Genomic DNA, 55,334 nt, shown 5'->3' on the forward strand with positions numbered 1-55,334 from the left:
TAGGCCTGGGCACCGCCGAGGGCGACGCGGAAGCCGGTCATCACTTCGTCGAAAATCAGCACCACACCATGCTTGTCGCACAGCGAACGCAGGCCTTCGAGGAAACCCGGCGCTGGCGGCACGCAGTTCATGTTGCCGGCCACCGGCTCAACGATGATGCACGCCACGTCCTGGCCAACTTCGGCGAGCATCTGCTCAACCGCGTCGATGTCGTTGAACGGCAGGGTCAGGGTGTGTTTGGCGAATGCCGCCGGCACACCAGCCGAGCTCGGCACGCCTTGGGTCAGTGCACCGGAGCCGGCCTTGACCAGCAGGCTGTCGGAGTGACCGTGGTAGCAGCCTTCGAATTTGATGATGCTGTCGCGACCGGTGTAACCACGGGCCAGGCGGATCGCGCTCATGGTCGCTTCGGTGCCGGAGCTGACCATGCGCACCATGTCCATCGACGGCACCAGCGAGCAGACCAGATCGGCCATCTCGGTTTCCATCGCGGTCGGCGCGCCGTAGGACAGGCCGTGTTGCAGTTGATTGCGCACCGCGTCGAGCACTTCCGGGTGGCTGTGGCCGAGGATCATCGGACCCCACGAGCCCACGTAATCGACATAACGCTTGTCGTCTTCGTCAGTGACGTAGGCGCCTTCGGCGTGCTTGAAGAACAGCGGCGTGCCGCCCACGCTCTTGAACGCGCGAACCGGCGAGTTCACGCCTCCTGGAATGTGTTTCTGGGCATTGGCAAACAGCGTTTCGGAACGAGACATGATCGGGCTCTCAAATCAGATTTTCAGTAATTCATTAAACGCGCGGGCGCGGCGGGTCACTTCGGCGGTGCTCTGGGCACCGAACAAACCGTGGACCACGGCCAGCAGGTCGACGCCATGGGCCACCAGCGGCGCGGCGTTGTCGAGGGTGATGCCGCCAATCGCGCAGATCGGCAGGTGCAGCGTGCGTTTGGCCTCGTCGAGCAGATCGAGGCTGCAGCTTGGCGCGCCGGGTTTGATGTTGGAATTGAAGAAGCGGCCGAAGGCGACATAGCTCGCGCCTTCTTTGGCCGCTTGTTCAGCCAGTTCGAGTTGCGCGTGGCAGGTCGAACCGATGATCGCCTTGGAACCGAGCAGGGCGCGGGTCGGTGACAGCGGGCCGTCGGTCTGGCCCAGGTGCACGCCGACGTTCAGACGCCCGGCCAGCTCAGCATCATCGTTGATGATCAACTGGGTCTTGTAGCGCTCGCAAAGGTCGCGCAGTGCTTCGGCCTCGCGCAGGCGGCGGGCCTCGTCGCTGCTTTTGTCGCGGTATTGCAGCAGGGTGACGCCGCCTTCCAGCGCCGCCTCCACGTACGACAGAAACTTGCCCGCCAGCAATTGGCTGTCGGTGATGGCATACAGGCCACGTAGTTTCATCAGGCAGACCTCACGACGTTACGAGCAAAAATCCAGTGGCAGGCGACGCGGGACGAACTGGCCTTTGCCCAGTTGTTCGGCATCGCGCAGGGTACGCCAGGTGTAATCCAGTGCCGTGCGTACGGCGCTGGCGAGGTTTTCACCTTGGGCCAGACGACCGGCGAGGGCACTGGCCAAGGTGCAGCCGGAACCGTGATAGCTGCCTGGCAAACGCTGGCAATAGAAGGTTTCACGCAGGCCGTCACGGCTGTACAGGCGATTGTGGATTTCAGTTTCGTCGCCATGACCGCCGGTGATCAGCAGGTTTTTGACGAACGGCAGGAGTTTTTCAGCGCACTCGTCTGCGGTGCCTTCCGGCAGTTCGGCGAGGATCCGCGCCTCGGGCAGGTTGGGCGTGGCAATGATCGAGAGCGGCAGCAGACGCTCGCGCATCGCATAGCCGACTTCGTCCTTGCCCAGGCGTCCGCCGCCACCGGCACGCAGCACCGGGTCGCAGACCACCGGCAGGTGCGGGTGCGCCGAAAGCAGTTCGACCACAGTGTCGACCATTTCCAGCGAACCGAGCATGCCCAGTTTGACCGCAGCGACTTCGGAGTCGTTGAGCACGGCATTGGCCTGGGCCAGTACCCACTCACGGTCGAGGACGCGGAAGTCAGTGACGTTGACGGTGTCTTGCACGGTCAGGGCGGTGACGGCCGGAGCCGCATGGCAACCCTGCGCGAGCAGGGCTTCGATATCTGCCTGCAAGCCGGCGCCACCACTGGGGTCGTGGCCGGAGAGACAGAGGACAACGGGGCGGGAGCTGTAGATATTCATGGTGCGCGAGCTTACCACCAAACCTGATTTTCTGGTTCAGTCCTGACGGTGTTTGCGAGCAGATTGTCGGACAACACTGCAGCTACCATTGTGGCGAGGGAGCTTGCTCCCGCTGGGTTGCGAAGCAGCCCCCTGCATTTATCCAGGCACAGCGCATTTACAGGTTTTACGACTGCTGCGCAGCCGAGCGGGAGCAAGCTCCCTCGCCACAAAAGCGGATCTCAATGATTGAGTTGACCAACTCAACAGCTCTAGTCCGCTGCTTTGCTCTGAAACGCCCGTTCTAGAGCCTTTGTAGGAAAAATTTCGATGGTGCTCAATGGCCATCAACGGCTATGCTAGTCTGGATCCAAACCAATAACAGGTAATACCGGTTTTACGTCTACTCAAAGGGAATGGGGGGCTTCCTGACACAACCGGACGAGCCACGCTGGGGCTTCAATGCGCTATTTGCTGATGTTGCTGTTCTGCTTGCCCCTCCTCGCAAGCGCCGTCGAGTTCGACGAAAATACCCAGAGCCTTCCCCTGGGTCGCTCCCTGCAAGTGTTCGAAGACCCGAGTGGTCAGGCGAGCATCGCCGACGTCCGCGCCCAAGCGGCGGCGGGCAATTTCAAACCCCACGATAAAGCCACGCTCAATGCCGGTTACTCGCGCTCGGCGTTCTGGCTGAAGATCGACCTGCATTACCGTCCAAACAATCCGGCCGCGCAGCGCACCTGGCTGCTGGAGCTGGCGTACCCGCCGCTCGATCATCTTGATCTGTATAGGGCGGATGCCAACGGCGACTATCGCCTGATTCGGCAGACCGGTGACGCCTTGCCGTTTGCCAGTCGCGAAATCCGTCAGAACAACTACCTGTTCGACCTGAGCTTCACCCCCGACCAGCAGCAGACCCTGTACCTGCGGCTGGCCAGCGAAGGCTCGATCCAGGCGCCGGTGACGTTGTGGTCGAGCACCGCGTACCTCGAAGACCAGCCGGTGCGCCTGTATGTGCTGGGGATCATTTATGGCGTGCTGCTGGGGATGCTGGTCTACAACCTGTTCATCTACCTGAGCGTGCGCGACACCAGCTACCTCTATTACATCTTCTACATCGCTTCGTTCGGCCTCTATCAACTGTCGGTAAACGGCGCGGCGGTGCAGTATTTCTGGCCGGACAATCCGTGGTGGGCCAACGCCGCCACACCGTTTTTCATCGGTTGCGCCGGGCTGTTCGGCAGCCAGTTCGCCCGCAGTTTCCTGCAGACCAAAACCCACAGCCGCTGGCTCGACCGCTTGCTGATTGCGCTGATCGCGTTCGGCGCGCTGGTGGTGGGCTTGTCATTGATGACCAGTTACGCGTTGTCGCTGCGCCTGGCGACCGTGCTGGCGCTGACCTTCACTGTGGTGATCTTCGCCGCCGGGATCCTCGCCTGGTGGCGCGGCCTGCGGGTGGCGCGTTATTTCATCATTGCCTGGTCGGCGTTCTTGCTCGGCGGCATCGTCAATACGCTGATGGTGCTCGGTCTGCTGCCGAACGTGTTCCTGACCATGTACGCCAGCCAGATCGGTTCGGCGATTGAAGTGGCGCTGCTGTCGCTGGCGCTGGCCGACCGCATCAACGCGATGCGCGAGCAGCAGGCACAGACCCTGTTCGACGCCGGGCAGAAACTCGAAGTGCTCAACCAGCAACTGGCCCACAGCAACAAGCTCAAGGACGAATTCCTCGCGACCCTGACTCACGAATTGCGCACGCCGATGAATGGGGTGATCGGTTCGCTGGAGTTGATGCAGACCGTCGAGCTGGAACCTGAGCTGGAGCAATATCAGCAAACTGCCGCCGGTTCCGCCCGGGACATGATGCGCATGGTCAACGGCATCCTCACCCTCACCGAACTGCAGGCCGGCAAGCTCAAGGCGACGCCGGGCAGCTTCAGCCTGCGCGCGGTGGTCGAGGCCTTGCGCGTGCAGTTCGATGGCAACGCGGCGAGCAAGTCGCTGGACTTCAAGGTCGAGGTGCTGCCGACCCTGCCGGACCGTTTGCACGGCGACAGCGCCAAACTGGCGCAATGCCTGGAGTGCCTGCTGGACAACGCGATCAAGTTCACCCGGGTCGGCGGCCTGGCGCTGCGGGTAACCGGCAAACCGGCGGCGGACAATCGCTTGGCGCTGTCGTTTGCAGTGATCGACACCGGCATCGGTTTCACCGATCTGGGGGAGGCGACGATGTATCAGCGCTTCTTCCAGCTCGACGGCTCGATGACCCGCGAATACGGCGGGCTGGGCGTGGGGCTGGCGATCTGTCGGCAACTGGTCGAGCTGCTCGGCGGCAAGCTCACCCATCGCTCCGAACCCGGGCGCGGCAGCCGTTTTCAGCTGGATGTCGAATTCGAACTGCCGGCGGTCGAAGCCGCGCCGAGCCCAGCCCCGCTGCAGGAGCGCAGCCGCGCACCGCAGGACTGCACGGTGTTGCTGGTGGATGACAACAGCGTCAATCAACTGGTGATGCGCGGCATGCTGCTCAAGCTCGGTTTCCGTGTGCGCACGGCGGACAACGGCGCGGCGGCACTTGATTGCCTGCAACGGGAAACCGTTGACGCGGTGCTGATCGACTGCCAGTTGCCCAGCCATGAAGGCGCTTCGCTGTGCTGCCAGATCCACGCCTTGCCGGGCTGTGCCAATGTGCCGGTATTCATGCTGGCCCAGGGCGCGGATCGCGAACATTGTGCGCCCGGCACACGCATTGATTACCTGAACAAACCGGTGAAATTCGAAGACCTGCAAACGGCGCTGGAGCGTCGGGTGCTCAGCGCGTAACAGGGTGAAAGCGCCGGCAGTTCGGCGTATATGACACTTTGATCAGCCACGGGCCAGTGCTTAACTGAATCCCTTGGCTGACCAAAGGAGCCCCGTCATGAACCTGCATCAGTTCGCCGAAACCCACGAAGTCACCAACCAGCCACCGTCGCTGGACGGCGCCAACCTGTACCGCATCGACCTGCCGCTACAGGAGTGGTCGAGGCGTTTTGGCGCCGGTTGGGCCGAGTCGCGGATCGATGCCTACGGTGCGCTGGCGGGCGGGCCGCTGATGGCAGCGGGGTTCCTCGCCAATCAGAACAAACCGGTGTTCGTCAGCCATGACCGCTACGGCCATCGCATCGATCTGGTGGAGTTTCATCCGGCCTATCACGAGCTGATGCGCACCGCGATCGAACATGGCCTGACCTCTTCGCCCTGGACCCATCCGCAGCACGGCGCGCATGTCGCCCGCGCCTCGATGAGCTACCTGCACAGCCAGGCCGAGGCCGGCAGCGGTTGCCCGTTGACCATGACCTTCGCCAGCGTGCCGGCGTTGCGCTTGCAGCCGGATCTGGCCGAGCAGTGGCTGCCGAAAATCCTCGCCACCGAATATGACCCGCGCAACGTCGGCATGGCGCACAAGGCCGGCGTGACCATCGGCATGGCGATGACCGAGAAACAGGGCGGCACCGACGTGCGGGCCAACACCACCAAGGCGTATCCGGTGGGTGCCAGTGGTCCGGGCCAGGCGTATGAACTGGTCGGGCACAAGTGGTTCTGCTCGGCGCCGATGTGCGATGCGTTCCTGACGCTGGCACAGACCGACAAAGGCCTGACCTGCTTCCTGTTGCCGCGCCACCGTCCGGACGACACGCGCAATCAGTTCTACATCCAGCGCCTGAAAAACAAACTCGGCAACCAGTCCAACGCCTCCAGCGAAGTGGAATTCCGTGGCGCCCTGGCGTGGATGGTTGGCGAAGAAGGGCGTGGCGTGCCGACCATCATCGAGATGGTGGCGATGACCCGTTTCGATTGCATGGTCGGCTCCAGCGCATTGATGCGTCAGGCGCTGACCCAGGCCAGCCACCACTGCGCGCACCGCAAGGTCGGCGGCAAACTGCTCAGCGAGCAACCGTTGATGCAGAACGTGCTGGCCGATCTGGCCCTGGAAAGCGAAGCCGCGCTGGCCCTGAGCCTGCGCATGGGCCAGGCGCTGGATCATCTCGACGACCGCCACGAAGCACAATTCGCCCGGCTGGTGACAGCGGTGGGCAAATACTGGATCTGCAAGCGTGCGCCGGCGATGATCAACGAAGCCGCCGAATGCATGGGCGGTGCCGGGTACGTCGAGGAGAGCATCCTGCCGCGCTTGTATCGCGAGGCTCCGGTCAACTCGACATGGGAAGGCTCGGGCAACGTGCAGTGCCTCGACGTGTTGCGGGCACTGTCGAAGGAACCGGGCGTGCTCGATGTGCTGTTCAGCGAGTTGGGTGACGGCCATGGCGACAAGCGCCTGGCCGCGCATATCCAGCAGTTGCAGGCGCAGTTCAAGGACACCAGCGATATTCAATACCGGGCGCGGCAGTTGACCGAGGATATTGCGCTGGGGCTGCAGGCCAAGCTGTTGCTGGAGGCGGGGAATTCGGCGGTCAGTGATGCCTTTATTGCCAGCCGGCTGAGCGGCGGCGGTCGAGTCTACGGCGCGTTGCCGCGTGGCCTTGACGTCGAAGCCATCGTCGCCCGCTCGACTCCCCAGGGTTTCTGACCACACAAAATCACCTGTAGGAGCTGCCGAAGGCTGCGATCTGTTGATTTTATAAACAGCAAGATCAAAAGATCGCAGCCTTCGGCAGCTCCTACCGGGATCGTAGGTGACCCATCTATTGTGCGGTTGCCAACATGCCACTGTTCCCGTGAGACCACGATGCAGGCAAGATGAAGCTCTGCAAGTCAGAACACAGGAAGCTGATCGTGACCGAAGCGTTTATTGTCGTTCAAACCGCCGAACAAGCCGTGGACCGTCTGGCCGAGCTGCACGAGCGGGCCACCACTGCGCTGAACTCGGCGCTCAAGCGTTACCTCAAGGATCGCGTCGAGCCTGACGCCGAGCAGCGTGCTCTGTTTCGTTATCCCGAACTGCGTCTGACCTACCACTGTCAGGGCGAAGTCCCGCAGACCACCCGCGCCTACGCCAAGGTGCAGCTGCCGGGCACCTACAGCGTCACCGTCACCCACCCCAAGGCGTTTCGCAAATACCTGCTGGAACAACTGGTGCCGTTGATGCACGACTTCACCGTGACCGTGGAAGTCGGCGTCAGCCAGCAGAATATTCCGTACCCATACGTGGTCGAGCAGGGCGATGAACTGGCCGGCTCCGGCGTCACCGCTGCGGTGCTGGCGCGGGTGTTCCCGAGTACCGACCTGTCCGCCGCCACTGATGGCATCGCCGACGGTCTCTACGACTGGGAAAACACCGATCCGTTGCCGCTGGCGCTGTTCGACGCCGCGCGGGTCGATTTCTCCCTGCGCCGACTGGTGCACTACACCGGCAGCGACTGGCGCCATGTGCAGCCGTGGATCCTGCTGACCAACTATCACCGCTACGTCGACCAGTTCATCGTCCATGGCCTGGAACAACTGCGCAACGACCCGCGTTTCGTGCGCATGGTCCTGCCGGGCAACGTGATCATCGAGAAGGGCATGGACCACGGCGAAGCTTCGGCAATTGCCGCTGGCGTGGTCTGGCACCGCTACCAGATGCCGGCCTATCACCTGATCGCCAACGATGGCCATGGCGTGACCCTGGTCAACATCGGCGTCGGCCCGTCCAACGCCAAGAACATCACCGACCACCTGGCGGTGCTGCGTCCACATTGCTGGCTGATGATCGGCCACTGTGGCGGGCTGCGTCAGTCGCAGACCATCGGCGACTACGTGTTGGCCCACGCCTACATGCGTCGCGACGGGATTCTTGATCGCGTGGTGCCGCCAAACATTCCGATCCCGGCACTGGCCGAAGTGCAGCTGGCGCTGCAACAAGCGGCGGCCAACATCACCGGCGAGCAGGGCGAAGAGCTGAAAAAGCGCCTGCGCACCGGCACCGTGCTGACCTACGACGACCGCAACTGGGAGCTGCGCTGGGCCCAGGAACGTCCGCTGATCAACCTGTCCCGCGCCGTGGCCGTGGACATGGAAAGCGGCACCATCGCCGCCCAGGGTTATCGCCTGCGGGTGCCGTACGGCACGTTGCTGTGTGTCTCGGACAAACCGCTGCACAGTGAAATCAAGCTGCCGGGTTCGGCCAACGCGTTTTACGAGCGCGCGGTCAGCCAGCACTTGAAGATCGGCATCGAGGCGGTGGATCTGCTGCGCACCGAACTCAACTCGCTGCACTCGCGCAAACTGCGCAGCTTCGACGAGCCGCCGTTCCGTTAACGGTTAGTCGTGGTCATTTGGCGATCCGGGCACTAGCATTGTCAGCCCAGATCGCCAGATGTTGTTTTGCCCATGTCCCGTCCTCCGCGTCCCCCTTCACGCCGTCCCGGTGCGAAGCCATCCTCCTCAGCTCCACGCCGTGTCGCCAAGGCGCCGCCTGCCGAGCCGAAGCTGATCCTGTTCAACAAACCGTTCGATGTGCTGACGCAGTTCAGCGACGAAGGCGGGCGGGCGACGCTCAAGGATTTCATCGAGGTGCCCGGCATCTACCCCGCCGGACGCCTTGATCGCGACAGCGAAGGTTTGTTGCTGCTGACCAACGACGGGCAGTTGCAGGCGCGGATTGCCGACCCGAAACACAAATTGCCGAAGACGTACTGGGTGCAAGTCGAAGGCGAGCCGACGGCCGAGCAATTGCAGCGGCTGCGCGACGGTGTCGAACTGAATGACGGCATGACCCTGCCCGCCGAGGCGCGGCAACTGGATGAACCTGAACTGTGGCCACGCAACCCGCCGGTACGCTTTCGCAAAAGCGTGCCGACTTCATGGCTGGAGTTGGTCATTCGCGAAGGACGTAACCGTCAGGTACGACGCATGACCGCAGCGGTCGGCCTGCCGACGTTGCGTCTGGTGCGGGTGCGGATTGGTGACTGGACGATCGAAGGCCTCGATCAGGGCCAATGGAAAGAAGTGCCGGCGCGTCTATAGAGCGCCGGATTCGATCAGGCCGATCACCACGCTCTTGATGATGAACGCGGCCACGCCCAGGCCCAGCACGAAGAACAGAATGAACGAGCCGAAACGTCCGGCCTTGGACTTTTTCGCCAGATCCCAGACGATGAAACCCATGAAAATGATCAGGATGCTGACCAGGCCAGTCATCATCCACTCTTCGAATACTGCAGGATCCATTGGGACTCTCCGGCACGGGCGCGGCTAAAAGGGCGCGGCGAGTATACGCCAAGGTGTGCGGGGTGGCATTGATCTGGGTCTGATCCGAAGCCTTTGCCCTCTCCCTAGCCCTCTCCCGGAGGGAGAGGGGACTGACCGAGGCGTCTGGCGTCATACATCGACCCGAAAAATCGAGTCGATTATGGATTCACAGCAGCATTTTCAGGTCGGCGTACTCCGAGAGCATCTCTCGGTCGGCCCCCTCTCCCTCCGGGAGAGGGCTGGGCGGGCGGCGTTCCGATGAGGGGCTTTTGATCAGTTGCGCAGGTGGGTCAAGGGCAGTTCAGTGCTGTTGAGCACCTGATTCAGTACGAAGCTCGAACGCACGCTGGTCACGCCTTCAATCCGCGTCAGGTGTCCCAGCAGCAGTTTCTGATAGTGATCCATGTCCGGCACCACCACTTTCAACTGATAGTCGGCATCGACCCCGGTCACCAGGCTGCATTCCAGCACCTGCGGCAGGGTGCGGATCGCCGCTTCGAAGTTTTCGAAACGCTCCGGCGTGTGCCGGTCCATGCCGATCAGCACGTAGGCGGTCAGGCTCAGGCCGAGCATCTTGCGATCGAGCAACGCCACTTGGCGTGAGATGTAGCCGTCGTCCTCCAGTTGCTTGACCCGGCGCGAGCAGGGCGAGGGTGACAGACCGATGCGCTCGGCCAGTTCCTGGTTGGAGATGCGGGCGTCGCGCTGCAATTCAGCCAAAATACTCAGGTCGTAGCGGTCGAGTTTGCTCATGAATCAGTCCTTGGTTGTAACTATTGCGGCAGATTATCTATCCAGGGTTAAAAATTGCGCAAGTGATGTTTATTTGAGCAATCTTCGCAATCCTCTGCCGCCGCTCCCGGCCTATTCTTATCACCAGAATCACTGCTCGGTAACACAGTCCACTGCGGCCCGCCCAAACAGGCCCGCCGCGGCCGCCACCCCCACCGGGGATGTGCCGGCCCCCGAGCTGCACACTGTCCAGAAGACGGCGTGAGGTGAGCCGACGTCAAAAGCGTCGAGCCAGGACGAAGTTCTCTAGAAGGGAGGCCGACGGGTCTCCCTTTTTTCTTGCCTGCGATTTTTGTGCCTCGCAGCGCGGCGATCCTCAATAAATAAGTTTCGTGACTGATAACCTGTCGCAGAACCCGGTGTGTGTAATCCCGGTCTTAGTAGCAAGCCCTGTTAATACCCGCAGTGAGGAATAGCATGAAGTCGCGCATCTGGCGTCTGGCCGGTGTTGGTTTGCTGTGTGTGAGCGTCAGTGCGCAAGCGCTTGCCGACGAGCCACAGAATCGTGGTCCCGAGAATAACGGGCACGGTGGCGAGCATCAGGGCAATCAGGGGCATGGCGGCGAGCGTCAGCCGCACGGGCAGAACAATCCACCGCCGCAAAATCAGCCGCGGCCGCAGAACAACGAAATCATTCGGGGCGACAACAGCCGCCAGTTCGAACACAACGGCCAGCAGCACAATAACGGCCAGTGGCAGAACCAGAACCAGAACCGCGCACCGAACCCGCCTGCTCCGGTTCACCAGGCGCCACCGGCCAACCTGCCGATCCAGCCGCGGCCCGATACCGTGCGCCAGACTCAGGAGCCGCGTCAGGGCTACTACCGCGACGAGCGCCCGCAGAACGGCTACCACAACCAGCAATGGCAAACCGGCAACCGGCCCAATGACAATCACTGGCCGGGTCGCCCGGACGGGCATGGCAACGGTTGGGGCCCCGGCCCGCAATACCGCCCGGGGCATGTGATCGACCGCTTCCCGGATCGCGAATATCGTGTGCCGTATCGCGGCCAGGATTACTTCTATTCCGGCGGTTACTGGTATCGCCCGCAAGGTCCGCGCTACATCGTCGTGCAGCCGCCGCGAGGGATTCGTACCCAGTATCTGCCGGACTACGCCCGTGAAGTGTGGATCGGCGGAGCGCTGCTGTTCCTCGCTGCCGGTTCCTACTATGCGTATGAGCAAGCCACGCAGGATTACGTGGTGGTCGAACCGCCGGTGCAGCAACCGCCGCAACCGCAGCCGCAATCCCAGGGCTATGACGTCGAGGCTTATCCGGCCAACGGTCAGTCACCGGAACAGGTCCAGCAGGACGGTTACCAGTGCTACCAATACGCGGTGCAGCAAAGCGGTTTCGATCCGCGTACCGCGACGTACCAACCGGCGCCCGAAGTGGTGCAGGCGTACCGTCAGGCTCAGGGCAATTGCCTGAGCAGTCGCGGTTATCAGGTGTCTTACTGAAGCCGGGTTTGCGCCCGTTCGGTCTTGACCACTTCCTGCGGGTCGGCGTGCACCAGCACCTCGGCTCGCGGGTAGGCGGCGTGGATCGCATCCGCCGCCTGATCGCTGATGCCGTGAGCGACTGACAGCGTCAGTTCTCCCGGCAACTCCAGATGCAGCTGCACGAACCAGTGATTGCCCGAGATCCGTGTGCGCAGATCATGTGCGCCCAGCACGCCGGGTACGCCGCAGGCCAGTTCGAGCATGTGCTGACTGACGTCCGTCGGCAGCTCTTCATCCATCAGCACCGAAAAACTTTCCCGGGCGATCTGAATCGCACTCCACAAAATGTACCCGGCAATTCCCAAACCGAACCATGCATCGAGCTGATGAAAGCCCATCCCGGCGAGAATCAGCGCGATCAGAATGCTGCCGTTGAGCAGCATGTCCGAACGGTAGTGCAGCGAGTCGGCGCGTACGGCGTTGGAGCCGGTCTGCTTGACCACGCGATGCTGCAATGTCAGTAGCGCAGCGGTCAGCAGCAGGGAGAACACGATCACGCCGATGCTCAGCCACGGCGCGCCGAGCGGCTCCGGTTGCTGGATGCGCTCATACGCCTGAAAGGCGATCAACACCGCACTGCCACCGATGAACAGCGCCTGCGCCATGCCCGCCAGCGATTCGGCCTTGCCGTGGCCGTAACGGTGATCGTCATCGGCCGGGCGCAGCGCGTAATGCACCGCCAGCAGATTGAGCAGCGAGGTGACGCCATCCAGCGCCGAGTCGGTGAGGCCGGCGAGCATGCTCACCGATCCGCTGAGCCACCAGGCGATGGCTTTGGCGATGATCAGCGTGCAGGCCACCGCCACCGAGGCGCGGGTCGCCAGCCGCAGCAGGCGGGCGTGTTCGGGGCTGGTGGTCATGTGATTTCCTTATGCGGCGGGTTGCAGGCCAAACATCGCCAGTTGTTGCGTGCTGCCCTTGTGCTGGATCAGACGTGGATCGTCCAGTGGCAGGTTGCGGCCCAGTTCAGTTTCGAGAATAGCCTGCAACTTGAGGTTATCGACCTGACCGTCCGGGCTAATGGCCTGTTTCAGTTTTGCCGGATCGACCTGGGCGGTGTGGCCCGGTTCGAAATAGATCGCGCCGGTGGTGAAGTCGACCGCGAACGCGATCAGGCCGGGGATGACGTAGAACAGCAGGCCCACGGCGTCGAGCACGGCAATGGCCGGGTCGATCTTGCCATCGATCTGACCGCGACGGTCCGGATAGAAAATCGAACCGCAGGCCGTGAGTTGAGTGAGCAGGGTGGCGACCAGTACACCGCCGATCAGGCGAAAAGGTAAACGCATGGGATAGATCTCCTGAGTCATCTAAAAACGAAGCAGCGCTGTGTGGAATTAAGACCCTGACAAACGCCCGGCAGTTCGCCGTTATACTCGCGCCTCTGTTTGGGAGCCAGCATGATTTCTTTGCCGATCGATGAAGTTTTACCTGCCCTGCGTGAAGCGTTGGCGACACGCCACGAAGCCGTGCTCGAAGCACCGCCCGGCGCTGGTAAAACCACCCGCGTGCCTCTGGCTTTGCTCAATGAAGCGTGGCTGGCCGGGCAGACCATCCTCATGCTCGAACCGCGCCGTCTCGCCGCGCGTGCGGCGGCTGAACGACTGGCCAGCGAACTGGGCGAGAAGGTTGGTGAAACCGTTGGTTATCGCATTCGTCTCGACAGCAAGGTCGGCCCCGACACCCGTATCGAAGTGGTCACCGAAGGTATTCTCACCCGGCGCCTGCAGGACGATCCGGCGCTGGAAGGCGTAGGCCTGCTGATCTTCGACGAATTCCACGAACGCAGCCTCGACGCCGATCTGGCGCTGGCCCTGAGTTTGAACGGTCGCGAACTGTTCCGAGCTGAACAGCCGCTGAAGATTTTGCTGATGTCCGCCACGCTGGAAGGCGAGCGCCTGTCCGGGTTGCTTGATGACGCGCCGATCCTGCGCAGCGAGGGGCGCATGTACCCGGTGACGATGCGCTGGGGGCGGCCGTTTCAGCCCGGCGAATACATTGACCAGCGTGTGACCCAGACCGTACTCGAAGCCCTGCACGATGAGACCGGCAGCCTGCTGGTGTTCCTCCCGGGGCAGGCGGAAATCCGTCGCGTGCATCAGCAGTTGAGTGATGCCATTGGCGAGCGCAATGACGTTTTGCTCTGCCCGCTGCACGGCGAACTGGATCTCAACGCTCAGCGCGCCGCCATCGACCCGGCCCCGGCCGGCCAGCGTAAGGTGGTGCTGGCGACCAACATCGCCGAGACCAGCCTGACCATCAACGGCGTGCGCGTGGTGATCGATGCCGGGCTGGCGCGGGTTCCGCGTTTCGACCCCGGCAGCGGCATGACCCGCCTCGACACCCAGCGCATTTCCAAGGCCAGCGCCACCCAGCGCGCGGGTCGGGCAGGGCGTCTGGAGCCGGGCGTGTGTTACCGCTTGTGGTCGCAGGATCAACACGAGCAACTGGCCGCTTACGGCAGTGCGGAAATTCTGTCGGCGGACCTGGCCAGCCTGGCCCTGCAACTCGGGCGTTGGGGGGTGACCCCGGGCGAACTGGTCTGGCTCGATGTGCCTCCGGCAGCGGCTTATGCACAGGCGCAGGATCTGTTGCAGCGCTTGGGGGCCCTCGAAGGCGAGGCGCTGACCGCGCATGGTCAGGCCATGGCCGAGTTGCCGGCGCATCCGCGCATCGCCCATCTGTTGCTGCGCGGTCAGGCGCTGGGGCTGGCGCACATGGCGTGCGATGTTGCGGCACTGCTTGGCGAGCGCGATATCCTGCGCGGTGCCGGTGCGGATCTGCACAGCCGACTGGTCCTGCTCTCCGGCGAGGAGCGCGCGGCGCGTGGGGCACAGGGTGGCGTACAGCGGGCCCGGCAACTGGCGCGGCAGTATCGCGGTTACCTGCGCGGCAAGGCGAGCGAACCGGTCAGCGATCCCGATCATCCGCGCTGGCTCGGTGCATTGCTGGCGCTGGCCTACCCGGATCGCGTCGCCCAGCAGCGGCGTGCCGGTGGCGCGGAATATCGTCTGGCCAATGGTCGGGCGGCGTTGTTTGCCGAAGCCGACAGCCTGATGAAGGAGCCGTGGATTGTGATTGCCGACCTCGGCAGCCGTCAGGGCCAGCGCGAGGAACGGATTTATCTGGCGGCGGATTTTGATCCGGCGCTGTTCGATTCAGTGTTGGCCGAGCAGGTCCGTTGCGTCGATCAACTGGACTGGGACGAACGCGAAGGCGTGCTGCGCGCCGAGCGTCAGCGCAAGGTCGGCGAACTGATCCTCAGCCGTGAACCGTTGACCGGTCTCGACGAAGCCGCGCGCAGTCAGGCGCTGGTCAATCTGGTGCGGCGCAAAGGTCTGGAGTTGCTGCCGTGGACGCCGGAACTGCGGCAGTGGCAGGCGCGGGTCGCCCTGTTACGGCAGCTGGAGCTGGCCACGCAGGATGACAGTCAGTGGCCGGATGTCAGCGACGCGACGTTGCTGAACACCCTCGAGCACTGGTTAATGCCGTATCTGGGCAAGGTCTCGCGGCTCAGTCATTTTGCCAATCTCGATCTGGCGAGCATCGTCCGCAACCTGCTGCCGTGGCCGTTGCCGCAACGGCTGGACGAGCTGGCGCCGCATCATTTGAGCGTGCCGTCGGGGTCGTCGATCAGGCTGGATTACAGCGAGTTCCCGCCGATTCTGGCGGTGCGTTTGCAGGAGCTGTTCGGCCTTGCCGAGACACCGCGGATTGCCGGTGGCCGGCAAGTGGTCAAGCTGCACTTGCTGTCGCCGGCGCGGCGCCCGGTGCAGGTGACGCAGGACTTGGCCAACTTCTGGCGCAGCACCTATGCCGAGGTGAAGAAGGATCTGAAGGGGCGGTATCCGAAGCATTATTGGCCGGATGATCCGCTGGTGGCCGAGGCCACGGCACGGGCCAAGCCGCGCGGCACCTGAATAGCAAGAGATCGCAGCCTGCGGCAGCTCCTGCAGGGGCAATGGGTGATCAGGGGGCAGCGGGCAGCAGGAACCGTGCAATCACTGGCAAGTGATCGGAAATGCGCAAGGTATCGTCCTGGCGCACCCTCGCTTCCACCCGTTTGATTTTCGGGCTGTAGAACAGATAGTCGACGGTGCGATCCGGGCCATTCAGGCCGGGGTCGTTGGGGTAGTGGGTCAACCAGTGGGCGCGGTCGATGCCGCTGGCTTCGTTGTTGGTCGGGATCATCGGGTACTTGTCCCACAACAGGTGCAACGCGCTGTCGATCGAGTAGGGTGTGCGCTGCTCGGTGGGCAGGCGCTGATACTGGCCCAGCGGCAGCAGGTTGAAGTCACCCCCGATCAGCCACGGCAAGCCCTGGCTTTCGTACTTGTCGAGCACCTTGGCCACCGCCGTCACTTGCGTCTGCAAGGTGTCGTCCGGTTGGCTGGCGCGATCCAGGTGCGTGTTGAACACCGTCAGTTGCCCGCCGTCGCTCAGCGGCAGTTTGGTGGCGAGCAGGGCATCCTTGGGGGCGAACTGACGGGCGATGATGTTCGCCGCAGGCACCGGCAATTGCAGGCGTTCAGCGTGTTCGATGCGGTAGCGGCTCAGGGTCGCCAGTTGCCGGCCAACGCTGCCAAAGATGTGCGGGTCAGGAACGAAATCGGCCTTCCAGTCGAAGGCATGGGCGCTGCACGGGTAGAGGTCGGTGAGCCGTTCTTGCAGCAGCTTGAGCTGATTCTGGTAATCACTGGCCTTGGCGCCGTCATCCAGTTCCTGCAGCAGGACCACATCGGGCTGTTCGTCGCGAATCACCCGCGCCACTTCATCGAGGCTGAAGGCCATGTCTTCCGGGGTGGGCGCCTCATCCGTGCCCTGGGCCAGGTCGTTCCAGAACACGTAACGCTTGCCCGCCAGGTACTGCACGTTCCAGGTCATGACTTTCAGGGCTTGCCCGGGCACCAGGTTCGGTGGGGTACCGATGCAGGTGACGGGCAGGGTTTCCCGGGCATCGGGGCGCCAGGTCAGGCTGTAGATCAGCCCGCCGATCAGGGCGATGGCGAACACAATCAGCAACAGGGTGTAGCGCAGCAGACGGGGCATGGCTCGGCTTATCGCGTTACAAAAGTGACCCCGAGCATACCCGACCGCAGACGCTTGGCCCAAGGGCCGTGAGGTCAGACCGCTCCGCTACGTTTGTCAGGCAATTCGCTGATCAGCATGAACAGGCGGAACAGCACCACACTGGTGAACAGTTGCAGGAAGCTGTGCGCACTGTCGATCAGCACCGCGATCAACGGATTCTGCGGGTCGGGGTACACCGCCAGCGTCGCACCCTTGAGCAGCCACAACGGTCCCATCACGCACAGAATGCACAGCAGGATCCGCCAGAAATGCCCACGGGTCAGGCGCAGGCTTTCCTTCATTGCCTGCAACGGCCCCATGCCGCGCAGCACCAGCAGGTATTCACCGAATGCGAGCATGACCATCAGCATCAGACCCGGCAGGAAATACAGCGACAGCCCCAGCAGGATCAGCAAGGTATTCAGCGCCGTGAGCAGGGCGAAGCGCGGCCACAGGCGGGTGGAAATCGCCAGCAGGTCGAGGGTGCGCGGGGCTTCGCCACGGGTGCGGGCGTCGAGGAACAGGATCAGCGCGGCGGTGTACAGCGGATACACCAGCAGACCGACCACCACGCTGGCGGCGGAGAAACTGTCCGGGTCGGTGACATGGTCCACCACTTGCTGCAGCGCCGCCTCGAAGATCACCAGGGGCAGGCACAACTGCACGATGCTGGCCAGATGGCGTTTGAAAAAATACAGAGAGTCGCGCAGTACATCGAAGGCATTCATCAGTCGGTATCGCAGGTCGAAAACAGTGGCTCACTTTAACCGATGATGCGCGGGCCGACACAAACGTAAACATTCGGTAAAGGTCGTTGAAACATCCTGTCACTGCCTCCATTACAGAGGTGCGCCATGTCCACAGTGGACACGGGCAACGTTATCCCCGGCAATCTACGAGGTCGCCATGAACAGCGAAGAGCAAACCCTGATCGATGGACTGTTTTCCCGGCTGCAACAGGCCGAAACGGAGGCAGCCCCGCGCGACGCCCAGGCCGAGGCGCGGATCAAGGAACACCTGACCCGCCAGCCGGCGGCAGGTTATTTCATGACCCAGGCGATTCTGGTGCAAGAGGCAGCGATCAAGAGCCTCGACGAACAGAACAAGCAGCTGACTCAGCAAGTCCAGCAATTGCAGGCCGAACTGCAAGCAGCCAAGGCCCAGACTGCGGCCCCGGCAGCCAGCGGTGGTGGCGGTTTCCTGTCCAGCATCTTCGGCGGCGGCAGCTCGCGCCCGGCGCCGACTCCGAGCGCTCCAGCCTCTACTGGCGGCTGGCGTGAACCGGCACCGCAGCAGAACTTTGGTGCACCACCGCCACAACAGAACTATGCCGCTCCACCGCCTAACTACGCACAGCAGGCAGCCCCGGCAGCGGGCAGCAGCTTCCTCGGCGGCGCCCTGAAAACCGCTGCCGGCGTGGCCGGTGGTGTGATGCTGGCACAAGGCATCAGCAGCCTGTTCCATCACAACCAGCAGCCCGAAGAAATCGTTGAAGTGATCAAGGAAGAGCCGGCGCAAGTGGCTGACCAGAGCGGCAACGACTGGGGCAACGATCAGCGCATGGCCGATAACGGTTTCTCAGGCAATGACCAAGGCGGGTTTACCGACACCGACTACAGCGACGACAGCTCATCGTTCTTTGATGACGATGATTCGTTCGTCTGACCAACGGTCGGCATCGAACCTTGTGGCGAGGGAGCTTGCTCCCGCCGGGGCGCGTAGCGGCCCTTTCTTTTAAATAGAAGGGCTTGCTGCGCAATCCAGCGGGAGCAAGCTCCCTCGCCACACTGCCTTTTACTGGCATACTGAGCGCCTTTTTCGGGCCCGGCGCCTGATCCCGCTTCGTGCGCTATGCGCTCACAGGAATCCCGGTGAAAAAAATCGCAGTGTTCGCCGACGTGCAGAACCTCTACTACACCGTGCGTCAGGCCTATGGTTGTCACTTCAACTACGCCGCATTGTGGGCCGACATCAGCAAGGACGGGCAGATCGTCGAGGCCTACGCCTACGCGATCGACCGTGGCGACAGCAAGCAGCAGCAGTTTCAGCAGATCCTGCGCAACCTCGGCTTCACCGTGAAGCTCAAGCCCTACATCCAGCGCAGCGACGGCTCGGCCAAGGGCGACTGGGACGTGGGCATCACCCTCGACATCATGGACGCCGCCGATCACGTCGACGAAATCGTCCTGGCCTCCGGTGACGGCGACTTCGACATGCTGCTCGAACGCATCATCAACAAACACGGCGTACAAGCGGTGGCCTACGGCGTGCCCGGCCTGACCGCCAACTCGCTGATCCGCGCCGCCAGCCGTTACGTGCCGATCGAAGGCGCGTTGCTACTGAAGAATTAAGCTGAAAAATTGATTTGTACGGAGTTGAACCCGGTTTGGAACGCATTGCAGTCATCGACTTTGAAACCACCGGCCTGTCGCCGAACAGCAGCTGTCGCGCCACGGAAATCGCCGTGGTCATGCTGGAAAACGGACGCATCGTCGAGCGTTACCAGAGCCTGATGAACGCTGGCGTGCGCGTCCCGGCCTTCATCGAGCAACTGACCGGCATCAGCAACGCCATGCTGCGCACTGCGCCGTCGGCCGAGCAGGTGATGAACGAGGTCAACGAATTCGTCGGCTGCACGCCACTGGTCGCGCACAACGCATCGTTCGACCAGAAATTCTGGGACTTTGAACTGGGGCGGATCAAACGCACCCGGCTGCAGAACTTTGCCTGCTCGCTGTTGCTGGCGCGTCGGTTGATGCCGGCGGCGCCAAATCACAAGCTCGGCACCCTCACCACCTTCGCCCGCCTGCCGCACACCGGCCAGGCGCACAGGGCGATGGCGGATGCGGAGATGGCGGCCAACTTGATGGCGCATCTGGCTGAAGAACTGCGGCACAAGCATGGGGTGCGTGAGCTGAACCATGACCTGTTGTGCAAACTGCAGAAAGTCCCGGCGGCTAAAGTCAGCGAGCACCTGCAGCGCTACCGCTGATCCCGAACCCTCCCGGATCTCTGTAGGAGCTGCCGAAGGCTGCGATCTTTTGATCTTGCTTCTAAAAGTCAACGTCAAAGGATCGCAGCCTTCGGCAGCTCCTACAGAGGCGTTTCGGTGGGGCTGACTATTTGCCGTTGCTTTCGATATGGCTAAGCGGCACGCGCTTCTCGATCGCGCTCGACAACACAATTGAGGTCTTGCTGAAGCCGAACTTCGCCACCCGATTGATCAACTCTTCCAGCTCCGTCATCGAACCCACCGCGCCCTTCATCATCACGCAGGGATCGCCGGTCACTCGAAAGCACTCGGTGAGTTGCGGGATTTTCGCCAGTTCGTCGTAGACCTTCTGACTGCCGTTCTGGTGCAGGCGCAGTTCGATCATGCACTGAATCGGCAAGCCGATTTTCGACAGGTCAATGTTCGCCTGATACCCGGTAATCACCCCGGACGCCTCAAGCTTGGCGACGCGCTCGGCCACCGCCGGAGCGGACAGGTTCACCTTGCGCGCCAGATCGGCGTAGGACGCTCGACCGTTTTCCAACAGGGCGCTGAGCAGCATGCGGTCGTATTTGTCCAAGGCCGGACTCCTTAAATTGCCAGACTTTCGAAATCGCGGTTTATCCCGCTGATCTCCGTTCTTTCAAAAGTGTACCGGCGTGATAAACAGGTTTTGTAGCTTATTTTTGCTCGCGGGCCTTTCTAGAATAATTCATCCGCTACCGCTGACTGTCGAGCTGCCCATGCCTGCCTTGCGCCGTTTTTCCTTGCCGTTGATCGCTGCGTTTTTCGCGCTGTACGTGATTTGGGGATCGACCTATCTGGTGATCCGCATTGGCGTCGAATACTGGCCGCCGCTGATGCTCGGCGGGGTGCGTTTCGTGATTGCCGGCAGCCTGATGTACGCCTTCCTGCGCTGGCGCGGGGCACCGGCGCCGACCTGGGCGCAGTGGAAAGCGGCGGGGATCATCGGGATTTTGCTGCTCAGCTTCGGTAACGGCGCGGTCAGTGTGGCCGAACACACAGGCGTGGCGTCCGGCGTGGCGGCACTGGCGGTGGCGACGGTGCCATTGTTCACCTTGCTCTGCGGCTATTTCTGGGGTGCGCGCAATACGCGGCTGGAGTGGGCCGGGGTGGCGCTGGGGATTGTCGGCATCGCCATGCTCAACATGGGCTCCAACCTGCAATCGAGTCCGTTGGGTGCGGCGCTGCTGATTTTTGCGGCGGCGACCTGGGCGTTTGGCTCGGTATGGAGCAAGCACCTGCCGCTGCCGCAAGGGGCGATGGCCAGTGCCGTCGAGATGCTGGTGGGCGGCGTGGTTTTGCTGATCGGCAGCGCGGTGAGCGGCGAACACCTGCAAGCGCTGCCGCCGGTGGAAGGCTGGCTGGCCTTGGGCTATTTGATTTTCTTCGGCTCGATCATCGCCTTCAACTCCTACATGTATCTGCTCAAGCACGTGCGTCCGGCGGCGGCCACCAGTTATGCCTACGTCAACCCGGCGGTGGCGGTGCTGCTGGGGATCGTGTTCGTCGGCGAGACCATCGGCATGGAAGAAGCGCTGGCGATGCTGGTGATCATCAGCGCGGTGGTGCTGATCGGTCTGCCACAGTGGCGTCGGCCGGCGCAGCCGCTCGTCGTGGAGGCGCCGAAGACAGTCGTTCCAGCAGAACAGCGTGTGAATTAGGGTAAACTGCGCGGCATTGCACATTCGTTTTGCAGACTTTTTTGCACATCCGCGCTGAATTTTCCTACGGTACTCCCATGACTTTCGCCTCCCTTGGCCTGATCGAACCCTTGCTGCGCTCCCTCGAGACGCTCGGCTACCAGACCCCGACGCCGGTTCAGGCGCAAGCCATTCCGGCCGTGCTGGCCGGTCGTGACCTGATGGCTGCAGCCCAGACCGGTACCGGCAAGACTGCCGGTTTCGCCTTGCCGCTGCTGCAGTTGCTGGCCATGGAAGGGCCGAAAGTAGCCGCTAATTCGGCGCGTGCGCTGATTCTGGTGCCGACCCGCGAGCTGGCCGAGCAGGTTCATGAATCCGTGCGCCAGTACGCGGAAAACCTGCCGCTGCGCACGTATGCGGTGTACGGCGGCGTCAGCATCAATCCGCAGATGATGAAGCTGCGCGGCGGCGTCGATGTGCTGGTCGCCACGCCGGGTCGCCTGATCGACCTGTTCCGCCAGAACGCGCTGAAACTCGATCAGTTGCAAACCCTGGTGCTGGATGAAGCCGATCGTATGCTCGACCTGGGCTTCTCCGAAGAACTGGCGAACATTTACCGCATGCTGCCGAAAAAGCGCCAGACCCTGCTGTTCTCCGCGACCTTTTCCGATGACATCCGCCTGCTGGCCGGGCAGATGCTCAACGATCCGCTGAGCATCGAAGTCAGCCCGCGTAACGTCGCGGCCAACACCGTCAAGCAGTGGATCGTGACGGTGGACAAGAAGCGCAAGGCCGAACTGTTCGTGCACCTGATGCGCAAGAACAAGTGGAAGCAGGTGCTGGTATTCGCCAAGACCCGTAATGGTGTGGATGCACTGGTCGAGAAACTTCAGGGCCTGGGCGTGAACGCTGACGGTATCCACGGCGACAAACCACAGGCGACCCGCCAGCGTGCGCTGGATCGGTTCAAACTCAGCGAAGTGCAGATTCTGGTGGCCACCGATGTGGCTGCCCGTGGTCTGGATATCGAAGATCTGCCGCTGGTGGTCAACTTCGACCTGCCGATCGTGGCTGAGGATTACATCCACCGCATCGGTCGTACTGGCCGTGCCGGTGCGACCGGTGAGGCGATTTCGCTGGTGTGCGCCGATGAGGTGAACATGCTCTCGGCCATCGAGATGCTGACGCGTCAGACGCTGAAGCGTCAGAACGAACCGGACTTCGAACCTGAGCACCGCGTGCCGGATACCGATGCCAGCGGTCAGGTGATCAAGAAGCCGAAGAAACCGAAAAAGCCGAAAACCTCCGGCGGCGGTGGCGGCAAGCGCAATCTCGGTAAATGGGTCGACAGCGGCGAGACTCAGGCGCCGGAGCCTTCGATCAAGCCTGTACGCAAGGTGCCGGTGTTCAACACTGGGCCGCGCAAGCGTAAACCTTAATATTCGCTGCACCTGTAAGACCGCTATCGCGAGCAGGCTCACTTCTACATTGGAACGCATTCCCCTGTAGAAGTGAGCCTGCTCGCGAAGGGCGCAACGCGGTCCTCAGTTCTTGCGCAACCACTCCAGCATCCCCAAACCCGCCGCCCGCCCGCTGGCAAAGCACCCGGTCAGCAGATAGCCGCCTGTCGGCGCTTCCCAATCCAGCATCTCACCCGCACAAAACACCCCCGGTAACGCCTTGAGCATCAAGCGCTCATCCATCGCCTCGAACGTCACGCCACCTGCGCTACTGATCGCTTCGTCCAGCGGACGGGTTTTCACCAGGGTCAACGGCAACGCCTTGATCGCCCGAGCCAGCAGCGCCGGATCGGCAAAGGTCGCAGCGTCAGTCAATTCACGCAACAACGCCGCTTTCACCCCATCAATCCCGACCTGACTGTGCAGATGCTTGGCCATCGAGCGCGAACCACGCGGTTTGCTCAACGCTGCCTGCAATTTATCCACAGGCCGGCCGGGCAGCAGATCGATGTGCACCGTGGCTGAGCCGTGCGCATTGATCGCCTCGCGAATCGGTGCCGACAGCGCATAGATCAGGCTGCCTTCAACCCCGGTCGCGGTGATCACGCATTCGCCCAAGCGTGGGATATCGTCGTTCAAACCGATGGCGACGTTTTTCAGCGGTGCGCCGGCGAATTTGCTGACAAGGAGTTCGCTCCAGGCCTGCACTTCGAAGCCGCAATTGCTCGGCTGCAATGGCGCCAGTCCTACGCCTTTCTGCTCCAGGGGCAGCATCCACGCGCCGTCCGAACCCAGACGCGCCCAACTGCCGCCGCCGAGGGCGAGCAGGGTGGCATCGGGTTTGACGGTGATTTCGCCGTCCGGGCTGGCGATGCGCAGTGCGCCTTGATCATCCCAACCAAGCCAGCGGTGGCGGGTGTGGATAACCACGCCGCTGTCGCGCAAACGCTTGAGCCAGGCGCGCAGCAAAGGCGCGGCTTTCATGTCGGTGGGGAATACCCGGCCGGAGCTGCCGATAAAGGTTTCGATGCCCAGATCATGAATCCAGCGGCACAACGCGTCGGCGTCGAAGGCGCGCAACAGCGGGGCGATCTGCGGTGCGCGTTCGGCGTAGCGCGAGAGGAACGCCGGGTAGGCTTCGGAATGGGTGATGTTCATGCCGCCGACCCCGGCCAGCAGGAACTTGCGCCCCACCGACGGCATGCCGTCGTACAGATCGACGCGCACGCAGGCCTGGCTCAGCACTTCGGCGGCCATCAGGCCGGCGGGGCCACCGCCGATGATGGCGACGTGAGCGGAGAGGGGGGCGGAGGTCTGGGTCATGGCGTGCGCTGCGGTATGGCGGGATAAGGCGCGCATTCTAACAGCGCAGACCTTTGTAGGAGTGAGCCTGCTCGCGATGGCGGTTGATCAGGCGACATAAGTGCTGAATGTCGGTCCGCCATCGCGAGCAGGCTCACTCCTACAAGGAGATCGAGGTGAATTCAGTATGTGGTCAAAAAACAACCATCGTGCTGTACGGCATGCTCACTGTGGCCTGTAGTCCCTTTCGCTCAGGTTATCCACAGGCCGTTCCACAGCCATTGTGGGTAACGCAGCACAGCTTAGTGACAACCGTGTGACGTCCAGACCCGTTGCGCGCTGTGATGCAGGATGCCGTGGCGGCGGGCGAGGGCGTGGCGATCCTTGCTGTAGCCGCCACCGATGACGCCGACCACCGGGATATCACGACCCAGGCAATGGCGCATCACGCTTTCATCGCGGGCGGCGACTCCAGCGTCTGTCAGCTGCAGATAACCGAGGGCGTCGTCCTTGTGCACATCGACCCCGGCGTCGTACAGCACCAGGTCCGGTTGATACAGCGGCAGCAGGTAGTTGAGCGTGTCATCCACCACTTTCAGGTAATCAGCATCGCCCATGCCCTTGGGCAGCGGAATGTCCCAATCACTTTCGGCCTTGCGCGCAGGAAAATTCTTCTCGCAGTGCAGGGAAACGGTGATCGCCTCCGGGGTGTCATGGAGGATTCGCGCGGTGCCGTCGCCCTGATGCACGTCGCAATCGAAGATCAGCACCCGGTTAACCCGACCGCTTTGCAGCAGGTAATGGCTGATGATCGCCAGGTCGTTGAAGATGCAGAACCCGGCCGGGTAATCGTAGTGGGCGTGATGGGTGCCGCCGGCCAGGTGACAGGCCAGGCCATGCTCAAGGGCTTTCTCTGCCGCCAGAATCGAACCGCCGACCGCCCGCACGGTGCGTCGGGCGAGCGCTTCGTTCCACGGCAGACCGAGGCGCCGCTGGTCTTCGCGGGACAACTCACCGCTCATGTAGCGTTCGATATAGCGACGGTCATGGGCCAGGGCGAGGATGTCGTTGGGGCAGATCTGCGGGCGCAGCAGGTCGGCGTCGCGGGTCAGGCCGCTGTCGACCAGGTGATCGCGCAGCAAACGGAATTTATCCATTGGGAAGCGGTGATCCGCCGGAAACTCGGGGCTGTAGTCTTCGTGGTAGATCAGCGGCAGGGGCATGGCGTTTTCGTATGGCTGTTGAAGATAGGGAACGCAGGAAAGCGTGAACGATCCTACCAGCGATGTAGACTTGCGGCATGGAAATGGAGGGGCACGATGGAGCCGATAAACGAACTCGAAAGCGCACGCCTGTTGATGCGCCAGTGGCGCGATGAGGATTTGCCGGCATTTGCAGCGATGTGCGCCGATCCTCAGGTGATGCGCTATTTTCCGGCGCCGATGAGTCGCCTGGAAAGCGCGTCGATGATCGGCCGCGTGCGCGGGCATTTTGCCGAACACGGTTTCGGCCTGTGGGCGCTGGAGCGCAAGGACAGCGGCGAGTTCATCGGTTTTACCGGCCTCGGTGTGGTGGGCTTCGATGCGCCCTTCACCCCGGCGGTGGAAATCGGCTGGCGCCTGGCCCGCGAGCATTGGGGCCTGGGTTACGCCAGTGAGGCGGCCTGGACGGCATTGCGCGCAGGCTTTGATCGGCTGGCCCTGAAGGAGATCGTGTCCTTCACCGCGCAGAGCAATCTGCCGTCGGAAAAAGTCATGCAGGCGATTGGCATGCATCACAACCCGGCCGATGATTTCGATCACCCCAAGCTTGCTGTCGATCACCCGCTGTGTCGGCATCTGTTGTACCGCATCACCCGGGAGCAATGGCTACAGACCTTGCATGGCTAAGCCGACACGGACGTTTACAATGGCGCGACAGTGGCTCGCGCCAGAACCTGAATGGGCCGCCGCAGCCAAGACTGCGCGGCATAGCGTTGTGTGAGGAGAGTCTGAATGAGCCAAGTGTTGGAAGATCTGGTCGACCTGCTGACCCTGGAACCGATCGAGGAAAACCTGTTCCGTGGCCGCAGCCAGGACTTGGGTTTCCGTCAGTTGTTCGGTGGTCAAGTGCTCGGCCAGTCGCTGTCGGCGGCCAGTCAGACGGTTGAAGAGGCGCGCCATGTGCATTCGATGCACGGCTATTTCCTGCGCCCGGGCGACGCCAAGTTGCCAGTGGTGTATTCGGTGGATCGTGTGCGTGATGGCGGCAGCTTCAGCACCCGCCGCGTCACGGCGATCCAGAAGGGGCACCCGATCTTTACCTGCAGCGCGTCGTTTCAGTACGACGAGGAAGGCTTCGAGCACCAGAGCCAGATGCCGGTGGTGGTTGGCCCGGAAAACCTGCCGTCGGAGCTGGAGCTGACCCAGCAGCGTGCGCACCTGATCCCCGAGCACATGCGCGAAAAACTGCTGTGCCCGAAACCGATCGAAGTACGCCCGGTCACCGAAAAGGACCCGTACAACCCGCAGCCGGCCGATCCGGTGAAATACGTGTGGTTCCGCGCCGACGGGGCGCTGGCCGACATTCCGGCGTTGCACAAATACTTGCTGGCCTACGCCTCGGACTTCGGTCTGCTGACCACCTCGATGCTGCCCCACGGCAAGTCGGTCTGGCAGAAAGACATGCAGGTCGCCAGCCTCGATCACGCGCTGTGGTTCCACAACGATCTGCGCGCCGATGACTGGTTGCTCTACGCCATGGACAGCCCGTGGGCCGGCAACTCCCGTGGTTTTTCCCGTGGCAGCGTGTACAACCGCGCCGGGCAACTGGTGGCGTCGGTGACTCAGGAAGGCTTGATTCGCCACCGCAAGGACTGGGCATGAGCCTGAGCGATGTGAAGCACTGGGTGTTCGACATGGACGGCACCCTGACGGTCGCCGTGCATGATTTTGCGGCGATCCGCGTGGCGCTGGCGATTCCGCCGGAGGACGACATCCTCACTCATCTCGCGGCGCTGCCGGCCGACGAAGCCGCCGCGAAACACGCGTGGCTGCTGGAGCATGAACGTGATCTGGCGCTGGGTTCAAAACCGGCGGCCGGTGCGGTGCAACTGGTGCGCGAGCTGCACGGGCGGGGTTATCGCCTTGGCATCCTGACGCGCAACGCGCGGGAGCTGGCGCATGTGACGCTTGAAGCGATTGGCCTGGCCGACTGCTTTGCGGTGGAAGATGTACTGGGCCGCGATGAAGCGCCGCCCAAGCCGCATCCCGGCGGGTTGCTGAAACTGGCCGAGGCCTGGAACGTGCCGGCCAGCGAGATGGTGATGGTCGGTGATTACCGCTTCGACCTCGACTGCGGGCGAGCGGCCGGCGCGCGGACGGTGCTGGTGAATCTGCCGGACAACCCATGGCCGGAATTGACCGACTGGCATGTGCAGGATTGTGTCGAGTTGCGGCGGATGCTCTCGGCCTGAGTTCTTTATTGTCTGAAATGACGTCTTCGCGAGCAGGCTCGCTCCCACAAGGGAATGCATTTCAACTGTGGGAGCGAGCCTGCTCGCGAAGAGGCCAGAACTGCCGCCGCAAGGATTACTGATCGAACAGGGCCTTCTGCCCCTCGGGCGACGTCAGCATCCCATCACCGTTATGCCCGACCCCGGGCACTTCCACCAGGCGCTGGTTCACGCCTTCCGGATGCCGGCGCAGTAAATATCCGAAAAACAGCTTGCCGCGTTCCAGGCGATAAGCGCCCTGGGCTTCGGCGGCGCAGCTCTTGTCCAGCGCCGGATGTTGCGGGTCGATGTCCTGCTGCCCGAGCAGATAAATCACTTCGCGTTTGATGTAACTGCTTTCAAGCTGCAACGGCGTTTGCCCACCGGCGTACACCGGCAGGTCGGTCAGACCGTACTTCCAGCGATTGAAACCCGGGCACTGCGCGTGATCGAACGCCACGGGCCGCTGTTCGTTGAAATAAGCATACGAAGACGGATTGGCCACGACGTAACGCAGGCGAATGCCGTTGGCCTTCAGCGCCGGTTGATCCTTGGCCAGCAAGGCATAACGCTGCACCACCTGGCCGCCACCGGAATGGCCGAAAATCACGATCTGCTTCACATCCGGAAACTGCTTGCGATCGCTGACCCGCGCGACGATTTCATCCAGTGCGGCGTAGGAGCTCAGCGGATTCGGGCCTGTGGATAACCCGCCGCCCATCCACTCGTTGCCTTTCCAGCGCAGCAAGGTGTTCGGCAGGGAATACAGGGCTACATCACTTTCGTTGAGGAACTGCGGCGCGATCACCAGTGTGTGGGCGGTCTGCCCGGCCAGTTCGGCGGCGCTCTCGGCGCTTTTGCGATAGGTCTCGGCGTTGCGCAGACGACCGTGGATCACGATCAGCACGCGTTCGATTTTCTCCGGCGCCGGACCGATGCCGACGGCCATTTCCCCGGCCTTCAATTGCAGGCGCCCGGGGCTGATCGCGTCGACACCGGCGGCCTGGGCACTGCCGCCGATGATCAGTAAAGCCAAAAGCCATTTGCGCATTTACAGGTTTTTCGCCGCGAAGGTATCGCACTGGCCGACCTGGCCCTGCGCGAAACCGGTTTTGAACCAGCGCACCCTTTGCGCCGACGTACCGTGGGTAAACGAGTCCGGCACCACTCGGCCCTGACCCTGTTGTTGCAGGCGATCATCACCGATGGCGTTGGCCGCGTTCAAGGCCTCTTCGACGTCACCGGGTTCCAGCCAGTTCAGGCGCTTCTGCGCATGGTAGGCCCAGACACCGGCCAGGCAGTCGGCCTGCAATTCCTGACGCACCAGCAAACCGCCGTCGCCCTGCATCTGCCGGCCTTGCTGGCGCGCGGCCTGAATTTTCGCCGAGACGCCAAGCAGCGTCTGCACATGGTGCCCGACTTCGTGGGCGATCACGTAGGCCTGGGCGAAGTCGCCGGCCGCTTTGAAGCGCTGGGCCATTTCCTGGAAGAACGCCATGTCCAGATAGACTTTCTGATCCGCCGGGCAATAAAACGGGCCGGTGGCCGAGGTGGCGAGACCGCAGGCGGAATTCACCCGGTTGCTGAACAGCACCAGGGTCGGGTCTTTATATTGGCGCCCGGCCTGCTGGAAGATCGCGCCCCAGGTGTCCTCGGTGTCGCCGAGGATCGAACGGACGAATTCGGCCTGCTGGTCGTTGGCCGGGGGCGCCTGACGGGTTTGCGTCGTGGCCGGCGCTGATTGCTCGGTCATTTGCCCGGTGAGCTGGCCGAGGATCTGCAACGGATCCTGTCCGGTGATCCAGCCGATGCCGACGATCAGCAGAATGGCCCCGAGGCTCAGGCCTTTGCCGCCACCGAAACGCATGCCACCGCCACCGCTGTCGCCCTCATCACCCCGGGCGTCGACGACGTTGTCACTGCGTCGGCCTTTTTTCCATAGCATGTGGGAATCCTCTATCTGTACGTGGTGATGAGTGTTGCTGGTGTGTGAGTGTGGCGCCAGTCCGGTCGTCCGTCCATTGGCGCACACGCAAGCAGGCCCGGCCTCGGGTGCCGAGGACGGGCCTGTTATTGACGAGCCTTTGGGCGACTAATTCAATCGATTGGCGGATTTCTCTTGCCGCACGGCGCCTTAGCGGTCGAAGGCGTCCCACACGGGTGCGAAATCCGGGCTGACCTGACGCTGGTCCTTCGGCAGTGCGGCGATCAGTGCGCGGTCTTCAACATCCAGTTCGACCTTCAGCGAGGCCAGGTTCGCCAGTTGATTGGCCCGGCTGCTGGCTTTGGGAATGGCCGCCACGTAGGGCTGATCCAGCAGCCATTTCAACGCCACCTGAGTCGGCTGCACACCGTGTTTTTCGGCGATCTGCCGGATCTGCGGGACGTCCGAGACCTTATTGCGCGCCAGCGGTGTGTAGGCGGTCAGCGCCAGGTCGTGTTGGCGCGCGTAGTCGAGCAGGGCGTTCTGGCCGAGCAGGACGTGGTACTCGACCTGGATTGCGGAGAGGGGAATACCGTATTCCTCGACGACTTTGCGCAGCAGCGGCAGCGGAAAATTCGCCACGCCGATGTTGCGCGCCAGCCCCTGTTCCTTGAACGAGGCCAAGGTGTCGAGGGTGCGCGGCAGATCCCAATCGGTGCTCGGCCAGTGGATCATGAACAAGTCGACGTAATCGCTGCGCAAGGCCTTGAGGCTGCGCTGCAACGAGTGGCGCATCGCGTCGGGTTGCAACTGATCCCACCAGACCTTGGTGGTGACATGAATCTGTTCGCGGGGTGTCGGCGTATTCGCCAGCGCTTGTCCGACAGCGTCTTCGTTGTTGTAAGCCGCTGCCGTGTCGATGTGGCGGTAGCCGAGTTCCAGTGCTTGTTCCACGGCGCGGGTACATTCGTCGCCGAGCATCGGCCAGGTGCCGAGGCCGAGTTTCGGCATGTTCAAACCCTGGGCATTAACGATGTGCTGCATGGTCGATCTCCTGTTCGAAAGCAGTGATGCCGGCGATATGCCGGGCGGCGATGTAGCCGAACGTCAGCGCCGGGCCGAGGTTGATCCCGCCCGCCGGATAGTGCCCGCCCATGATGCTGGCCATATCGCCACCGGCGGCGTACAGCCCGGCGATGGGCTGGGCATTGGCGTCCAGCACTTGCGCGTGTGGGTTGACCTTGAGCCCGGCGAAAGTGCCGAAGCAGCCCGGTTGGACTTTCACGGCATAAAAAGGACCTGTCTCTATTGGGGCAACGCAGGGGTTGGGAAGGTTCGCCGGATCGCCCTGTTTGCGGTTATAGGGCGTTGAACCGCGCCCGAATAATGGGTCTTCACCAAGGCGAGCATGCTGGTTGTAGTGCTCCACGGTATGGCGCAACCCGTCGGGTTCGATGCCACAAGCAATGGCCAGTTCTTCAAGGGTGTTGCCGGTTTTCAGATAGCCGCTGCGGATAAATTCCGACACCGGCAACGGAAATGGCCGCGAGATGCCCAAGCCATATCGCCGTTGAAAGGCGCGGGTGCAGATCAGCCAGGAGGCGACTTCTTCGCCCTCGGGCGCGGCGGCGACCATGGCGCTGACGTAGTCGTAATAACCGTTGGCTTCGTTGACGAAGCGCTGGCCGTTGCGCAGCACGCCGATGATCCCCGGTTTGCCGCGTTCGATGATGTGTGGGAAATGGCCGATGCTGCCGTCGGCATGCGGCACTTGCGAGACCGGCGCCCAGGCCACGGGCGAAGCCACGTCGGTATTGACCGTGGCACCGACGCTTTCGCCCAGGCGAAGGCCATCGCCGTTCACCGCCAACGGTGGCAAGGCCCAATGTTCATGACCGGTGGGCGTGCGCGGAAACAGCGCCTTGCGCCGTTGGATGTCGTTGGCAAAACCACCCGCCGCAAGCACCACGGCTTTGCGTGCATGAATGCGACGCGGGCCGTTGTCGGTGTTGACCATGGCCCCCGAGACGCGGGCGCCGTCACGCAACAATGCCGTCACCGGCGCAGACGCCCATAGCAGGACGCCAAGGTCCTCGGCGGACTTCGCCAGGCGCGCGACCAGCGCCACACCGTTGACCAGTTGCAGGGCCCGTCCATGTGTCGCCAGATCGAGCAAGTGCCGAGTAAAACGGCGGGCTACGTGCCAGGCGGCTTTTAGTGAGCGCGTGAGGTTGAGGAACGCCGAGAGATCAGCGCCGGCCATGATCGGCATGCCCATGAAGGAGGTTTCGCGCATGGTTGTGCGCAAACGCTTGAGCAGGCGTCCGACCTTGCGCCCGTCGTAAGGCGCAGCGATCACCGAACGGCCGCCAGTGCCGGCGCCGGGTGTGTCGCCGTGAATATCGGCGATGGCATTGCCGTCGGCGAATTGCAGGGCCGTGTGCTGTTCGAAAAACGCGACCATGTGCGGCGCCGCAGTGAGGAAGGCGTCGACCATTGCCGGGTCGTAATGCTCGCCGAGTTCATGGCGCAGGTAAGTGCGCGGTTGCTCGACGTCTTCGACGATGCCTGCGCGCCGGGCCAGCGGATTGCACGGCACCCACGCCCAGCCACCGGACCAGGCGGTGGCACCGCCGAATACCGGGTCTTTTTCGACGACGATGACTTTCAGGCCGTGCCACGCCGCCGTGACCGCCGCAGACAGGCCGGCAGCGCCGGAGCCGACGACCAGCACGTCGCAGTCAATATCGGGAAGTTCGGCAGGCATCAAGTAAAGCTCCGCAGATTAATTTTTATTGGAATTTGATTCCAGAAATTAACCAGTGAGCTTGAGCTGTAACAAGCCTTGTTTGGGTAAAGTGGGCGGTTATCGCACGGCCAGTTCCGGATTTCGCTTTGCGAGAGATGTCTTCTAGAATCGGCCAAATTTCACTTGGATTTACCCATGGCCGGCAGTCAGATCGAACGGGTTTTCAGCGTGCTGGAAAGCCTCACCAGTGAACCGCGCGGGCTGCCGATGCAGACCCTGGCCGAGCAACTGGATATCCCGAAAAGTGCGACCCACCGTTTGCTCGCCGAGCTGATTCGTCTGGGTTACGTGCGGCAGAATGCCGACACCCTGCGTTATCACCTGTCGACCAAACTGGTGGCGATGGGGTTTCAGTATCTGGCGAGTAGCGGCGCCGACATCGTGCAACCGGTGCTGGATCGACTGGCGCAGGAAACCGGTGAACTGGTGCGTCTGGGGGTAATCGATGGCGAGCGCCAGACCTGGATCGCCAAGGCCCAGGGCGCGCGCACGGGCCTGCGTTATGACCCGGATATGGGCCGCGATGCGCCGTTGTTCTACACCGCCTCCGGGCATGCATGGCTGGCTTGCATGAGCGACGCCGAAGCGTTGTCGCTGGTTGAACGCCAAGGCGTGGAAGTGCCGGTGGACATCGGGCCGAACGCGCCGCGCTCCAATATCGAACTGCTGGAACGCCTGCGCCTGGCGCGGGAGCAGGGCTACGCCTGTGTCGAGGAAAGCTCGGCGGTGGGCACCTCGGCGATCGCTGCCGTGGTCAAGCATCCCGTTGATGGGCGGGTCATCGGTGTACTGAGCATTGCCGGGCCAAGCGCGCGGATGCCTGGCGCGCGTCTGCACGAACTGGCGCCGTTGCTGATGACGTTCACCGAGGAGTTGTCGGCGGCCAGTCTGGCCTCTGAATTGTTCATCTGACCCGCACCGCCCCCTGTAGGAGCTGCCGCAGGCTGCGATCTTTTGACTTTGTTTTTCAAAATCAAGATCAAAAGATCGCAGCCTGCGGCAGCTCCTACAGGTTTAGCGTCGAGTATGAAATTGTGCGGTGTTCGCACGGTTTTCCCACCACTGGGTGTTTGATTCTGGAACGTGGTTCTAAATTGTTGCTGGAGTGACTTTTCCAACAACAATCACAAGAGGATCGCGCCTTGACTCCACCCCTTCGCATCGCCCTGATCGGCGCTGGCAACATGGGCCAGCAGCATTATCAGCACCTGAAAACCCTGAACGAGGCTCGCTTGTGCGCGGTGGCCGATCCCGGCCCGCAGGCGCCCGCGCTGGCGGCAGAGTGGGGCGTGGCGCATTTCGCTGATCATCGTCAGATGCTGGAGCAGACACGGCCAGACGCGGTGATTGTGGCCAATCCGAATAATCAGCATGTCAGTACCGCTCTGGATTGCCTCACTGCCGGTGTGCCGGTGCTGCTGGAAAAACCGGTCGGTGTGCATCTGCAGGAGGTGCGCGAGCTGGTGGCAGCGGTCAAACGCAGTGGCGTGCCGGTATTGGTCGGCCATCATCGGCGCCACAATCCGCTGATCGTCCGTGCTCATGAGTTGCTGCAGAGCGGTGCGCTCGGGCGGCTGACCACGGTCACCGCGCTGTTTCAGCTGTGCAAACCCGACGCTTATTTCGAGATCCCGTGGCGCCGTGAACCGGGGGCGGGCCTGTTGCTGACCAATCTGATTCACGACCTCGATCTGCTGCGCCACCTGTGCGGCGAAGTGCACTCGGTGCAGGCCATTACCGACAACGCGGTGCGTGGTTTTGCCAATGAAGACAGTGTGGCGTTGTTGCTGCGGTTTGCCGACGGTGCGCTGGGGACGTTGACCGGGTCTGATGCGGTTGCCGCGCCGTGGAGCTGGGAGCTGAATTCCGCAGAGAACCCGGTCTATCCGCGTCAGGCTGATCAATCGTGTTACTTGCTGGCGGGCACCGCCGGGGCGCTGAGCATTCCACAACTCAAGCGTTGGCATTACGCTGCCGATCAAGTCGATGCCGGCTGGCACCAGCCCTTGATTGCGGTGCAGGAACATTGCGAGGCGGCAGACGCTTTGCGTTTGCAGCTGCAACACTTTGTGCGGGTAGCGCGGCGTGAAGTCGAGCCATTGGTCAGTGTGGCGGATGCCGCGCGGACCCTGGCGCTGGTCGAGGCGATTCGCGAGGCAGCGGCCAGCGGTCGCGCCTGCACGCCGGCAGAGGTCTGAACATGCGCGAACGCATCCTGTCCCTGGCCAGTCTCACCGTACTTGAATTGTCGCCACCGCAGATGGTCGAGGTGGCCGCCCGTGCCGGTTACAGCCATGTCGGCCTGCGCCTGGAACCGGCGACCCCTGAGGAATACCACTTTGCGCTGGTGGCCGATGGCGGTTTACGGCGTCAGACGCTGGCGCGTTTGCGCGACACCGGCATCGCTGTGCTCGACGTGGAAATCCTGCGCCTGAAACCGCACACCGTGGTCGCCGATTTCGAGAAGCTTCTGGCCGTTGGAGCGGAGTTCGGCGCCAGTGAATTGCTCGTCGCCGGCAATGATCCGGACGAGCAGCGGCTGACCGATCACTTTGCCGCGCTGTGCGATCTGGCGGCACCTTACGGCTTGCACCCGCATCTGGAGTTCATGCCCTGGACCGATGCGCGCAACCTCGAACAGGCGCTGCGCATAGTCGCCAATGCCGACCGGGAGAACGCCGCAGTGCTGGTCGATGCCTTTCATTTCGATCGCTCCGCTTCACGGCTGGAGGATTTGGCCGACGTCCCGCCTGCACGTCTGCGTTACGCGCAACTGTGTGATGTGGCGGGGCCAAGACCGGCGGACATGGCTGAGATCTTGCGTCAGGCTCGCAACGAGCGGCGGTTTCCCGGCGAGGGCGATTGTGACTTGCTCGGTTTGCTGCGCAGTCTGCCGGCTAATATTCCACTGAGTCTGGAGATTCCCACGGTCAAACTGCTGGAGCAGGGCGTGAGCGGATTGCAGCGGGCGCGGATGGCCCTCGACAGGACGCTGGAATTGTTGGCGCGCTTGTAAGTCTTGTTTGTGGCGGGGCGCCAGCGTCCTCGCCAGTGTTTATTTTTCCTTCAGAGAGAGCCCATGACCGTTAGCACCCCGCTGTCCGGTGTCAACCAACCCTTCAAGGGGATCTTGCTGATTGTTGTGGCGACTTTCCTGTTCTCCAGCCACGACGCCCTGTCGAAATACCTCTCGGGTTTTTACCCGATCATCATGGTGGTGTGGGCGCGGTATCTGGTGCACACCTTGCTGATGGCGGGGATTTTCCTGCCGCAATCGGGGTTGCGCGTGCTGCGCACCAAACGGCCGTCGTGGCAGTTGGCGCGGGCGCTGTGCCTGCTCGGCACCAGCCTGTTTTTCACCACTGCGTTGCTGTACATCCCGCTGGCCGAAGCGACGGCGGTCAACTTTCTCGCGCCGGTGCTGGTCACGGCATTGTCGGTGCCGTTGCTCAAGGAAAGGGTGACGCGTGGGCAGTGGATTGCTGTGATCTGCGGATTCATCGGCGTGCTGATCATCGTTCACCCGGGCGGTGAATTGTTCACCCCGGCGGTGTTGCTGCCGTTCTGCTCGGCGCTGTTTTTCTGCTTCTATCAGCTGCTGACCCGCAAGCTCAGCGAGGTCGATAGCCCGACCACCAGCAACTTCTTCGCCGGTTTGTGCAACACGCTGGTGATGAGTGCGCTGGTGCCGTTCTTCTGGCAAGTGCCGACGTTGACGCACGCCGTGTTGATGCTGGCGCTGGGCAGTTGCGGGATGACCGCGCACCTGTTTCTGACCCAGGCGTTCCGTCACGCTGCGCCGGCGTTACTGGCGCCGTTCGGCTACTGCCAGATCGTGTTTGCCGGGTTGTTGGGCTGGGTGGTGTTCAATCACACGCCGAGCTTGTTGACGGTGATCGGTATCGCGGTGATCTGTTGCAGCGGCCTGGCGGCGGCGTGGCAGCAAAGCCGTAGGTGAAGGATCCACACATACCTGTGTAGGAGCTGCGGCACGCTGCGATCAGTTGATGTTCAACATCAATATCAAAAGATCGCAGCGTGCCGCAGCTCTTACAGGGGGAGGGGGGGAGGCCGGTTACTCGGTGATCTCGGGAATCTTGCGCGGCGCCATGAAGTACATCCAGGTCAGCGCAATGAAGTACATCGCCGGAATCAGCGTGAACAGCACGGTGTAGTTGTTGTTGGTGACGGTCAGGATGTGGCCGACGATCTGGGTCATGAACATCCCGCCGATCGCGGCGCACATGCCGCCGAAACCGAACACCGTGCTCATCATGTGCTTGGGCGTGTAGTCCATCACCAGGCTCCAGATGTTCGCAGTCCAGGCCTGATGCGCGCCGATTGCCAGGGAGATGGCTGCGACTGCGACCCACAGATTGCTCGAACCGGCGGCCATGATCACGCCGATGATGCAGCAGGCGAACAGGAACATCGACAGCAGCCGCGCCTTGATCGAGTTCATGCCGCGACCGATCAGGAACGAGGACAGAATGCCGCCGCCGACGCTACCGAAGTCAGCCGTGATGTAGATGATGATCAGCGGGATGCCCATCTGGGTCACGTTGATGCCCAGGTTGTATTGCTGATTGAGGAACGGCGGCAACCAGTACAGGTAGAACCAGAACACCGGCGCCGTCAGCGAATAGGCGAGGGCGAAGGCCCAGGTGCCACGCATGCGCAGGATGCGCGAGAACGGCACGCGAGCCTGTTCTGGTTCGACTTCCTGCTGGATGTAGTCCAGTTCGGATTGTTTAACGCTCGGATGATCTTCCGGGTTGAAGTATTTCAAGCCCCAGAACAGCAGCCAGATCCCGCCCAGTGCCGACATGCACAGGAACGCGGCCTGCCAGCCCCATACGTGGAGGATCAGCGGCAGGAGCATCGGCGTGAACATTGCGCCGACGTTGGTGCCGGCGTTGAAGATGCCGGTGGCGACTGCGCGTTCACCGGCCGGGAACCACAGGCGAGTGGTTTTCACGCAGGCCGGGTAGTTGGCCGCTTCGGTCAGGCCGAGGATGAACCGGCAGACCATGAAGCCGACGGCCGACGTCGCCAGGCCGTGGGCGCCGGTGGCCAGGCTCCAGAGCAGCACCGCGCAGAAGAACACGCGCTTCACGCCGACGCGGTCGATCAGGCGGCCCTGCAGGACGAAGCCGATGGCGTAGCCGACCTGAAACCAGAAGTTGATGTTGGCGTAATCCATCGCCGTCCAGCTCATTTCCTTGGCGAGGATGGGCTGCATGACACCGAGGGCGGCGCGATCGATGTAGTTCAGGGTCGTGGCGAAAAACACCAGCGCCAGCATGCCCCAACGGGTCTTGCCGACGGCCATGGCGCCGCGGATCTTGTCGCCGATGCCACCCGTGGCAGTGCTCATGGCCGGGGCCATGCGGGAAGTCTGTGAAGGAATCATTGTTCCACCCGTTTTTGAATTTGTTATGTGGTGTTGTTTGCAAGGCACTGCGACCGAAGGTTCACTTGCGGACTCAATGTGACGTCGATGGTGGGCAGTGGACGAAAAATCGTCAATTCGTCGAATCGCCATAGTGTTCGATAATCGCACGCAAAACTAACCGGCTGGTACACTTTAAATTGCTGCTGAAGACGATGCAGCCAATAATTTCCCTCACTATAAAAAACGTCCTGTGTAGGAGCTGCCGAAGGCTGCGATCTTTTGAATTTGCTTTTCAGGATCAGGATCAAAAGATCGCAGCCTTCGGCAGCTCCTACCTTAAAGATAAGCGCGGCGAAGTCCGGGAGTAGAAACATGCAGCGTTCCATTGCCACCGTTTCCCTGAGCGGCACCCTGCCGGAAAAGCTCGAAGCCATCGCTGCCGCCGGGTTCGACGGTGTCGAGATCTTTGAAAACGACCTTCTGTATTACGACGGCAGCCCTCGGGAAATCCGGCAGATGTGCGCTGACCTGGGCATTGCGATCACCCTGTTCCAGCCGTTCCGCGACTTCGAAGGCTGCCGGCGTGATCGCCTGGCGCGCAATCTGGAGCGCGCCGAGCGCAAGTTCGACCTGATGCAGGAACTGGGCACCGACCTGGTGCTGGTATGCAGTAACGCCTCGGCGGACAGCGTCGGCGACCGGCAGATTCTGGTCGATGACCTGCGACTGCTGGCCGAACGTGCGGGCGCTCGCGGGTTGCGCATCGGTTATGAAGCGCTGGCCTGGGGCCGGCACGTCAATACTTATCAACAGGTCTGGGACATCGTGCGCGAGGCCGATCACTCGGCGCTCGGCGTGCTGCTAGACAGCTTCCACACCTTGTCGCTGAAGGGCGATCCCCGCGCGATTGCCGACATTCCCGGCGACAAGATCTTCTTCGTGCAAATGGCCGACGCGCCGATTCTCGCCATGGATGTGCTGGAGTGGAGCCGGCATTTCCGCTGTTTCCCCGGGCAGGGCGAATTCGATCTGCCGGGGTTCCTCGCGCCGATCATCCAGAGCGGGTACACCGGGCCGTTGTCGCTGGAAATCTTCAACGATGGTTTCCGCGCCGCGCCGCCACGGGCCAACGCCGCCGACGGTTTGCGTTCGCTGTTGTACCTGGAAGAGAAAACCCGTGAGCGTCTGGAGCAACACGTCACGCCGGTGAGCAACCGCGAAATCCTGTTCGAAACGCCGCAGGCCAGTGAGTACAACGGCATCGAGTTTCTTGAGTTCGCGGTGAACGAAGCGCTCGGCGCCAAACTGACGAACTGGCTGGAACGCCTCGGTTTCGTCAAGGCCGGGCAGCACCGTTCCAAGAGTGTGAGCCTGCTGCGTCAGGGTGATATCAACCTGATCCTCAACGCCGAACCGTATTCGTTCGGTCACAGCTTTTTCGAGGCCCACGGCCCGTCGCTGTGCGCCACCGCTGTGCGGGTCAAGGACAGCGCCAGCGCCCTGGCTCGTGCGGTCGCCTACAAGGGCCAGCCCTATCGCGGACTGGTCGGCCCTAATGAGCTGGAACTGGCCGCGGTGCGGGCGCCGGATGGCAGCCTGATTTATCTGGTGGATGAAGCGGCGGATGTCTATGGCACCGACTTCAACCTGCTGCCGAACGCTCAGGCTCGTGGCGGCCTCAAGCGCATCGATCACATGGCCATGGCGCTGCCGGCCGACAGCCTCGACAGTTGGGTGCTGTTCTACAAGAGCCTGCTGGATTTCGAGGCCGACGATGAAGTGGTGCTGCCTGACCCTTACGGTCTGGTGAAGAGCCGCGCGCTGAGAAGCCGCGACAGTTCGATCCGTTTGCCGCTGAACATCTCCGAGAACCGCAACACCGCGATCTCCCATGCGCTGTCGAGTTATCGCGGTTCTGGTGTGCATCACATCGCCTTCGATTGTGACGACATCTTCGCCGAAGTCAGTCGCGCCAAAGAGGCTGGCGTGCCACTGCTGGATATCCCGCTCAACTATTACGATGACCTCGCGGCTCGCTTCGATTTCGATGACGAATTCCTCAGCGAACTGGCCTATTACAACGTGCTCTACGACCGTGATGCGCAGGGCGGCGAGCTGTTCCATGTGTACACCGAGCCGTTCGAAGGGCGCTTCTTCTTCGAGATCATCCAGCGCAAAAACGGTTACGCCGGTTACGGTGCGGCGAACGTCGCAGTGCGTCTGGCGGCGATGGCCAAATCACGCAGTGGCGCGGTACGCCAGGCGAAGTTGTAGGAAATTCGTAAACGCGGGATTAAACACGGGCCACGTGGCTTCCTTCACTGTGCAGCGCGGCCCATAATCGCCAACCTGTGCAGTGATGGCCGTGAGCCCGCAATGACAATGACATCAGAACTCCCCGCCGCTCCCGTCGTATCTGGCATCGAGCCGCGCAAGAGTCGCAAGAACAACCCGGAAAAGACCCGCGAGAACATCCTGCAGGAGGCGATCGTCGAGTTCGTCCAGCAGGGCTTGTCCGGCGCCCGCGTCGACGCGATCGCCGAGCGCATCCACACCTCCAAACGCATGATCTATTACTACTTCGGCAGTAAGGAGCAGTTGTACGTCGAGGTGCTGGAGAAGCTTTACGGCGACATCCGCAGCACCGAAAGCCGCTTGCACCTGGCCGAGTTGCCACCGGTGTTGGCGATCCGCCGGCTGGTGGAGTTCACCTTCGATCACCATGATCGCAACGTCGATTTCGTGCGCATCGTATGCATCGAAAACATCCACAACGCCGAGTTCGTGAAGCGTTCCGATGCGATCAAGGCGATGAACAACACCATCCTCGATTCGCTGGGCGAGATTTTGCATCGTGGTGCTGCTGAGGGTGTTTTCCGTGCGGGGCTGGATGCACTGGATGTGCATTTGCTGATCAGCTCGTTCTGCTTCTACCGCGTGTCGAACCGGCACACGTTTGGCGAGATTTTTCAGATCGATCTGCCGGATGAAAACATCAAACAGCGGCATCGCGAGATGATTTGCGAGTCGGTGTTGCGCTACCTGCAAGCCTGACGCATTCCCCCTGCAGGAGTGAGCCTGCTTGCGATGGCGGTGTATCAGTTGTCATTGTTGTTTACTGACACACCGCCATCGCGAGCAGGCTCACTCCTGCATATTCACCCATTCATGCTTTGGAAATGCGCGAGCATCCGCTGCGCATCCGGCACCACACCGCTGAACAGTTCAAACGCCTTCACCGCTTGAAACACCGCCATGTTGCCGCCATCCAGCGTGCGGCAACCGAGGGCGCGGGCGTTGCGCAGCAGTTCGGTTTCCAGCGGGAAATACACGATCTCCGCCACCCACAATTCCTTGCGCAGCAACTCCACCGGCACCGGCATGCCCGGTAGCTTGGCCATGCCCATTGGCGTGGTGTTCACCAGGCCATCGGCCTGATTCAGCGTGCCCGGCAGGTCGCGCCCGGCGACGGCACGGCCGGCGCCGAAATGCTGGTTGAGGTTGTTCGCCAGACTCTCGGCGCGCTCGCGGTCGACGTCGAAAATGCTCAGTTGCCGGACACCTTCGCTCAGCAGCGCGTGAGCCACTGCTGCCCCGGCGCCGCCAGCGCCCATCTGCACCACTCGCTCACGGGCAACGTCCTGCAAGCCGCGACGAAAACCTTCGGCAAAGCCCAGGCAATCGGTGTTGTGGCCGATGCGCTTGCCGTCCTTGAGCACCACGGTATTGACCGCACCGATGCCCAGGGCTTCCGGCGACAATTCATCGAGCAGCGGGATGATCGCCTGCTTGCATGGGAAGGTGATGTTGAGGCCGGTGTAGTGCATGCGCTCGGCGGCCTGCAGCAAGTCGGGCAGGGCGTTGCTGTCCAGTTGCAACTGATCAAGGTCGATCAGGCGATACAGATAGCGCAGGCCTTGCGCGTCGCCCTCATGTTCATGCAGCGAGGGTGTGCGCGAGGCTTGAATCCCGGCGCCGATCAGTCCGGCCAGTATTACCGGTTTGCGGCTCATGCTGCGCGCCCCTTCAGCCGCTGGCTGAAATGTTCCAGGGCCAGACGATAGCCATGACTGCCGAAGCCGCACATCACCGCAGTGGCGATGGCCGAGACGAACGAATGATGGCGGAACGGCTCGCGCGCGTGGACGTTGGACAGGTGCACTTCGATAACCGGCAGCTCACTGGCAACCAGCGCGTCGCGGATCGCCACCGAGGTGTGCGTCCACGCCGCCGGATTGATCACGATCCCGGCGCAACGACCGCGCGCGGCATGAATCCAGTCGAGCAATTCGCCTTCGTGATTGGTCTGGCGAAACTCCACGGCCAGACCGAACTCTTCGGCAGCGCGGCCGCACAGGGCAGAGATATCAGCCAGGGTTTCGTGACCGTAGGTCGCCGGTTCACGGGTGCCAAGCAGGTTCAGGTTCGGGCCGTTGAGCACCAGAACGATAGGGGGCATGGGGTCAAACTCCACTTATTGTTTTTGGCTTGGGCCGAGGATTTCAGCCTGTGGAGGTAAAATGTACCAGATGGTTACCATGGTCAATTGAAGTGCTTGAGCCTAAGAGTTTTGTGTTCGGTGATCGCACAGATCAAAAAACGCACCCACAAAAAAGCCGTCATCACGACGGCTTTTTTGCATCCGGGAACCGGTAATCAACGCCGGGTAAGCAACACCCCGGACTCCATGTGATGCGTCCACGGGAACTGGTCGAACAGCGCGCAGCGGGTGATGCGGTGCGTGTCGTGCAACTGGGCGATGTTGGCGGCCAGGGTTTCCGGGTTGCAGGAGATGTACAGGATGTTGTCGAAACGCCGGGTCAGCTCGCAGGTGTCCGGGTCCATGCCGGCGCGCGGCGGGTCGACGAATACGCTGCCGAACTCGTAGCTTTTCAGGTCGATGCCGTGCAGGCGACGGAACGGGCGAACTTCGTTGAGCGCTTCGGTCAGCTCTTCGGCGGACAGGCGCACCAGCGTGACGTTATCCACAGCGTTTTCGCTGAGGTTGCTCAATGCGGCGTTGACCGACGTTTTACTGATCTCGGTGGCCAGCACGTTGCGCACGCGGGTGGCGAGCGGCAGGGTGAAGTTGCCGTTGCCGCAGTACAGCTCCAGCAGGTCGTCAGTGCGATCGCCGAGTGCTTCGTATGCCCAGTTGAGCATCTTCTGGTTCACCTTGCCGTTGGGCTGGGTGAACGCGCCTTCCGGCTGGCGGTAGCTGAAGGTGCGGCCGCCGACTTCAAGCTTCTCGACCACGTAATCGTGGCCGATGACTTCACGTTTGCCCTTGGAACGACCGATCACGCTGACGTTGAGATCAGCGGCCAGTTGGGTCGCAGCGGCATGCCAGTGCTCGTCCAGCGGACGGTGATAGCACAGGGTGATCATCGCATCGCCGGCCAGAGTGGTCAGGAACTCCACCTGGAACAGCTTGTGGCTCAGCGCCGAGCTGGCCTGCCACGCAGCCTTGAGCTGCGGCATCAACTGGTTGATGCGCAGGCTGGCAATCGGGAATTCTTCGATCAGGATCGGCGTGCGTTTGTCGTCCTGGGAGAACATCGCGTAATGCCGCTCACCGGCCTCGCGCCACAGGCGGAATTCGGCGCGCAGGCGGAAGTTCTGCAGCGGCGAGTCGAACACCGTCGGCTCCGGCGCATCGAACGGGGCGAGCAGGTCACGCAAACGCGTGACCTTGTCTTCGAGCTGAGTGGCGTAGGCCTGGGAATCGAAAGTCATGCGTTGAACCAACCCAACTTGATCACGAACAGAATCGACAGGATCACCAGCGCCGGGTTCAGCTCACGGGCGCGGCCCGACAGCAGTTTGATCACGGTCCAGGAAATGAAGCCGAACGCGATGCCGTTGGCGATCGAGTAGGTGAACGGCATCGCCAGCGCGGTCACGACAACCGGTGCGGCGACGGTGATGTCTTCCCAGTCTATTTCCGCCAGGCCCGAGGTCATCAGCACGGCGACGAACAGCAGTGCCGGTGCGGTGGCGAAGGCCGGCACGCTGGCCGCCAGTGGCGAGAAGAACAGCGCCAGCAGGAACAGCAACGCCACGACGACAGCCGTCAGACCGGTACGGCCGCCAGCACTCACGCCGGCAGCGGATTCGATGTAGCTGGTGGTGGTCGAGGTGCCCAGCAGCGAACCGGCCATGGCCGCGGTGCTGTCGGCGATCAGGGCGCGACCCATTTTCGGCATGTGGCCATCCTTGCCCATCAGGCCGGCGCGCTTGGCGACGCCGATCAGGGTGCCGGAGTTGTCAAACAGGTCGACGAACAGGAAGGCGAAGATCACGCTGACCAGACCGATGTCCAGTGCACCCTTGATGTCCAGTTGCATGAAGGTCGGGGCCAGCGAAGGTGGCATCGAGGTCACGCCGCCAAACGGAGTGAAGCCCATGGCGATCGACACGATGGTCACCGCCAGAATGCCGATCAGCACCGCACCGCGCACTTTCAGGGCCTCAAGCGCAACGATCAGGGCGAAGCCGAGGGTGGCGAGGATCGGCGCCGGTTGTTTCAGGTCACCGAGGCCGACCATGGTCGCCGGGTTGCTGACCACGATACCGGCGTTGTGCAGGGCGATCAGGGCCAGGAACAGACCGATACCGGCGGCAATCGCCGAGCGCAGCGGCAGCGGGATGCTGTTGATGATCCATTCGCGGATGCGGAAGATCGACAGCAGGAAGAAGCACACCGCCGAGATGAACACCGCGCCCAGCGCCACTTGCCAGGTGTGGCCCATGTGCAGGACCACGGTGTAAGTGAAGAAGGCGTTCAGGCCCATGCCCGGGGCGAGGGCGATCGGGTAGTTGGCGATCAGGCCCATGATGGTCGAGCCGATGGCGGCTGCCAGACAGGTGGCGACGAACACCGCGCCCTTGTCCATGCCGGTCTCGCCGAGAATGCTCGGGTTGACGAACAGAATGTAGGCCATGGCCAGGAAGGTCGTGACGCCCGCCAGAATCTCGGTACGCACGTTGGTGTTGTGTGCCTTGAGTTGAAACAGCCTTTCCAGCATGTCTGCTCCCCGTGGCGCGCGTGGCGCCGTGAATGTATCGACCTCAACAGCAAAGCACAGACCGTCGCAAGCGCCTGGGAATTTGTGGTGGGCCGGAAAAAGCCGCGCATCATACCAGCAGCGTGAGGAATATGGCGGTTGTTGGTGCCGAACGTCGTCGAAGTTTTGCCACAGGGCCAAGTGCGCCATACTGCGCGCTGAATTTTTCGGGGAAACGCGATCACATGGGCAAGCGCTGGATGAAGGCTTTCTGGGTACTGGCAGGGCTGATGGCCGGGTCGAATGCGGCGCTGGCCGCCTCGGCGGCGCCGTTGACGCAAGTGAAAGTGATCAAGGTTCAGTCGCCGGCCTGCGGCCTGGAAGACATTGCCGACAACCAGCCGCAAACCCAGTGCAATCACGGTGGCCCGAGTATCAAGGTGTATGTGCTGGAAGTCGGTTATGGCCAGAATCAGCCGCACGCCACCCTGGACGGTTTTGAAGTCAACGGCACCCGGTCTCCGGTGTGCGCTTTTGATAACGGTAATCTGACCGAGTGCACCCCCGGCAGCAACACCGTCGGCTCGTTGTATACCTTCGATCTGGCGGGCAAGCAGGAAGGCACGTTCAGCTTCAGCAACACCTCGCTCAACGCGCCACGCAACACGATGTCGACCCAGCTTTACATCAAGTAACGGCTGTCACCGAACAGGGTGGGGCAAAGCTGACTACGCTTGAAAGATCACCCAGCGGATGGCGCCCATGACCTTTAGAGCCCTGATTACCCTCGCCGAGGGCATCGATGATCTGCAAAGCGTGACCCTGATCGACGTGCTGCGCCGCGCCAGCGTCGAAGTCGTGGCGGCCAGCATCGAAGGCCGGCGCATGCTGACCTGCGCACGCGGCACGCGGCTGACGGCGGATGGCATGCTGATCGATGTGCTGGCGCAGACCTTCGACCTGATCGTCCTGCCCGGCGGCGCCATCGGCGCCCAACACCTCGCGGCGCATCAGCCACTGCAACAACTGCTCAAGGGCCAGGCCAGCGCCGGACGCCTGTTCGCCGCCATCGCCGAATCCCCGGCTGTCGCCCTGCAAGCCTCGGGCGTCTTGCGCCAGCGGCGCATGACCTGCCTGCCGAGTGCCAGTCATCAACTGTCAGGCTGTGCGTTTGTTGATCAACCGGTGGTGGTCGACGGCAACTGCATTACTGCCCAAGGCTCAGGCACCGCACTGGCGTTTGCCCTGACGCTGGTTGAGCAGCTTGGCGGTAAAGCATTACGGACCAAGGTGGCGGGGGAGATGTTGGTTTGACGAGAGTCAGACCTTCGCCTCTTCCACCGGCACATGCATCCGGTCGCGTTTGGCCAGGGTCGGGAACAGTTTGATCCACGTCCCGGTCACCACCAGGGTGCCGATTCCGCCCATCACCACCGCCGGCACAGTCCCGAACCAGTGCGCAGTGAGGCCGGATTCGAATTCGCCCAACTGGTTCGAGGCGCCGATGAACAGGCCGTTCACCGCGCTGACCCGGCCGCGCATTTCGTCCGGGGTTTCCAGTTGCACGAAGGAGGCGCGGATCACCATGCTGATCATGTCCGCCGCGCCGAGCACCACCAGCACTGCCAGCGAGAACCAGAACGAAGTCGACAGGCCGAAGGCGATGGTCGCAACGCCGAATACGCCGACGGCGGTGAACATCACTCGACCGACATTGCGCTCGACGGCAAATCGCGCCAGAAACAGCGACATCCCCAGCGCGCCGACCGCCGGCGCCGAACGCAGCAGGCCCAGGCCCCAAGGCCCGGTGAGCAGGATGTCTTTGGCGAACACCGGCAGCAACGCGGTGGCGCCGCCGAGCAGCACGGCGAACAGATCCAGCGAGATCGCTCCGAGAATGTCCGGGCGGCTGCGTATGAAGCGGATGCCCGCCAGTAACGAGTCCAGCGTGGCTTTGCCTTTGTTCAGCGGCGTCTGTCGCGCGGGCAGGTTGAGCATCAATGTGCAGGCGATGACGTAGAGCAGCACTGTCGGACCGTAGACCCAGACACTGCCGAACGCATAGAGCAAGCCGCCCATTGCCGGAGCAACGATGGTCGCCGATTGTTGTGCCGACTGCGCCGCGGCAACGGCCCGGGGGAACAGCGCGGTGGGCACGATGCTCGGCAGCAGCGCCTGGGTGGTCGGCAACTCGAAGGAGCGTGCGCCGCCGAGCAGGAAAGCGAGGATGAAGATCATTTCCCGGGTGATGTGATCAGTGGCGCTGCCAATCGCCAGCGCCAGCGCGATCAACGCCTGCAGCGACTGACAGATCGCCGCGACCCGGCGCCGGTCATAGCGGTCGGCGACATGCCCGGTGTGCAGCATGAACAGCACCCGCGGGGCGAACTCGACCAGACCGACCAGACCGAGGTCGAGCACGTTGCCGGTCAGTTGGTACAGATTCCAGCCAATCGCCACGGTAAGCATCTGAAAGCCGCTGGCAGTGAAGATCCGGGCGAACCAGAACGCGAGAAATGGACGATGGTGACGTAACAGCAGGGGCTCTTGGCTGGGCATCTGAAGGCAGGTCTGGCTCGATGGGAACCACGAGATTATCACCAGTCTGTAACAGAAAGTTGCTATGACAAAAAAATTAGTTAGCCAGACATCTATCGTCCAAAACCCTCAGTTTCTTGTGGCGAGGGAGCTTGCTCCCGCTGGAGGGCGAAGCCCTCCCGAGCATTTCTCTAAATAGGTCAAGGTTGCAGGTTTTACGGCTGCTGCGCAGGCGAGCGGGAGCAAGCTCCCTCGCCACAAGGGATTTCGCCGCTCCGGGAATGTCTTTCAGTGCGTTGCCCAGGCGATGAGGCAACTTGTCACGCGGCAAACGACCACGCGGTTCTTCGTCGGAAATGGGACTACTCTTTCAACGTTGCTTGATCCAGATCAAGACCCTCCCGGGCCATGCTCTGGTGGCCCGATGGCCAGACTCCCTGCGTTGCGATGGCTGTTAAAAAAGAACGAATCAGAATTCGCCGCACTCCATATCCGTGGGGGCAGTAGGTGCAGGGGCCACAAGCCCCGACGCCGGTATTACCTGACAGAGGAAGACTTATGTTCGGTTTAGAGGCACTCGATCTCGCCCGAATTCAGTTCGCGTTCACGATCTCGTTCCACATCCTGTTCCCGGCCATCACCATTGGTCTGGCGAGCTACCTGGCGGTGCTCGAAGGCTTGTGGCTGAAAACCCATAACGACACCTACCGCGACCTTTACCATTTCTGGTCAAAGATCTTTGCCGTCAACTTCGGCATGGGCGTGGTGTCCGGATTGGTCATGGCCTATCAGTTCGGCACCAACTGGAGCCGCTTCTCGGACTTCGCCGGTGCCGTCACGGGGCCGTTGCTGACTTATGAAGTGCTCACGGCATTCTTCCTCGAGGCGGGTTTCCTCGGGGTGATGCTGTTCGGCTGGAACAAGGTCGGGCGCGGCCTGCACTTCTTCTCCACCGTGATGGTGGCGATCGGCACGCTGATCTCGACGTTCTGGATCCTCGCGTCCAACAGCTGGATGCAGACCCCGCAGGGCTTCGAGATCGTCAACGGTCAGGTGATCCCGACCGACTGGTTGGCCATCATTTTCAACCCGTCGTTCCCGTACCGCCTGATGCACATGGCGACGGCGGCGTTCGTCGCCACGGCGTTCTTTGTCGGCTCGTCGGCAGCCTGGCACCTGCTGCGCGGCAGAGACAACCCGGCAATCCGCACCATGCTGTCGATGGCGATGTGGATGGCGCTGATCGTCGCGCCGATCCAGGCGGTCATCGGTGACTTCCACGGCCTCAACACCCTCGAGCATCAGCCGGCGAAAATCGCCGCGATCGAAGGCCATTGGGAAAATAAAGGCGACGAAGCCACGCCGTTGATCCTGTTCGGCTGGCCGGACATGAAAGAAGAGAAAACCAAATTCGCCGTGGAGATCCCGTACCTCGGCAGCCTGATCCTGACTCACTCGCTGGACAAGCAGGTGCCGGCGCTCAAGGAGTTTCCGCCTGAGGACCGGCCGAATTCGACCATCGTGTTCTGGTCGTTCCGGATCATGGTCGGCCTCGGTTTCCTGATGATCTTCACCGGTCTGTGGAGCCTGTGGCTGCGCAAGCGTGATTCGCTCTACACCTCGCGGCCATTCCTGTACCTGGCGTTGTGGATGGGGCCGTCCGGCCTGATCGCGATCCTAGCGGGTTGGTTCACCACTGAAATCGGTCGTCAGCCGTGGGTGGTCTACGGCTTGATGCGTACGGCGGATGCGTCGTCCAACCACAGCTTCATGCAGATGAGCATCACCCTGATCATGTTTGTCGTGGTGTATTTCGCGCTGTTCGGCGCCGGCCTGGGTTACATGATGCGCCTGGTGCGCAAAGGGCCGAAAACCGACGAGGGCAAGGAAACCAACGACGGTGGTCCTGGACAGAAACGCACACCGGCCCGTCCGTTGTCCGCGGCGGATGATGAAGGCGCCGACGCTGACCAGGCTCGCAGCCTGGAAAAGGAGATTTGACTCATGGGTATTGATCTTCCGCTGATCTGGGCCGTGATCATCATCTTCGGCATCATGATGTACGTGGTCATGGACGGCTTCGACCTGGGGATCGGGATTCTCTTCCCGTTCATCCCGGGCAAGACCGACCGTGACGTGATGATGAACACCGTCGCCCCGGTGTGGGACGGCAACGAAACCTGGCTGGTGCTGGGGGGCGCGGCGTTGTTCGGCGCGTTTCCGCTGGCGTACTCGGTGGTGTTGTCGGCGCTGTACCTGCCGCTGATCTTCATGCTGATCGGCCTGATTTTTCGCGGCGTGGCGTTCGAGTTCCGCTTCAAGGCCAAGGACGACAAGCGCCACCTGTGGGACAAGGCGTTCATCGGCGGTTCGGTGGCAGCGACGTTCTTTCAGGGCGTGGCACTGGGCGCGTTCATCGACGGCCTGCCGGTGGTCAATCGGCAATACGCCGGCGGCTCACTGGACTGGCTGACACCCTTCACCCTGTTCTGCGGCGCCGCGCTGGTGGTGGCCTATGCCTTGCTCGGCTGCACCTGGCTGATCATGAAAACCGAAGGCAAGTTGCAGGAACAGATGCACAACCTGGCGCGGCCGCTGGCGTTCGTGCTGCTGGCGGTGATCGGGATCGTCAGCCTGTGGACCCCGCTGGCCCATCCGGACATTGCTACACGCTGGTTCAGCATGCCGAACCTGTTCTGGTTCATGCCGGTGCCGATTCTGGTGCTGGTGACGATGTATGGGTTGATTCGTGCCGTGGCACGCAATGCCAACTACATGCCGTTCCTGCTGACCCTGGTGCTGATCTTCCTCGGCTATAGCGGTCTGGGCATCAGCCTGTGGCCGAACATCGTGCCGCCGTCGATCTCGATCTGGGACGCCGCCGCACCGCCGCAGAGCCAGGGCTTCATGCTGGTCGGTACGCTGTTCATCATCCCGTTCATCCTGGGCTACACCTTCTGGAGCTACTACGTGTTCCGCGGCAAGGTCACTCATGAAGACGGTTACCACTAGTCTGCCGCTCCCCCCACTTGGTGGGAGCGAGCCTGTTCACGCTGGCGTCGTACGCGGCGCCAGCGTCTGACGGAGGAACGATGCAATGAACGGCAAACATTCCCTGCACGAGATTGAAGAAGCCGAAAAAAAGCCGCTGTGGCAGCGGCTCGGCTGGTTGGCCCTGATCTGGATCGGTAGCGTCGGCGCGCTGTTCATTGCGGCCAGCCTGATGCGCCTGTTCATGAACGCGGCCGGCCTGACCACCCACTGAAACATCCCGTCCCGTTGCCTTTGGGCACGGATTTATGACCCTCTGTACCGCGGAGGGTTTTTTTTGCCTGGCGTTTACTTGCGCGCTTTGAGAATCACGAATTTCGGCGTTGCCGCCACTTGCTCGACGCCACGGAACAGCCGCGCCAGTTTGCTGTGATACCCCAGGTGACGGTTGCCGACGATGTACAACGCACCGCCCACCACCAGCGCCTCGCGCGCCTGCTGGAACATGCGCCAGGCGAGGAAATCGCCGACCACTTGTTGTTGATGGAACGGCGGATTGCACAGCACCACGTCCAGCGACTGTGGCTCCTGCCCGGCCAGACCATCACCGGCTCGCACGGTCACTGCGCGCTCGCCCAGGGCGGCGCGCCAGTTTTCAGCGGCCGATTGCACGGCCATGAACGATTCGTCGACCAGCGTGTAATGCGCGTCAGGGTTCTGCAGCGCACTGGCAATGGCCAGCACGCCGTTGCCGCAGCCGAGGTCGGCGACGCGCGCGCTGCCGAGGTTCTTTGGCAGATGCGGGAGAAAGGCACGGGTGCCGATGTCCAGGCCTTCGCGGCAGAACACGTTGGCGTGGTTGAGCAACTCGATGGCGGGCTCGTCGAGTCGGTAGCGCGAAGGGTAGGGCGAAGTCGCCGGGGCTTTGGCTTCGGGCGTGGCGATCAGCAGGCGAGCCTTTTTCACCGCCAGCGAAGCCTGCACCTGGCCAATGTAGCGTTCCAGCAGATCCCCGGCCGCACGCGGCAGGTGCTTGACCATGGCCGCCGCCACCACTTCGGCGCCGGGCGCCAATTGCCCTTGCAGGCGAATCAGTTGTTCTTCCAGCAAGGCGAGGGTCTTGGGCACGCGGATCAATACCCGCTCAAACGGCCCGACCAATGGTTCGCTGGCCGCAATGCCGGGCACCGCATCGAACGCCAGGCCGTTGCGCACCAGGTTTTTTTCCAGGCCCTGAAAGGCCAGAAACGAGTCGCCACTGCTGCTGACCTGAACCTTGCCCGCCAGACTTGCAGCCAGCGCTCCAAAGCTGTCGTTGAGCACCAGAACCCGAGTGTCTGCAGCCGGTTGCTGCGCGGCCAGGTGGTTGAGCAGGTATTCGTCAGCCGCATCGAAGGCTTGCAGCGGTTCGTTCTGCTGCTCGGGTTGGCGGATCAGATCGAGTTGGGCGAAGGGGGTTTCGAGCAAGGGCATGGTGCGGAAACTCTGGTTAATCAACGGGTGGCCCGCAGCCCAGGGTCTCGCGGCGGACCGTCCGAGTGGACTTCGGCGCTTAACTCACGCCATCACTCAGGAAGGTCACAAATGGTACGTTCTTTTTCGCTCAAATACTCGCAGGTTTTAGGCGGTGGGGGCGTCGAGCAAACCACAACGAGTGGCGGCGGTGACGGCGGAAATCTTGTTGCAAACGTCCAGTTTGACGATCACGTTTTGCACGTGATAATTAACGGTCCGCTCGCTCAGACAAAGAATCCGGGCAATCTCGTAGGCCGTTTTGCCCACAGCGGAGAGCTGCAGCACTTCCAGTTCCCGCGGCGAAAGGTGCGGGGGCTGGGGCTTTTTGAGCGGTTTGGGCAGGGTTCTGGCAAATAGCTCACTCAGATGGCTGGCCGCATAGAAGATATAGCCAAAATGCTCGTACAGCTCGAGCGGGTCCAGCGCCGCATTTTTCCTGACAAGACTGAGCGTGGTACACAGGCCGCTGGTTTGGTTGTGGAACGACTGGGACCAACCGTGGCGCAAGCCGTGCTGCTGTTGGGCGCCCCATAATTGTGGCGTCTGCGCAAACACTTCTTCGGTCCAGACAATGGGCAGCATGCAGAGATTGCAGTGGGCTATTACCGGATCGATCTTGCTGTAGCTTTCTTTTTCATAGAGTTGATTCCACTCTTTAGGGTAGTTATTGATTTGCAAGGTTTTAAAGTCGGCATTCCGTTCAGTTGATGTCAATGTGATAGCGCAAAAATTGAAACCAATGTTTTGAGCAAATCGCAGCAGAATCGGATAAGCCGTCTCTATTTCTCTTGCGAAAGACAGTTGCTTTAATTGAGACGCCTTCCACCTTTCCATGAAAACTCTCCGTTACGCGTTACTGGGGTGCCGGTTTGGATCCAATGAATCCTGCACGGAAACGAGTGTAGGACATGTCCTACACGAAGAGTCGAATTTTTCGCTCTTTGGATAGAAGTATTCATAGTGATAAAGTTATTAAGCCGGAATAGAGCGGTATATTTAAGTTGTCATTCAATGTGTGAGCGGTTGTTTTAAATAGGTAAATATTTCAATGGGTGACGCCGCCAAATGAGATGACATTACAAAAACAGTGGTGTTTGTCGTGGCGGATTCAGCGAAACTGTCAGAGTCCCTTCAGTGGAGTCGCCCATGACTGTCAGCGCAGAGAAATTCACCGCCCAGAACTTGCTCGACGTGCAACCCCTGACCCCCAGCCTGTTCACGCTGCGAACCACGCGCGATGCAGGTTTCAGGTTCCGTGCAGGGCAGTTCGCCCGCCTTGGGGTGGAAAAGGCTGATGGCAGCAGGGTGTGGCGCGCTTATTCGATGGTGTCCTCGCCGTTCGACGAATTTCTCGAGTTCTTTTCCATCGTGGTGCCGGGGGGCGAATTCACCAGTGAGCTAAGCCGATTGCGGCCTGGCGATACACTGCTGGTAGAACGCCAGGCTTTTGGCTACCTGACGCTGGATCGTTTCGTCGACGGTCGGGATCTATGGCTGTTGTCCACGGGAACGGGGGTGGCGCCGTTTCTGTCGATCCTGCAGGACTTCGAGGTGTGGGAGCGGTTCGAGCGGATCATCCTGGTGTACAGCGTGCGCGAGGCGCGAGAGCTGGCCTACCTGGATCTGATCGAGCAACTGGCCCAGCGTGATTACCTGGCCGAGCATGCGCACAAGTTGCGATTCATCCCCACGGTCACCCGCGAGGTCCATCCCGGTGCTCTGAACGGCCGTATCACCACACTGATTGAAAGCGGTGAGTTGGAACGCGAGGCCGGGCTGGAGCTGACAGCGGAACATTCGCGTGTGATGTTGTGCGGCAATCCGCAGATGATCGACGACACCCGGGCACTGCTGAAAAAACGCCACATGAACCTGAGCCTGGCGCGGCGTCCCGGGCAGGTGGCGGTGGAAAACTACTGGTAAAAAAACGGCGCCCTCAGGCGCCGTTTTCAATCATGCAAGCGTCAAGGCCGGTCGTTCTGGGCTTTGAGCAGATCGCGGATCTCGCCGAGTAATTCTTCTTCCTTGGTCGGAACCGGTGGCAGGGAAGGCGCCACGGCTTCTTCGCGCTTGAGGCGGTTGATGGCTTTGACACCCATGAAAATCGCGAAGGCGACGATCATGAAGTCGAGGATACTCTGGATGAATTTGCCGTAAGCCAGGACCACTGCCGGGGCCGTGCCCTCGGCGGCTTTGAGCGTAATGGCCAGATCACTGAAGTCCACCCCACCGATCAACAGGCCGATTGGCGGCATGATCACGTCACCGACAAACGACGAAACGATCTTGCCGAAGGCGGCACCGATGATGATACCGACGGCCATGTCGACCACATTGCCTTTGACCGCGAAGGCCTTGAACTCACTTAGCACGCCCATAGGTTATTTCCTTGTTACAGATGAGGTTGGTGTACGCAGTGTAAATCAGCAAAACGCGTCCTGCGCGAAACACCTTCTTACAATGCCCGATTTTATCGACACATGAATCGACGTTTAGTTTGCAAAGTGCCACTAATCGCGCGCGAAATACGCTGTAACTCGCTGATCGGGAAGCGAAAATTTTCAATCATCGAGTTACGAACTTTCTATTTATGTTCGCGGGCATAGCCCTCTAGCCTCTGGTTGGCGCACCTGGATGCGCCCAAAAAAACCAGAGGAACCTGATATGAATTCCACGCTTGGATTGGGGGCTTTTCCCCATCGCCGTACGCTCGGCGTACTGACCGCCAGCCTGTTGACCTTCTCCGTGCACGCCGCGCCCCTGACCCGGGATAACGGTGCCGCGGTGGGCGACAACCAGAACTCGCAAACCGCCGGCGCCACTGGCCCGGTGCTGTTGCAGGACGTGCAGTTGATTCAGAAGCTGCAGCGTTTCGACCGTGAGCGCATTCCCGAGCGCGTCGTGCATGCACGCGGCACAGGTGCCCACGGCACATTCACGGTGACCAACGACCTCAGCGATCTGAGCAAGGCCAAGGTGTTTGCCGCCGGCCAAGTGACACCGGTGTTCGTGCGGTTCTCCGCCGTGGTGCACGGCAACCACTCCCCGGAAACCCTGCGCGATCCACGGGGCTTTGCCACCAAGTTCTACACCGCCGATGGCAATTGGGATCTGGTGGGCAACAATTTCCCGACGTTCTTCATTCGCGATGCGATCAAATTCCCGGACATGGTGCACGCCTTCAAGCCTGATCCGCGAACCAATCTGGACGATGACTCGCGTCGTTTCGACTTCTTCTCGCATGTACCAGAAGCGACCCGCACCCTCACCGAGCTGTATTCCAATTCCGGAACGCCGGCCAGTTATCGGGAAATGGATGGTAACGGTGTACACGCTTACAAGTTGGTCAATGCCAAGGGTGAAGTTCACTACGTGAAGTTTCACTGGAAGAGCCTGCAAGGAATAAAAAACCTGACCCCGGGGGAAGTGGAAAAAGTTCAGGGTAAAGATTACAGTCATATGACAAATGATCTGGTCGCCAATATTAATAAAGGCAACTTCCCGAAGTGGGACTTGTACATCCAAGTGCTAAATCCGCAAG

53 protein-coding genes (2 of these 53 only partly in view) are annotated in these 55,334 nt (G+C 61.7%); 27 read left to right on the forward strand and 26 right to left on the reverse strand.

Annotated elements, in window-relative coordinates; genetic code table 11:
* The 3 genes in view from hemL to J5M57_RS09715 are tightly spaced (at most 18 nt apart) and all read right to left on the reverse strand, a layout consistent with a single transcriptional unit that may run on beyond the window.
* Positions 1 to 758 carry the 5' portion of a glutamate-1-semialdehyde 2,1-aminomutase gene (gene hemL / locus J5M57_RS09705; protein WP_207849030.1) on the reverse strand. 526 nt of this gene lie to the left of the window's left edge, so only the first 758 of its 1,284 coding nucleotides appear in the window; the start codon lies at positions 756 to 758; its stop codon lies off the left edge, out of view.
* Positions 759 to 773: 15 nt separating this feature from the next.
* On the reverse strand, positions 774 to 1,397 hold the full coding sequence (gene thiE, locus J5M57_RS09710) for a thiamine phosphate synthase (protein ID WP_207849031.1): 624 nt from the start codon (positions 1,395 to 1,397) through the stop codon (positions 774 to 776).
* 18 nt (positions 1,398 to 1,415) lie between these two features.
* The gene (locus tag J5M57_RS09715) at positions 1,416 to 2,213 is read right to left on the reverse strand and encodes a hydroxymethylpyrimidine/phosphomethylpyrimidine kinase (RefSeq protein WP_007960553.1); all 798 of its coding nucleotides are present in this window, start codon (positions 2,211 to 2,213) and stop codon (positions 1,416 to 1,418) included.
* Between the two features lie 441 nt (positions 2,214 to 2,654).
* On the opposite strand from J5M57_RS09715, the gene J5M57_RS09720 reads away from it, so the two are divergent.
* The 4 genes from J5M57_RS09720 (at position 2,655) to J5M57_RS09735 (ending at position 9,134) form a co-directional block, all read left to right on the forward strand.
* Positions 2,655 to 5,009, forward strand: coding sequence for a hybrid sensor histidine kinase/response regulator (locus J5M57_RS09720; protein ID WP_083367828.1), 2,355 nt, complete (start codon positions 2,655 to 2,657; stop codon positions 5,007 to 5,009).
* Between the two features lie 97 nt (positions 5,010 to 5,106).
* Positions 5,107 to 6,756, forward strand: a complete 1,650-nt coding sequence (locus tag J5M57_RS09725) for an acyl-CoA dehydrogenase family protein (RefSeq protein WP_207849032.1) — start codon at positions 5,107 to 5,109, stop codon at positions 6,754 to 6,756.
* A gap of 170 nt (positions 6,757 to 6,926) precedes the next feature.
* Positions 6,927 to 8,426: an AMP nucleosidase gene (amn, locus tag J5M57_RS09730; protein ID WP_162276295.1), complete on the forward strand. Its 1,500-nt coding sequence runs from the start codon at positions 6,927 to 6,929 to the stop codon at positions 8,424 to 8,426.
* Positions 8,427 to 8,498: 72 nt separating this feature from the next.
* Positions 8,499 to 9,134, forward strand: a complete 636-nt coding sequence (locus tag J5M57_RS09735; RefSeq protein ID WP_064589363.1) for a pseudouridine synthase — start codon at positions 8,499 to 8,501, stop codon at positions 9,132 to 9,134.
* Here the strand turns inward: J5M57_RS09735 and J5M57_RS09740 are convergent.
* Positions 9,129 to 9,338, reverse strand: a complete 210-nt coding sequence (locus J5M57_RS09740) for a DUF2788 domain-containing protein (RefSeq protein WP_003228500.1) — start codon at positions 9,336 to 9,338, stop codon at positions 9,129 to 9,131. The genes J5M57_RS09735 and J5M57_RS09740 overlap by 6 nt on opposite strands.
* Positions 9,339 to 9,632: 294 nt before the next feature.
* The gene (locus tag J5M57_RS09745) at positions 9,633 to 10,112 is read right to left on the reverse strand and encodes an Lrp/AsnC family transcriptional regulator (protein WP_008081091.1); all 480 of its coding nucleotides are present in this window, start codon (positions 10,110 to 10,112) and stop codon (positions 9,633 to 9,635) included.
* A 456-nt stretch (positions 10,113 to 10,568) separates the two neighbouring features.
* Here J5M57_RS09745 and J5M57_RS09750 point away from each other — a divergent pair, with 456 nt between their 5' ends.
* The gene (locus J5M57_RS09750) at positions 10,569 to 11,612 is read left to right on the forward strand and encodes a DUF6515 family protein (RefSeq protein ID WP_207849033.1); all 1,044 of its coding nucleotides are present in this window, start codon (positions 10,569 to 10,571) and stop codon (positions 11,610 to 11,612) included.
* Here J5M57_RS09750 and J5M57_RS09755 read toward each other — a convergent pair.
* The gene (locus tag J5M57_RS09755) at positions 11,606 to 12,514 is read right to left on the reverse strand and encodes a cation diffusion facilitator family transporter (protein WP_169843285.1); all 909 of its coding nucleotides are present in this window, start codon (positions 12,512 to 12,514) and stop codon (positions 11,606 to 11,608) included. The two genes, J5M57_RS09750 and J5M57_RS09755, sit on opposite strands and share 7 nt — an antisense overlap.
* A gap of 9 nt (positions 12,515 to 12,523) precedes the next feature.
* Positions 12,524 to 12,943: a polyribonucleotide nucleotidyltransferase gene (locus tag J5M57_RS09760; RefSeq protein WP_207849034.1), complete on the reverse strand. Its 420-nt coding sequence runs from the start codon at positions 12,941 to 12,943 to the stop codon at positions 12,524 to 12,526.
* 111 nt (positions 12,944 to 13,054) lie between these two features.
* On the opposite strand from J5M57_RS09760, the gene hrpB reads away from it, so the two are divergent.
* Entirely contained in the window at positions 13,055 to 15,574 is a 2,520-nt protein-coding gene (gene hrpB, locus J5M57_RS09765) for an ATP-dependent helicase HrpB (protein ID WP_207849035.1), read from the forward strand.
* A gap of 49 nt (positions 15,575 to 15,623) precedes the next feature.
* On the opposite strand, the gene J5M57_RS09770 is transcribed toward hrpB, so the two are convergent.
* Positions 15,624 to 16,703, reverse strand: coding sequence for an endonuclease/exonuclease/phosphatase family protein (locus tag J5M57_RS09770; RefSeq protein ID WP_169843288.1), 1,080 nt, complete (start codon positions 16,701 to 16,703; stop codon positions 15,624 to 15,626).
* A 74-nt stretch (positions 16,704 to 16,777) separates the two neighbouring features.
* Positions 16,778 to 17,452, reverse strand: a complete 675-nt coding sequence (locus J5M57_RS09775) for a YciC family protein (RefSeq protein WP_207849036.1) — start codon at positions 17,450 to 17,452, stop codon at positions 16,778 to 16,780.
* A 178-nt stretch (positions 17,453 to 17,630) separates the two neighbouring features.
* On the opposite strand from J5M57_RS09775, the gene J5M57_RS09780 reads away from it, so the two are divergent.
* From J5M57_RS09780 to J5M57_RS09790, 3 genes are all read left to right on the forward strand, one after another.
* Positions 17,631 to 18,389: a DUF2076 domain-containing protein gene (locus tag J5M57_RS09780; RefSeq protein WP_169843289.1), complete on the forward strand. Its 759-nt coding sequence runs from the start codon at positions 17,631 to 17,633 to the stop codon at positions 18,387 to 18,389.
* A gap of 206 nt (positions 18,390 to 18,595) precedes the next feature.
* Positions 18,596 to 19,075, forward strand: a complete 480-nt coding sequence (locus J5M57_RS09785) for an NYN domain-containing protein (protein WP_003228475.1) — start codon at positions 18,596 to 18,598, stop codon at positions 19,073 to 19,075.
* Positions 19,076 to 19,110: 35 nt separating this feature from the next.
* Complete coding sequence (locus tag J5M57_RS09790; protein WP_207849037.1) at positions 19,111 to 19,716, forward strand: 3'-5' exonuclease; 606 nt, start codon at positions 19,111 to 19,113, stop codon at positions 19,714 to 19,716.
* A 127-nt stretch (positions 19,717 to 19,843) separates the two neighbouring features.
* Here the strand turns inward: J5M57_RS09790 and J5M57_RS09795 are convergent, their stop codons facing one another.
* Entirely contained in the window at positions 19,844 to 20,296 is a 453-nt protein-coding gene (locus J5M57_RS09795; RefSeq protein ID WP_064589331.1) for an Lrp/AsnC family transcriptional regulator, read from the reverse strand.
* Between the two features lie 163 nt (positions 20,297 to 20,459).
* Here J5M57_RS09795 and yedA point away from each other — a divergent pair, with 163 nt between their 5' ends.
* Positions 20,460 to 21,401 (forward strand): drug/metabolite exporter YedA, encoded by a 942-nt coding sequence (yedA, locus tag J5M57_RS09800; protein WP_207849038.1) that lies wholly within the window; start codon positions 20,460 to 20,462, stop codon positions 21,399 to 21,401.
* A 77-nt stretch (positions 21,402 to 21,478) separates the two neighbouring features.
* Positions 21,479 to 22,819, forward strand: coding sequence for a DEAD/DEAH box helicase (locus J5M57_RS09805; protein ID WP_064589327.1), 1,341 nt, complete (start codon positions 21,479 to 21,481; stop codon positions 22,817 to 22,819).
* 105 nt (positions 22,820 to 22,924) lie between these two features.
* On the opposite strand, the gene J5M57_RS09810 is transcribed toward J5M57_RS09805, so the two are convergent.
* Together J5M57_RS09810 and J5M57_RS09815 are read right to left on the reverse strand one after the other, a co-directional pair.
* Positions 22,925 to 24,163: a TIGR03862 family flavoprotein gene (locus J5M57_RS09810; RefSeq protein WP_207849039.1), complete on the reverse strand. Its 1,239-nt coding sequence runs from the start codon at positions 24,161 to 24,163 to the stop codon at positions 22,925 to 22,927.
* Between the two features lie 281 nt (positions 24,164 to 24,444).
* The gene (locus tag J5M57_RS09815) at positions 24,445 to 25,365 is read right to left on the reverse strand and encodes a histone deacetylase (protein WP_207849040.1); all 921 of its coding nucleotides are present in this window, start codon (positions 25,363 to 25,365) and stop codon (positions 24,445 to 24,447) included.
* Between the two features lie 96 nt (positions 25,366 to 25,461).
* Here J5M57_RS09815 and J5M57_RS09820 point away from each other — a divergent pair, with 96 nt between their 5' ends.
* The 3 genes from J5M57_RS09820 to J5M57_RS09830 all read left to right on the forward strand — a co-directional run bounded on the left by J5M57_RS09820 (position 25,462) and on the right by J5M57_RS09830 (position 27,596).
* Positions 25,462 to 26,031 (forward strand): GNAT family N-acetyltransferase, encoded by a 570-nt coding sequence (locus J5M57_RS09820; RefSeq protein ID WP_169843296.1) that lies wholly within the window; start codon positions 25,462 to 25,464, stop codon positions 26,029 to 26,031.
* A gap of 105 nt (positions 26,032 to 26,136) precedes the next feature.
* A complete protein-coding gene (gene tesB / locus J5M57_RS09825) occupies positions 26,137 to 27,006 on the forward strand; it encodes an acyl-CoA thioesterase II (RefSeq protein WP_064589320.1) in 870 nt (289 codons plus the stop codon).
* A complete protein-coding gene (locus J5M57_RS09830; protein ID WP_207849041.1) occupies positions 27,003 to 27,596 on the forward strand; it encodes an HAD family hydrolase in 594 nt (197 codons plus the stop codon). The genes tesB and J5M57_RS09830 overlap by 4 nt, the downstream gene beginning before the upstream one ends.
* 115 nt (positions 27,597 to 27,711) lie before the next feature.
* Here the strand turns inward: J5M57_RS09830 and J5M57_RS09835 are convergent, their stop codons facing one another.
* From J5M57_RS09835 to J5M57_RS09850, 4 genes are all read right to left on the reverse strand, one after another.
* Entirely contained in the window at positions 27,712 to 28,665 is a 954-nt protein-coding gene (locus tag J5M57_RS09835; RefSeq protein WP_207849042.1) for an alpha/beta fold hydrolase, read from the reverse strand.
* Complete coding sequence (locus J5M57_RS09840) at positions 28,666 to 29,559, reverse strand: neutral zinc metallopeptidase (RefSeq protein ID WP_025108738.1); 894 nt, start codon at positions 29,557 to 29,559, stop codon at positions 28,666 to 28,668. It lies immediately after the preceding gene.
* A 189-nt stretch (positions 29,560 to 29,748) separates the two neighbouring features.
* Complete coding sequence (locus J5M57_RS09845) at positions 29,749 to 30,582, reverse strand: aldo/keto reductase (protein WP_207849043.1); 834 nt, start codon at positions 30,580 to 30,582, stop codon at positions 29,749 to 29,751.
* The gene (locus J5M57_RS09850) at positions 30,566 to 32,305 is read right to left on the reverse strand and encodes an FAD-dependent oxidoreductase (RefSeq protein WP_207849044.1); all 1,740 of its coding nucleotides are present in this window, start codon (positions 32,303 to 32,305) and stop codon (positions 30,566 to 30,568) included. Before J5M57_RS09850 ends, J5M57_RS09845 begins: the two co-directional genes overlap by 17 nt.
* A 177-nt stretch (positions 32,306 to 32,482) precedes the next feature.
* Between J5M57_RS09850 and J5M57_RS09855 the strand changes: the two genes are divergently transcribed.
* The 4 genes from J5M57_RS09855 (at position 32,483) to J5M57_RS09870 (ending at position 36,305) form a co-directional block, all read left to right on the forward strand.
* Positions 32,483 to 33,259: an IclR family transcriptional regulator gene (locus tag J5M57_RS09855; protein WP_064589310.1), complete on the forward strand. Its 777-nt coding sequence runs from the start codon at positions 32,483 to 32,485 to the stop codon at positions 33,257 to 33,259.
* A gap of 230 nt (positions 33,260 to 33,489) precedes the next feature.
* Entirely contained in the window at positions 33,490 to 34,545 is a 1,056-nt protein-coding gene (locus tag J5M57_RS09860) for a Gfo/Idh/MocA family oxidoreductase (RefSeq protein WP_207849045.1), read from the forward strand.
* A 2-nt stretch (positions 34,546 to 34,547) separates the two neighbouring features.
* Positions 34,548 to 35,363 (forward strand): sugar phosphate isomerase/epimerase, encoded by an 816-nt coding sequence (locus tag J5M57_RS09865; protein ID WP_207849046.1) that lies wholly within the window; start codon positions 34,548 to 34,550, stop codon positions 35,361 to 35,363.
* 63 nt (positions 35,364 to 35,426) lie between these two features.
* Positions 35,427 to 36,305 (forward strand): DMT family transporter, encoded by an 879-nt coding sequence (locus J5M57_RS09870; protein ID WP_207849047.1) that lies wholly within the window; start codon positions 35,427 to 35,429, stop codon positions 36,303 to 36,305.
* 117 nt (positions 36,306 to 36,422) lie between these two features.
* Here J5M57_RS09870 and J5M57_RS09875 read toward each other — a convergent pair whose 3' ends face one another.
* A complete protein-coding gene (locus tag J5M57_RS09875; protein ID WP_207849048.1) occupies positions 36,423 to 37,760 on the reverse strand; it encodes an MFS transporter in 1,338 nt (445 codons plus the stop codon).
* Positions 37,761 to 37,783: 23 nt separating this feature from the next.
* The gene (locus J5M57_RS09880) at positions 37,784 to 38,116 is read right to left on the reverse strand and encodes a hypothetical protein (protein WP_064589302.1); all 333 of its coding nucleotides are present in this window, start codon (positions 38,114 to 38,116) and stop codon (positions 37,784 to 37,786) included.
* On the opposite strand from J5M57_RS09880, the gene quiC reads away from it, so the two are divergent.
* Positions 38,115 to 40,016, forward strand: a complete 1,902-nt coding sequence (gene quiC, locus J5M57_RS09885; RefSeq protein WP_207849049.1) for a 3-dehydroshikimate dehydratase QuiC — start codon at positions 38,115 to 38,117, stop codon at positions 40,014 to 40,016. The two genes, J5M57_RS09880 and quiC, sit on opposite strands and share 2 nt — an antisense overlap.
* A gap of 102 nt (positions 40,017 to 40,118) precedes the next feature.
* Positions 40,119 to 40,796, forward strand: coding sequence for a TetR family transcriptional regulator (locus tag J5M57_RS09890; RefSeq protein WP_169843305.1), 678 nt, complete (start codon positions 40,119 to 40,121; stop codon positions 40,794 to 40,796).
* Positions 40,797 to 40,900: 104 nt separating this feature from the next.
* On the opposite strand, the gene J5M57_RS09895 is transcribed toward J5M57_RS09890, so the two are convergent.
* The 4 genes from J5M57_RS09895 to J5M57_RS09910 form a co-directional block, all read right to left on the reverse strand.
* Positions 40,901 to 41,755: a shikimate dehydrogenase gene (locus J5M57_RS09895; protein WP_207849050.1), complete on the reverse strand. Its 855-nt coding sequence runs from the start codon at positions 41,753 to 41,755 to the stop codon at positions 40,901 to 40,903.
* Positions 41,752 to 42,201 carry a type II 3-dehydroquinate dehydratase gene (aroQ, locus tag J5M57_RS09900; protein ID WP_025108744.1) on the reverse strand — a complete coding sequence of 150 codons (450 nt, stop codon included), beginning with the start codon at positions 42,199 to 42,201 and terminating at the stop codon, positions 41,752 to 41,754. Before aroQ ends, J5M57_RS09895 begins: the two co-directional genes overlap by 4 nt.
* Positions 42,202 to 42,398: 197 nt before the next feature.
* Complete coding sequence (gene trmA, locus J5M57_RS09905) at positions 42,399 to 43,478, reverse strand: tRNA (uridine(54)-C5)-methyltransferase TrmA (RefSeq protein WP_207849051.1); 1,080 nt, start codon at positions 43,476 to 43,478, stop codon at positions 42,399 to 42,401.
* Entirely contained in the window at positions 43,475 to 44,770 is a 1,296-nt protein-coding gene (locus tag J5M57_RS09910; protein ID WP_064589292.1) for an NCS2 family permease, read from the reverse strand. The genes trmA and J5M57_RS09910 overlap by 4 nt, the downstream gene beginning before the upstream one ends.
* 224 nt (positions 44,771 to 44,994) lie before the next feature.
* On the opposite strand from J5M57_RS09910, the gene J5M57_RS09915 reads away from it, so the two are divergent.
* Complete coding sequence (locus J5M57_RS09915) at positions 44,995 to 45,444, forward strand: DUF4879 domain-containing protein (protein WP_169843308.1); 450 nt, start codon at positions 44,995 to 44,997, stop codon at positions 45,442 to 45,444.
* A 67-nt stretch (positions 45,445 to 45,511) separates the two neighbouring features.
* On the forward strand, positions 45,512 to 46,063 hold the full coding sequence (locus J5M57_RS09920; protein WP_207849052.1) for a DJ-1 family glyoxalase III: 552 nt from the start codon (positions 45,512 to 45,514) through the stop codon (positions 46,061 to 46,063).
* A gap of 6 nt (positions 46,064 to 46,069) precedes the next feature.
* Here J5M57_RS09920 and J5M57_RS09925 read toward each other — a convergent pair whose 3' ends face one another.
* Complete coding sequence (locus J5M57_RS09925; protein ID WP_025108751.1) at positions 46,070 to 47,308, reverse strand: MFS transporter; 1,239 nt, start codon at positions 47,306 to 47,308, stop codon at positions 46,070 to 46,072.
* Positions 47,309 to 47,845: 537 nt separating this feature from the next.
* Here J5M57_RS09925 and J5M57_RS09930 point away from each other — a divergent pair.
* From J5M57_RS09930 to J5M57_RS09940, 3 genes are all read left to right on the forward strand, one after another.
* Positions 47,846 to 49,288 (forward strand): cytochrome ubiquinol oxidase subunit I, encoded by a 1,443-nt coding sequence (locus tag J5M57_RS09930; protein WP_083367858.1) that lies wholly within the window; start codon positions 47,846 to 47,848, stop codon positions 49,286 to 49,288.
* Between the two features lie 3 nt (positions 49,289 to 49,291).
* The gene (gene cydB / locus J5M57_RS09935; protein ID WP_207849053.1) at positions 49,292 to 50,299 is read left to right on the forward strand and encodes a cytochrome d ubiquinol oxidase subunit II; all 1,008 of its coding nucleotides are present in this window, start codon (positions 49,292 to 49,294) and stop codon (positions 50,297 to 50,299) included.
* Between the two features lie 85 nt (positions 50,300 to 50,384).
* On the forward strand, positions 50,385 to 50,552 hold the full coding sequence (locus tag J5M57_RS09940; RefSeq protein WP_007963754.1) for a DUF2474 domain-containing protein: 168 nt from the start codon (positions 50,385 to 50,387) through the stop codon (positions 50,550 to 50,552).
* 74 nt (positions 50,553 to 50,626) lie between these two features.
* Here J5M57_RS09940 and J5M57_RS09945 read toward each other — a convergent pair whose 3' ends face one another.
* The gene (locus tag J5M57_RS09945; RefSeq protein ID WP_207849054.1) at positions 50,627 to 51,751 is read right to left on the reverse strand and encodes a class I SAM-dependent methyltransferase; all 1,125 of its coding nucleotides are present in this window, start codon (positions 51,749 to 51,751) and stop codon (positions 50,627 to 50,629) included.
* Positions 51,752 to 51,898: 147 nt separating this feature from the next.
* A complete protein-coding gene (locus tag J5M57_RS09950) occupies positions 51,899 to 52,627 on the reverse strand; it encodes an autoinducer binding domain-containing protein (RefSeq protein WP_207849055.1) in 729 nt (242 codons plus the stop codon).
* A gap of 312 nt (positions 52,628 to 52,939) precedes the next feature.
* On the opposite strand from J5M57_RS09950, the gene J5M57_RS09955 reads away from it, so the two are divergent.
* Positions 52,940 to 53,716 carry a ferredoxin--NADP reductase gene (locus J5M57_RS09955; RefSeq protein WP_207849056.1) on the forward strand — a complete coding sequence of 259 codons (777 nt, stop codon included), beginning with the start codon at positions 52,940 to 52,942 and terminating at the stop codon, positions 53,714 to 53,716.
* Positions 53,717 to 53,757: 41 nt separating this feature from the next.
* On the opposite strand, the gene mscL is transcribed toward J5M57_RS09955, so the two are convergent.
* Entirely contained in the window at positions 53,758 to 54,171 is a 414-nt protein-coding gene (gene mscL, locus J5M57_RS09960) for a large-conductance mechanosensitive channel protein MscL (protein ID WP_064589280.1), read from the reverse strand.
* A 286-nt stretch (positions 54,172 to 54,457) separates the two neighbouring features.
* On the opposite strand from mscL, the gene katB reads away from it, so the two are divergent.
* Positions 54,458 to 55,334, forward strand: the 5' portion of a protein-coding gene (gene katB / locus J5M57_RS09965; protein ID WP_169843314.1) for a catalase KatB. Its footprint extends 665 nt past the window's final position; the window shows 877 of its 1,542 coding nt (coding positions 1–877); the start codon lies at positions 54,458 to 54,460; its stop codon lies beyond the right edge, outside the window.

The sequence above is a fragment of the Pseudomonas sp. 86_A genome, assembly GCF_017491705.1.
Classification (GTDB): Bacteria; Pseudomonadota; Gammaproteobacteria; order Pseudomonadales; family Pseudomonadaceae; genus Aquipseudomonas; species Aquipseudomonas koreensis.

What these genes read in the sequence shown, in the direction of transcription:
- thiE (WP_207849031.1), bottom strand. Translation starts at nt 1,397, where the DNA reads ATGAAACTACGTGGCCTGTATGCCATCACCGACAGCCAATTGCTGGCG.
- J5M57_RS09715 (WP_007960553.1), bottom strand. Translation starts at nt 2,213, where the DNA reads ATGAATATCTACAGCTCCCGCCCCGTTGTCCTCTGTCTCTCCGGCCAC.
- J5M57_RS09720 (WP_083367828.1), top strand. Translation starts at nt 2,655, where the DNA reads ATGCGCTATTTGCTGATGTTGCTGTTCTGCTTGCCCCTCCTCGCAAGC.
- J5M57_RS09725 (WP_207849032.1), top strand. Translation starts at nt 5,107, where the DNA reads ATGAACCTGCATCAGTTCGCCGAAACCCACGAAGTCACCAACCAGCCA.
- amn (WP_162276295.1), top strand. Translation starts at nt 6,927, where the DNA reads ATGAAGCTCTGCAAGTCAGAACACAGGAAGCTGATCGTGACCGAAGCG.
- J5M57_RS09735 (WP_064589363.1), top strand. Translation starts at nt 8,499, where the DNA reads ATGTCCCGTCCTCCGCGTCCCCCTTCACGCCGTCCCGGTGCGAAGCCA.
- J5M57_RS09740 (WP_003228500.1), bottom strand. Translation starts at nt 9,338, where the DNA reads ATGGATCCTGCAGTATTCGAAGAGTGGATGATGACTGGCCTGGTCAGC.
- J5M57_RS09745 (WP_008081091.1), bottom strand. Translation starts at nt 10,112, where the DNA reads ATGAGCAAACTCGACCGCTACGACCTGAGTATTTTGGCTGAATTGCAG.
- J5M57_RS09750 (WP_207849033.1), top strand. Translation starts at nt 10,569, where the DNA reads ATGAAGTCGCGCATCTGGCGTCTGGCCGGTGTTGGTTTGCTGTGTGTG.
- J5M57_RS09755 (WP_169843285.1), bottom strand. Translation starts at nt 12,514, where the DNA reads ATGACCACCAGCCCCGAACACGCCCGCCTGCTGCGGCTGGCGACCCGC.
- J5M57_RS09760 (WP_207849034.1), bottom strand. Translation starts at nt 12,943, where the DNA reads ATGCGTTTACCTTTTCGCCTGATCGGCGGTGTACTGGTCGCCACCCTG.
- hrpB (WP_207849035.1), top strand. Translation starts at nt 13,055, where the DNA reads ATGATTTCTTTGCCGATCGATGAAGTTTTACCTGCCCTGCGTGAAGCG.
- J5M57_RS09770 (WP_169843288.1), bottom strand. Translation starts at nt 16,703, where the DNA reads ATGCCCCGTCTGCTGCGCTACACCCTGTTGCTGATTGTGTTCGCCATC.
- J5M57_RS09775 (WP_207849036.1), bottom strand. Translation starts at nt 17,452, where the DNA reads ATGAATGCCTTCGATGTACTGCGCGACTCTCTGTATTTTTTCAAACGC.
- J5M57_RS09780 (WP_169843289.1), top strand. Translation starts at nt 17,631, where the DNA reads ATGAACAGCGAAGAGCAAACCCTGATCGATGGACTGTTTTCCCGGCTG.
- yedA (WP_207849038.1), top strand. Translation starts at nt 20,460, where the DNA reads ATGCCTGCCTTGCGCCGTTTTTCCTTGCCGTTGATCGCTGCGTTTTTC.
- J5M57_RS09805 (WP_064589327.1), top strand. Translation starts at nt 21,479, where the DNA reads ATGACTTTCGCCTCCCTTGGCCTGATCGAACCCTTGCTGCGCTCCCTC.
- J5M57_RS09810 (WP_207849039.1), bottom strand. Translation starts at nt 24,163, where the DNA reads ATGACCCAGACCTCCGCCCCCCTCTCCGCTCACGTCGCCATCATCGGC.
- J5M57_RS09815 (WP_207849040.1), bottom strand. Translation starts at nt 25,365, where the DNA reads ATGCCCCTGCCGCTGATCTACCACGAAGACTACAGCCCCGAGTTTCCG.
- J5M57_RS09820 (WP_169843296.1), top strand. Translation starts at nt 25,462, where the DNA reads ATGGAGCCGATAAACGAACTCGAAAGCGCACGCCTGTTGATGCGCCAG.
- tesB (WP_064589320.1), top strand. Translation starts at nt 26,137, where the DNA reads ATGAGCCAAGTGTTGGAAGATCTGGTCGACCTGCTGACCCTGGAACCG.
- J5M57_RS09830 (WP_207849041.1), top strand. Translation starts at nt 27,003, where the DNA reads ATGAGCCTGAGCGATGTGAAGCACTGGGTGTTCGACATGGACGGCACC.
- J5M57_RS09835 (WP_207849042.1), bottom strand. Translation starts at nt 28,665, where the DNA reads ATGCGCAAATGGCTTTTGGCTTTACTGATCATCGGCGGCAGTGCCCAG.
- J5M57_RS09840 (WP_025108738.1), bottom strand. Translation starts at nt 29,559, where the DNA reads ATGCTATGGAAAAAAGGCCGACGCAGTGACAACGTCGTCGACGCCCGG.
- J5M57_RS09845 (WP_207849043.1), bottom strand. Translation starts at nt 30,582, where the DNA reads ATGCAGCACATCGTTAATGCCCAGGGTTTGAACATGCCGAAACTCGGC.
- J5M57_RS09850 (WP_207849044.1), bottom strand. Translation starts at nt 32,305, where the DNA reads ATGCCTGCCGAACTTCCCGATATTGACTGCGACGTGCTGGTCGTCGGC.
- J5M57_RS09855 (WP_064589310.1), top strand. Translation starts at nt 32,483, where the DNA reads ATGGCCGGCAGTCAGATCGAACGGGTTTTCAGCGTGCTGGAAAGCCTC.
- J5M57_RS09865 (WP_207849046.1), top strand. Translation starts at nt 34,548, where the DNA reads ATGCGCGAACGCATCCTGTCCCTGGCCAGTCTCACCGTACTTGAATTG.
- J5M57_RS09870 (WP_207849047.1), top strand. Translation starts at nt 35,427, where the DNA reads ATGACCGTTAGCACCCCGCTGTCCGGTGTCAACCAACCCTTCAAGGGG.
- J5M57_RS09875 (WP_207849048.1), bottom strand. Translation starts at nt 37,760, where the DNA reads ATGATTCCTTCACAGACTTCCCGCATGGCCCCGGCCATGAGCACTGCC.
- quiC (WP_207849049.1), top strand. Translation starts at nt 38,115, where the DNA reads ATGCAGCGTTCCATTGCCACCGTTTCCCTGAGCGGCACCCTGCCGGAA.
- J5M57_RS09880 (WP_064589302.1), bottom strand. Translation starts at nt 38,116, where the DNA reads ATGTTTCTACTCCCGGACTTCGCCGCGCTTATCTTTAAGGTAGGAGCT.
- J5M57_RS09890 (WP_169843305.1), top strand. Translation starts at nt 40,119, where the DNA reads ATGACAATGACATCAGAACTCCCCGCCGCTCCCGTCGTATCTGGCATC.
- J5M57_RS09895 (WP_207849050.1), bottom strand. Translation starts at nt 41,755, where the DNA reads ATGAGCCGCAAACCGGTAATACTGGCCGGACTGATCGGCGCCGGGATT.
- aroQ (WP_025108744.1), bottom strand. Translation starts at nt 42,201, where the DNA reads ATGCCCCCTATCGTTCTGGTGCTCAACGGCCCGAACCTGAACCTGCTT.
- trmA (WP_207849051.1), bottom strand. Translation starts at nt 43,478, where the DNA reads ATGACTTTCGATTCCCAGGCCTACGCCACTCAGCTCGAAGACAAGGTC.
- J5M57_RS09910 (WP_064589292.1), bottom strand. Translation starts at nt 44,770, where the DNA reads ATGCTGGAAAGGCTGTTTCAACTCAAGGCACACAACACCAACGTGCGT.
- J5M57_RS09915 (WP_169843308.1), top strand. Translation starts at nt 44,995, where the DNA reads ATGGGCAAGCGCTGGATGAAGGCTTTCTGGGTACTGGCAGGGCTGATG.
- J5M57_RS09920 (WP_207849052.1), top strand. Translation starts at nt 45,512, where the DNA reads ATGACCTTTAGAGCCCTGATTACCCTCGCCGAGGGCATCGATGATCTG.
- J5M57_RS09925 (WP_025108751.1), bottom strand. Translation starts at nt 47,308, where the DNA reads ATGCCCAGCCAAGAGCCCCTGCTGTTACGTCACCATCGTCCATTTCTC.
- J5M57_RS09930 (WP_083367858.1), top strand. Translation starts at nt 47,846, where the DNA reads ATGTTCGGTTTAGAGGCACTCGATCTCGCCCGAATTCAGTTCGCGTTC.
- cydB (WP_207849053.1), top strand. Translation starts at nt 49,292, where the DNA reads ATGGGTATTGATCTTCCGCTGATCTGGGCCGTGATCATCATCTTCGGC.
- J5M57_RS09940 (WP_007963754.1), top strand. Translation starts at nt 50,385, where the DNA reads ATGAACGGCAAACATTCCCTGCACGAGATTGAAGAAGCCGAAAAAAAG.
- J5M57_RS09945 (WP_207849054.1), bottom strand. Translation starts at nt 51,751, where the DNA reads ATGCCCTTGCTCGAAACCCCCTTCGCCCAACTCGATCTGATCCGCCAA.
- J5M57_RS09950 (WP_207849055.1), bottom strand. Translation starts at nt 52,627, where the DNA reads ATGGAAAGGTGGAAGGCGTCTCAATTAAAGCAACTGTCTTTCGCAAGA.
- J5M57_RS09955 (WP_207849056.1), top strand. Translation starts at nt 52,940, where the DNA reads ATGACTGTCAGCGCAGAGAAATTCACCGCCCAGAACTTGCTCGACGTG.
- mscL (WP_064589280.1), bottom strand. Translation starts at nt 54,171, where the DNA reads ATGGGCGTGCTAAGTGAGTTCAAGGCCTTCGCGGTCAAAGGCAATGTG.